Source organism: Streptacidiphilus albus JL83 (assembly GCF_000744705.1).
In the GTDB taxonomy this organism is placed as follows: domain Bacteria; phylum Actinomycetota; class Actinomycetes; order Streptomycetales; family Streptomycetaceae; genus Streptacidiphilus; species Streptacidiphilus albus.
Window position 1 is genome coordinate 9,710,769 of the sequence record NZ_JQML01000001.1, and the last position, 56,332, is coordinate 9,767,100.

Here is a 56,332-nt window from a genome sequence, read left to right on the forward strand (position 1 = left end):
CGTTCGCCCCCGGGTACGAGGTCGTCTCCTGCACGGCGGTCGACGACCTGGTGACGATCACCCTCCGGGTCACGGCGCACAGCGACGTCCTGCCGCCGTACGCCGGGAACCTCGACATCATCAACTCCGCCGCGGTCATGGTCGCCGAGCAGTACGCGACCCGCCCGGACCGGATGTCCCGGACGGGAGTGGCCTCATGAAGCAGCTGGTGATCCACGACCCGACCTTGCGGGACGGCCAGCACGCGGTCCGGCACCAGCTCGGGCTGACCGCGATCAGGCGCTACGCGGAGGCGGCGGACGCCGCGCGGATCCCGGTGGTGGAGGTCGGCCACGGCAACGGCCTGGGCGCCTCCTCGCTGCAGGTCGGGCTGGCCGCGGCGAGCGACGACGATATGCTGTCGACCGTCCGCGAGGCGCTGCTGCACAGCCGGATGGGCGCCTTCATGCTGCCCGGCTGGGGCACCTCCGAGGACCTCCGGCGGGCGATCGGCCACGGGGTCGACGTCTTCCGCATCGGCGTGCACGCCACCGAGGCGTCACTGGCCGAGCGCCACCTGGGCTTCCTCCGGGACGCCGGGGCCGAGGCCCACTGCGTACTGATGATGAGTCACATGGCCTCCGCCGGGGAACTGGCCGAGCAGGCCGCGCGGGCCGTCGGGTACGGGGCGCAGGCCGTGGGGATCATGGACTCGGCGGGTCACTTCCTCCCCGCGGACGTCACCGCGCGGATCGGAGCCATCGTCGGGGCGGTCGACGCCGTCCCGGTGATCTTCCACGGGCACAACAACCTCGGGATGGCCGTCGCCAACTCGGTGGCCGCGGCCGACGCCGGCGCCCTGATCATCGACGGCTGCGCCCGCGGCTTCGGCGCCGGGGCGGGCAACACCCAACTGGAGGTGCTGGTACCGGTACTGGAGCGGAGCGGGTACGCCACCGGGATCGACCTGTACGGGCTGCTGGACGCCGCGGACCTGGCCGAGCGTGAGCTGATGCCCGCGCCGCCGGTGACCGCCTCGATGAGCATCGTCAGCGGGCTGGCGGGAGTGTTCTCCGGATTCAAGCACCGGGTGGTCGAACTCTCCGCGGCCGCCGGGGTGGACCCGCGCGACGTCTTCTTCGAACTCGGGCGCCGGCAGACCATCGCCGGCCAGGAGGACCTGATCGTGGACGTGGTGTCGGAGCTGAGCAGCCGCAAGACCGGCGGCTGACGCAGGTATGTGACGCGGTTTCAGGAAGGGAGGACAAACGGCATGGCAATACCGGAAGCTGCGCCCAAGTCGAACGGGACGGCGGGCGTGGAAGTCGCCCGTATGTCGTTCGACGAATTCATGGCAGTCGGCCCCCAGGGGCTCTACAAGGCGGACCGCCCCGTGGTGATCAAGCTCCCGAGCAGTGTGCAGGGGCTGGGCCGGGAGGAAGTGGCGGCGCGCCTGGCCGAGATGACCGTCACCCTGTTCACCGAGCCGGGCGACAAGAACCACCCGGGCCGCTGGGAGACCCAGGACATCAAGCTCCGCGAGTTCTTCGCGGACGAGCGGAACCTCACCGGCACCGACACCTGGCACCGGGTGGTGTCGAACATCCGCAGCAGCCCGTCCGACGTGAACGCCGTCATCGGATTCGACGCCGAGGAGCTCTTCGGCTACGGCAACACCCTCTACGCGGCCAACCTGTGGATCAGCCACCGCGGCGTGTTCACCAAGAGCCACTTCGACGAGTTCGAGAACTTCAACATCTCGCTGGAGGGCCGCAAGCGGTTCATCATCGCTCCGCCCGGGGTGCGGGAGTACTACCCGCAGTCGGTACTGCGGGGGTTCGGGGACAAGTCCCAGGTGGTCGACCTGGACGACGTCGACCTGAAGCGCTACCCCAAGCTGGCGTCCAAGCTCGCCCAGCGCCGTGACTTCGTCCTCGAACCCGGCCACATGCTCTACCTGCCGCTCGGCTGGTGGCACCAGGCCGAGTCGCTGGACGACATGAACATCAACGTCAACTTCTGGCTCAAGTCCAAGAAGATCCTCCGTAGGCCGCACGTGCTCGGCGTCGCGCTGTACACCTACGCGTACCGGAAGTTCAACGGCGTCTACAGCTACAAGCCCACCGAGGTGAATTCCTGATGAGCGACCGCAAGACCATCACCCCCACCCACCTGTACCGCAACAACGACAGGCTCATCGGGATCGGCAACACCTTCTGGAACATGTCCTACGAGAACGGGGTCGCCGGCGTCGTCGGCGACCTCGAGGACGGCGTGTTCCACATGGCCGACGGACATGAGTTCGTCAACTTCACGGTCTGCTCGTACCTGGACCTGGACACCCACCCCAAGGTCATCGACGGTGCGGTCGAGTCGCTGCGCCGCTTCGGCGTGCTGGACCACTGCATCCCGCGCACCCGCGTCCAGACCCGGGTCCTGCTGGAGCTGGAGGAGTCGCTCGGCGAGCTGTTCGGCTCGATGGTGATCAGCGCGCTCTCCACCGCGGCGGCCAGCACCGGCCTGCTTCCGCTGATCGCGTCGGGGCACCTCGGCAACGGCACCCGGCCGCTGATGGTCTTCGACAAGAACGCCCACGTCTCGATGGCCAACGCCAAGCCGAGCTGCGCCGACGAGACCGAGGTCGTGAGCAGTCGTCACCACGACCTCGACTTCCTCGAGGACATGTGCCGCACCTACGAGCGGGTCTGCTACGTGGTCGACGGCTCGGACAGCCTCGGCGGCTACGCGCCCGTCGTCGAGCTGGCCGAACTGCAGGAGAAGTACAACCTCCTGGTCTTCTACGACGACTCGCACTCGCTGTCCGCCTACGGCGAGCGCGGCATCGGCTACGTCCGCTCGCACTCCCCGGTGCTGGACGAGCGGACCATCACCGTGGCGACCCTGACCAAGGGATTCGGGGCCGGCGGCACGGCGATCCTGCTCGACGGCTACCCCGAGGAGACGCGGCGGCTGATCGAGCGCTTCGCCGGCCCGCTGGGCTACTCGCAGAAGATGAACGCCGCCGCCGTCGGTGCGGCGCTCGCCTCGGCCGAGATCCACCGCACCGAGGAACTCGTCCAGCTGCAGGGGCGGCTGCGGTCCAACATCGCGCTGTTCGACTCGCTCGTCACGACCGAGCAGGCCGAGAGCACCTTCCCGATCCGGGTGGTGCCGATGAGCGACGCGACGGTGGTCGAGGCCGCCAAGCAGGTCTTCGCGGCCGGCTTCTACACCTCGCCGGTGTTCTTCCCGATCGTCGCCCGCGGCACCGCCGGACTGCGGGTGATGCTGCGGGCCGGCCAGACCGAGGAGCAGATCAGGCGGCTCGCCGCCGCACTGATCCAGGCCGGGGCGCTTCCGGCGGCCGCGCGGCCCGGGCCGGTGGCCGAGTGACCGGCCCGGCCCGGGCGGTACCGCGCAGCATCCTGTACACGCCGGCCCTGTCGCTGGAACGGGTGGTGAAGGCCTGGTCGTACGACGCGGACGTCCACCTGATCGACCTTGAGGACGCGGTGCCGCCCGCCGACAAGGCGGCCGCCCGCGCGGTCTGCCGGACCGCGCTGGAGAAGTCGCCGCGGCCGGAGAACGTCGCCGTGCGGATCAACGAGCTCGGCAGCCTCGCCGCGCTGCACGACGTACTGATGCTGACCGACAGTGCGGTGAAGCCCGGCATCGTCCTGATGACGATGGTGACCTCGGCGGAGGAGATCGACCTGCTGCGCCGGACGCTGGCGGAGGCGGGCGCGTACCCGGAGGTCTACGTGACGGTGGAGACCGTCGAGGCGATCACCCGGATCGACTCCGTCGCGCGAACCGCCGACGGACTGGTGCTCGGCTCGGCCGATCTGGCCGCCGAGCTCGGGGTCGACATCAGCTGGGAGGCCATGCAGGCGGCCCGTCAGGCGATGGCGATGGCCTGCGCCCGGTTCGGCCGGGCGTGCATCGACACGGCCAACTACCGGCTCGCCGAGCCGGCGGTCCTCACCGAGGAGACCACCCGGGCCCGGGCGCTCGGCTTCCACGGCAAGGCGACGGTGCACCCGCGCGAACTCGACGTGATCAACCGCCTGCTGCGGCCCCGCCCCGACGAACTGGCACTGGCCCGCCGGGTGGCAGCGGCCGTGGCCGCGGCCAACGGCGGGATCGCCGTGCTGGACGGCAACATGGTCGGGCCGCCGTTCGCCCGGCGGGCGCGCGACACGGTGGCCCGCGAAGACGCCTGGACGAGTCGATTCGGCAGCACCGACCCGGCCGGCACCGGTGCCGGAGACGGTGGCGAGGGATGACCGCCGCCCCGGTGATGGTCCAGGCCGCCGACATGGCGGGCCCCCGGCCGATGGCCCGGGTGATCGACGTGCTCGGCGAGATGTTCGTGGACCTGGCCGCCGGTCGGACCCGGTCCCCGGCCCGTACCGTCATCGACCACGGTGACCAGCGGGTCCTCCTGGTCAGCCCCGCCGTCTGGGAGCGGCGCGGGGTGGGCAGCGTCAAGGTCACCACGCTCACCCCCGACAACACGACCCGCGGGCTGCCGCTGATCCACGGCATCGTCGCGCTCACCGACCTGAGGACGGGGCAGATCACCGCCCTGCTGGACGGCGCCGAGCTGACCGCCGTCCGCACCGGCGCGGTCGCCGCGCTGGCGACCCGCTGGTGCACCGCCGACGACGCCGACGACCTGTCGGTGATCGGCGCGGGGGTGCAGGCGCGGGCCCTGTTCAGGGCGGTGTCGGCGGTGCGCCCGATCCGCACCGTCCGGATCCACTCGCGCACCCGGGCCGGGGCCGAGCAACTCGCCGACTGGATCCGGGACACCGCACCCCGACCCGTCCGGGTGACGGTCTGCGACAGCGCGCGGGAGGCCGTCACCGACGCGGCGATCATCTGCACGGCCACCTCCACCGCCGACGGCACACCCGTGGTGGCGGCGGACTGGGTGGCCGCCGGGGCGCATGTGAACGTGATCGGCGGCACCCACCCGGACGCCGTCGAGCTCGACCCGGCGCTCCTGGCCGATGCCGTGACCGTCGTCGAGGACCGGACCGCGGCCCTGGACGGCGCGGGCGAGGTGCGGGCGGCCCTGGCCGGCGGCCTGATCAAGGCCGAGGACCTGTGCGAGCTGGGCAGGCTGGTGAGCGGCGAGATCGCCGTCGCCGGCCGGACCTCGGTGCTGCGCACGGTCGGCATGGCCATCGAGGACACCGCCGCCGCGGTGGCGCTGTTCGAGCAGTACCGGGCGGCCGAGCAGGCACCGGGCGAACCGTCCGCCGTTCCACCACCAAGGGAGGGAGTGTCGGATGGACACGCATGAGGACCTCGGCACCGGAAACGGCCACTCGTGGTTCGGAGGGCACCGGCTGAGGCCCGCCGCGTCGGCGGACACGATCCGGCAGATGCTCCGGCACGAGCTCCGGGACACCGGCTGGCCGCACCAGCCGGTCCTTCCCGCCGCGCCGATGGCGATCCCGCGCGCGGCCTACGCCGAGGTGTTCCGGGTGAGCGCCGCGCTGATCGAGCTGCTGCGCCGCACCGCCCTGGAGGCCGGGCCCACCACCGCCGACCGGCTGAAGGCCTACTCCATGCCCGCCAGCGAGGACCGGCTGTGGATGCGCGACCCCTTCATCGAGGAGCGGTACGCCGACAGCGTGGTCCGTCCGGATCTGGTGATCGGGCCGGACGGTCCGCAGTTCCTGGAGTTCAACGTCAGCGGCGCGCTCGGCGGCGTGGTGGAGTCGCAGAGCCGGCTGGCGGTGTGGAACAGGCTCCACGCCGACGAGGAGGGCCGGACCCCGTACCGCTCGCCGAACCCGCTCGCGGTGCGCACCGAGATGTTCCGCTCGCTCAGCGCGGAGCTGGCACTGGCGCCGCGGGTGGCCGTCGTCGGCAGTTCCAGGGTGAGCGGGGTGCACCCGCGGTACTTCGAGATGGAGGCCGACTACTACAACAGCCACGGCCTGACCGCGAGCTTCTTCGAGCCGGAGGAGCTGCACCGGGCGTGGGACTGCGCCCCGAACCTGCGCCATCCGATCGGACTGCGGAACTTCACCATTCCGGACTGGGACGAGGCCGGGGTCGACACCGCGCCGGTGCAGGACGCGCTGGACCACGGCTGCGTGCTGGTGGGCACCCAGACCTCGACCTTCATGCACTCCAAGCTGACCATGGGTCTGCTGTCGGAGGGGCGGCCCTGGATGACCGAGGGCGAGCGCAGGCTGGTCGAGCGGTACCTGCCGTGGACCCGGATCCTGTCGGAGCGCAGGACTGAGCGCCAGGGCCGGCAGGTGGACCTGCTTCCCTTCGTGCTGGCCAACCGGGAGCTGCTGGTGCTCAAGGCCGGCCTGGGGGACTGCGGGAAGCAGGTGGTCATCGGCCGCCAGGTGGACCAGGCCGAGTGGGAGTCCGCCGTGGGCGAGGCCGTCGTCGGCGGCACCAGCGTGGTGCAGCAGTTCGTGGAGCCGCAGACCTGCCGGGTCGCGCTGATCGCCGACGGCGTCGACGAGCCCTACGAGGTCGATGTGGCCCCGGTCCTGGGACCGCTGGTGTTCGGCGGCCGTCCGGCCGGAATGTTCTGCCGGTTCTTCGGCGACGGCTCCGCCGGGATCGTCAGCGTCCGGGGCGGGCGGGCCAGCAGCTCCGACAACGTGATGGTGGCGATCTGACGGCAGCACCGCTCGCGCCAACCCCCTTCCAGCGACACCACCGGAGTGAGAACGCATGACCCTGCGTCGAGTCAAGGACAACGAGTACGTCGAGGAGCACGGCGGGGACTTCGAGGACTTCGAGCCGGGCATGGTGATCCGGCACTGGCCGGGCCGCACCCTCTCCGAGGCCGACAACACCTGGATGACCCTGCTGACGATGAACCAGCACCCGCTCCACTTCGACCAGCACTACGGCGCCAACGCCGAGTACGGGCGGGTCCTGGTGAACAGCGGCATCACCCTGTGCCTGGTCGGCGGGATGACCGTGCAGGCGCTGTCGGCGCGGGCGGTGGCCAACCTGGGCTGGGACAGGGTCCGGCTGAAGACCCCGGTCTTCGTCGGCGACACCCTCTACGCGACCAGCCGGATCCTCGACAAGCGGCTGTCCCGCTCCCGACCCGGGCAGGGGATCATCACCGTGGAGACGACGGGCACCAAGTCGACGGGGGAGACCGTCATCGTCTTCGAGCGGTCGTTCATGGTGCGCTGCCGCGAAGGGATCGCGCCTTCGGGCGAGGAGCGGCCCGCGGGCCCGGACCCGGTCTCCAACGGCCTGCCCACGCCGGGGTCCTGAGTGATCAACAAGCATTCGCACCATCGGTCGATCTGACAGGATATCCAGCATGACCAGTGAGAATCAGCCCAAGGCCAGCCACCGCGACACTCCCGTGAGCAACGAGTTCCGCGAGTTCATGGCCTCCGGATGGGCGGCCGACGACCGTTCGCCCGTGCCCCGCGCCGAGGTTGCCGATCATGCGGCCCGCCGACGGGCGGCCCTGTCCCAGCGGTTCCCCGGCGAGCGGCTCGTCATCCCCGGCGGCGGCCTGCGGGTGCGGAGCAACGACACCGACTACACCTTCCGGCCGCACACCGCCTTCGCCCACCTGTCCGGGCTCGGCTCGCACGCCGAGCCCGACAGCGTCCTGGTGCTGGAGCCCGGCGCCGAGGGCGGGCACCAGGCCGTCCTGTACTTCCGCCCGCCGGCCCCGCGGGACACCGAGGAGTTCTACACCGACTCCCGGTACGGGGAGTTCTGGGTCGGCTACCGGCCGACCATCGCCGACATCGAGTCGGAGCTCGGCCTCACCGCCCGCCACATCGACTCGCTCGCCGCCGACCTGGCGAAGGACGACGCCGCTGCCCGGCTGCGGGTGGTCCGGTCGGCCGACTCCAAGCTCGCCGAGCTCGTCGACACCACCCGCACCCAGGCGGGCACCTCCCTGACCGGTGAGCAGCAGCAGGAGGCCGACGAGGAACTGGCCCGCGAGCTGTCCGGGATGCGGATCGTCAAGGACGAGTGGGAGATCGGCGAGATGCGCAAGGCGATCGCCGCCACCCACAAGGGATTCGACGCGATCATCACCACCCTGCCGGAGGCCGTGCGGAAGGGCCGCGGTGAGCGGTGGGTCGAGGGCGTCTTCGGCCTGTACGCGCGGCACGAGGGCAACGGGATCGGATACGAGTCGATCTGCGCGGCCGGCGACCACGCCAACACCATCCACTGGACGAAGAACACCGGCGAGGTCCGCGAGGGCGACCTGATCCTGGTCGACGCCGGGATCGAGATCGACTCCCTGTTCACCGCCGACATCACCCGAACCCTGCCGGTGAGCGGCCGCTTCACCGACGTCCAGCGCAAGATCTACGACGCGGTCCTCGCGGCACAACAGGCCGGCATGGAAGCGGTGAAGCCCGGCAACAAGTTCAGCGACATCCACGCCGCCGCGAACAAGGTCGTCGCCCGGTACCTGCACGAGTGGGGACTGCTGCCCGAGGGGGTCACGCTCGAACAGAGCCTCGACCCGGAGCGCGGCGGCTGGCACCGCCGCTGGATGGTCCACGGCACCTCCCACCACCTCGGCATGGACGTGCACGACTGCCAGCTGCTGCTGCGCAAGGACTACATGGACGGCGAGCTGAAGCCGGGCATGGTCGTCACGGTCGAGCCGGGCCTGTACTTCAAGGCGGACGACCTGCTGGCGCCGGAGGAGTTCCGCGGCATCGGGGTGCGCATCGAGGACGACGTGCTGGTGACCGAGGACGGCTACGAGAACCTGTCCGCCGCGATGCCGCGCAGTTCGCACGACGTGGAGGAGTGGATCGCCCGGGTGTCGGGTCCGGCAGCGGACCGCTGACCCCGGCAGGGCTCCGCGCAGTGTGAGGGCCGTGCCCCTGCCGACGATCCGGCAGGGGCACGGCCACCGGTCCTTCCGGTCACTGCTGGTCGCGCGCGGCGAGCCGCTCGGCGACCTGGGCCCTGACCGTCTCCTGCAGTTCGTCCGGGGCGAAGCCGAGGTCGCGCAGGACCTGCGCGGCCGGGCTCCCCTCGGTGCGGATCAGGCCCAGCAGCGAGTGTTCCGTACCGACCCAGCTGTGGCCGAGGTCGGCCGAGGCGCGGAGCGCCTGCTCGATGGCTCCCTTGCTCTCGGGCCGGAAGGGGATGTGGCCGCGCAGCGCCTTCGCTCCGGCCGGCGGCATCGCCTCCTGGACCGCGGCGCGGATGCGCTGCTCCGACCCGGCCCTCGCCACCAGGATCGCGTGGGCGAGGCCCCGCGGTTCGCCGAGCAGGCCGAGCAGGAGGTGCTCGGTGCCGATGAAGTCGTGCTTGTGGGATCGGGCGGCCTCCTGGGCCAGCACGATGGTGTGCCGGTTGAGGTTGGTGAACTGCTCGAAGGGGGAGGGCGTGTGGCGCTGCTGGGCGGCCTGCTTGGACACGCCGATGGCGTCGCCGATCTCGCTCCACGACGCGCCGACCTGCTTGGCCTTGCTGACGTAGTGGTCCAGTAGCTGGTCGCCGAGGTCGGAGAGGGTCTGGGCACGCAGGCGTGCTTCGCTGATCCGGGCCAGTTCGTCGGCCTCGGGGAACTCCTCGTCGAGACGGGCGATCAGGTCCGCGAGGCTGATGTCGAGTGGGCTCATGCGTCAACGGTAGATTGACGGTCTCCGAATCGTCAAGATGTAATTGACGGCTGTTTCGGGCCCGGCCGGGACTGCAGGCTCGCTGCCGCAGCGGTTGCCGGAATCCGACACCGAGAGACCGTTCGTCGGCATACCTTTGACACAGTGTGACCATTAGGGGGTGTCATGGGACGTGACTTGCGTGCGGTGTTCGGCTCGAACGACCTGAGCCTGGCTGCGGAGGAGGTCTTCAGTGACCGCACGGCCCAGTGGCAGGCCGTCGTCGCCGCCCTGGCCGAGCACATCGACCGGACCACCGGTCCCGGGTTCGACGTCGAGGACATGGAGGCGCCCCGGCACAACGTCCTGGCGTTCCACGGTGTCGGCGGCATCGGGAAGACCGCCCTGTCCCGCACGATCGAGACCTCCCTGGCCGACAGCGCCCGCCGGCCGGCCCAGTGGCCGCAGCTGTCCTGGCCCCAGGGCCGGATCGTGCCGGTGCGGATCGACCTCGCCCGCTCCGCCGGCACGAGCTTCGAGCACGCCGTGCTGTCGATCCGCCTCGCCCTGACCGTCCTGGGCCGGCCGATGCCCGCGTTCGACCTGGCGCTGCACCGGTACTGGGACCGCCAGCACCCCGGTGACCTGCTGGAGGAGTACCTGCGGCGCAGCGGCAGCGTGTACGCCCGGTTCAGTCACGCGGTGGAGCTGCCGGAGCAGATGCGGTCCGTACTGGCGGACGTGGCGCAGGCGCTGCTGCTGCCGGGCACGGTGGGCACCGTGGTGGGGCAGGTGACGGGCAGTCTGGTGCGGGCGCTGCGCGAGCACCGCTCCTCGGTGCGGGTCCTGGCGGGCTGTGCCCGGCTCGCGGATCTGCTGGAGGCCGAACCGGACCTGGAGACGCTGTCCTACCTGCCGCACCTGCTGGCCTGGGACCTCGCGCAGCTCGGCGGCGGGCACCCGGTGGTGCCGGTGGTGCTGCTCGACACCTGGGACGACGTGGGGGACCGCACCCACCGGGACCTGGAGCGGCTGCTGCAGCACGTGGTGTGGACGATGCCGAACGCGCTGTTCGTGGTCACCGGCCGGAACCGGCTGCAGTGGGCCGACCCGGACCTGGCCGGGCAGCTCGACTGGACCGGCCCCTCCGCATGGCCGGGCCTGGCCGCGCACAGCGGCACGCGCGGCCGCGCGGGGACGACCGCGCGGCAGTTCCCGGTGGGGGACCTGCCCCCGGAGGACTGCGAGGAATACCTGGCCCGGCGCCTGACCCGGAGTGGTGAGCCGCTGATCGGCGAGGACATCCGACGGGTCGTCACCGGGCGGTCGCACGGCCTGCCGCTGTACCTGGACCTGTCGGTGGCGCGGTTCCTGGAGATCCGCCGCACCGGCCGCACCCCCGGGCCCGCCGACTTCGACCACGACTTCCCGGCACTGGTCGCCCGCAACCTGAGCGAGCTCACCGGCCAGGAGCGCGACGTCCTGCGCACGGTCAGCCTGCTGGACGGCTTCTCGGTCGCCCTGGCCACCGCGGCCGCCGGCCCGGACCACGGCGCGGCCGCCGCCCGGCTGGTCGAACGGCCCTTCGTGCTGGAGGACCCCGCCGCCCCGCTGTGGCCCTACCACCTGCACCAGGCCGTGAGCGCCGCGATCCGCCACGCTACCGACGCAGCCGACGACCACTGGTCCCGGCGGGACTGGACCCGTGCTGCCCAGCGCGCGTTCCACGCCCTGGGGGACCAGCTCGCCGCCCGGCCCAGGGACCGCACCACGCTGGTCGCCTGCCTGCGCCAGGGCCTGCGGCTGGCCCGCGACTACGCCCTGGAGCTGGACTGGCTCACCGACGCCGCCCTCGTCTACGTCGACGACTCCGTCTGGGAGCCGCTGGCCCCGCCGACGGTGGGATCCGGGCGGATGCGGACCGCCGCCGACGCCCTGGTCGAGACCCTCAGCGCGCTGGCGCGCCGGCAGCACGAGCACCGCGAGCGCACCGCCGACCGGCTCGCCGCCGTCGCCGAAGCGAACCTGCTGCCCGCCGCCCTGGACGACATGACGGTCTACTACCTGGCCGAGGCCCAGGGCGAACTGGGCCGCAGCGAGGCGTCGCGCCAGGGCATGGGCCGGGTCGCGGACGGCGGCGGCCGGTTCGCGCCGGCCGCCCGGCGCGGCCTGGCGCACCTCGCCCGCCTCGCCGGCGACTTCCCCACCGCCCTGGCCACCGCCCGCAGCCTGGGCCGGGAAGGTCGCCGCCACCGCGTCCTGGGCGAAGTCTGGTGGCCCCAGGGCGACCTGGTGCGGGCGGCGGAGGACTTCGGCGCCGCGCGCACCGAGGCCGAGGAGCGCGGCGCCGTCGGCGAGGCCGCGACCGCCCAGAGCATGCGCGCCCTGGTCCTGGCGTTCCTCGACCCCGACCGGGCCGCCGCTGAAATCGACCTCGCCGCGCGCCTGCTGCTCCACGTCGACCTGAGTGCGACCGCCATCACGATCCGCATCGCCGCCCTGGTCCGGGACGCCGGTCGGCCCGGCCCCGACTTCCAGGACCGGGTCCGGGCCCTGCGTACCGAGATCACCGCCGCCGGACCGCCCGCCGCCCGGGCCACCCTCCAACTCGCGCTCTGCTTCCACCACGCCGTCCTGGACACCGGCACGGCCACGGTCACCGACCCCGACCTGGACGCGGCGATAGCCCGGCTGCGGGAGCTGACCGCCACCGGCGACCACGGCTACTACGCCGACATCGCCCACTTCATGGCCGACCGCCCGCTCCCGCCCCACCCCGTCTCACCGACCCGGTGGATCGACCCGAAACCCCTCATCCGCGACCGCTGGCGCGACCTGGTCATCGCCCGACGAACCCGGCTGCACCCTCAGCCCTGGAGACCCCGATGACGGACACCTCTGCCGCTCTCGTCCGACTCGACAACTCCGTGCGCCGCTGTTCCCGCCCGCCGCGACAAGGCACTCGCCCCGAGCGGCCGAGCGGCTCAGCAGCTGGACGGCCGAGCGACCTGGTGACCGAGCGACCGCGCTGCCGTCGGGCCCGGAGCTGGACGGGGCGGCAGCGCGGTCGGGGCGGGGACGCGGCCCGGGGAGGAGTCGGCGGTCAGCCGCGGAGGGTGCCGAAGAGCTGCTCGGCCCCGGTGCCCGCCCCGTTCGCGTAGGTGGTCGGCGCCGTGACCAGCCACTGGCCGTGGCCCGAGGCGTGGGCGAGCGCGCCGGAGCCGTGCACCACCCGGTAGTTGTAGGCCGCGGTCGCACTGTCCGAACAGAACACACCCGCGGCGGAGAGCTCGACCGAGCCGCCGGACGCGGCGGTGAGGACGCCGTGCTTGTCGATCGGCTCGCAGTCGTCGGCGGCAGCCTGGCTGTACGCGATGTGCACCTCGAACCGGCCGCTCACCGCACCGATGCCGGGCAGGACCCCGGTGACGTCGTCGGTCAGGCAGTTGTCGGCGGCGGGAGTGCCGGTCGGGCAGGCGTGGAAGACGAAGGAGCCCGCCAGCGCGACCGAGACCGGCGGTGCGGGCTGCGCCGGCGCGGAGGCCGCCGCGACGCCGCCGCCGGTGCCGGCCAGCACGGCCGCCGCGGCGGCGGCCAGGGCCGCCCAGCGGCGGGGCCCGGCCGACCTGAGGGCAGCGGGCAGGTGGAGGGAGGCACGGCGGAACAGCTGGTGCGGGTGGCGCGAGCGGACACGGGACATGCGCGGACCTCCAGGGGTCCTCGGGTGACGGGATGCCGCTCAGCCTTGTGGTCTGGACCATTCCCGTCCAATACTTGCTGATTGCCGAGCGATAAGCGGCAGTTATGGGGGGATACCGTGGACCTGCGCCTGCTGCGCTACTTCGTCGCGCTGGCCGAGGAGCGCAACTTCACCGCCGCCGCGCGCCGGCTCAACGTCTCCCAACCGGCCCTCAGTCAGCAGATCCGGCTGCTGGAGCGCCGGTTGGGCGCACGCCTGGTGGACCGCGCCGCCCAGCCGCTGCGGCTCACCCCGGCCGGTCAGGAACTGGTCGCCGGCGCGCGGCGGATCCTGGCCGAGGCGGCCCAGGTCGACGCCTCGGTCCGGGAGGTCGGCGCCGGCCGGGCCGGGCTGCTCCGGGTGGGCGTCACCTGGGGCGGGCTGTACGACCTGGTCCTCCCGGCGCTGCGGGAGCTCGGCGCCGAACGCCCGCGGCTGCGGGTGACGGTCGCTCAACTCGCCGGACTGGAGCAGCTCGCCGCGCTGCGCCGGGACGAGGTCGACGTGGTGCTGCACCGGGAGAACCAGGTCGAGGAGCTCGGCAGCCTGGAGTCCCGCTTCCTCTTCGACGATCCGCTGCTGGCGATGCTGCCGCAGGGGCATCCGGCCGGGCGGAGCGGCCAGGTCCGGCTTGCGGACCTGGCGGGGGAGCGGTTGGTGATGATCAGCAGGGCGGCCAAGCCGCTGGTCTTCGACCGGATCCTGCGGCTCTGCCGCGAGGCCGGGTTCGAACCCGAGGTGGTCGAGGAGGTGGGCGAACCGATGGCGCTGGCCCTCGCGGTCGGCGGCCAGGGCTTCGTCTCGCTGACGGGTGCGGGCATGGCCAACCGCTACGCCGGCGTCGACTACCTGCCGGTGGCCCCGCTGACCGGCATCGCCAAGGTCTCGGCCTTCTGGTCGGAGAACTGTGTCAATCCGCTGGTGCCGGAGTTCGTCGGGCTGCTCGACCCGGACACGGTGCTCACCCCGCACCGGGTCCGGGCCTGAGCCGGGCCCCGCCGGCGGAGTGCCGGCGGAGTGCCGGCGGACACGGCGGTTGTCCGGGCGGGTCAGGGGATGGTGAGGACGACCTTTCCGGTGACATGGCCGGTGTCGCCGAGCTGGTGGCCCTTGGCGGCCTGGTCGAGCGGGAAGACGGCGTCCACGACGGCTCGGAGCCGGCCCGCTGCCACCAGGTCGGCGATCGCGCGCATGCCCGCCTGGTCCGCCTCGACCAGCATGGCGGTGGCCCGGACGCCGCGGGCGGCGGCCTCCTCGGCCAGCTGCCCGGGGAGGTTCATGAGCGAGATGGAGACCAGCCGACCGCCGGGCTTCAGGACGTCCAGGGAGCGGAGGGCCGTGTCGCCGCCGAGGGCGTCGAGGACCAGGTCGACCGGGTCGACGGCGGTGAAGTCCTGGTTCCGGTAGTCGATCACCTCGTCGGCGCCCAGCTCGCGCAGCAGGTCGTGCTTGGGGGCGCTGGCGGTGCCGATCACGTACGCGCCAAGCTCCTTGGCGATCTGGACGGCGAAGTGGCCGACGCCGCCGGCGGCCGCGTGGATCAGGACGCGCCGGCCCGGCTGCACGTCCGCCACGTCCACCAGGGCCTGCCAGGCGGTGAGCGCGGCCAACGGGATCGCGGCCGCCTGGACGTGGTCGATCGCGGCCGGCTTGCGCACCAGCGCGCGGGCCGGGGCCACGACGTACTCGGCGAACGCACCGGCGCCGTGCGGGTAGGGCAGCATGCCGAACACCTCGTCACCGACCTGGTGGACGGCGACCCCGAAGCCGACGGCCTCGACGACGCCGGAGACGTCCCAGCCGAGCACCAGCGGCAGCCGGTCGACAAGGCCGGGGAACTGACGGTGCTTCCAGTCGGTCGGGTTCATCCCGGCCGCCCGGACCCGGACGAGTACCTCGGAGGGCCCCGGAGCGGGACGGTCGAGCCGGACCTGGTGCAGTACTTCGGTGCCGCCGTAGGTGTTCTGGCTGATTGCGTTCATCGTGGTCATGGGCCCAGGATGTCTCGGCCGCAACCTGCGACGACAGTGGCCCACGGGTCATGATGTGCAAGGATCGGGCCATGAGTCCTGTCGTGCACCGTGTCGTGGTCCTGGCCCTGGACGGGGTCATTCCCTTCGAACTGAGCCTGGCCTCGCGGCTGTTCGGTGCCGCCACCGATCCGGAAGGACGGCCGCTCTACGAGGTGGTCACCTGCTCGCTGGACGGCAGGCCGGTCCGGACTTCCGCCGACTTCTCGATCACCATCGGGCACGACTCCTCGGCGCTGGCCACCGCGGACACCGTGGTGATCCCGTCCGCCGAGGAGTTCGCCGAGATCACCGGCCCGGACGCACTGCCGCACCGGGTGACGGAGGCGCTGACCACGGTGCGGCCCGACACCCGGATCGTCGGGATCTGCATCGCCACCTTCGTGCTGGCCGCGGCCGGCCTGCTGGACGGCCGGGCCGCGGCCACCCACTGGTTCCACAGCGCCCGCTTCCGGAGGCTCTACCCCGGGATCGAACTCGCGCCGGACGTGCTGTTCGTGGACACCGGCCGGATACTGACCTCCGCAGGGGCGGCGGCCGGCATCGACCTGCTCCTGCACGTGATCCGGAAGGACCACGGCAGCACGGTCGCCAACCACGTCGCACGGCGGTGCGTCGTGCCGCCGCAGCGGGAGGGCGGTCAGGCGCAGTACGTGGAGCGGCCGGTGCCGGAGAGCTCGGACAGCGGGACGTCGGCCACCCGCGCCTGGGCGCTGGACCGGTTGCACGAGCCGCTCCAGCTGGAGGATCTGGCCAGGCACGCGGACATGAGCCGGCGCACGTTCACCCGCCGGTTCCGGGCCGAGGTCGGGCTGAGCCCCGGCCAGTGGCTCACCCAGCAGCGCGTCGAACTGGCCCGGCTGCTGCTGGAGAGCAGCGACCTGCCGGTGAGCCGGGTCGCCGAACGCGCCGGCTTCGGCACCGACGCCGCGCTGCGGCAGAACCTGCACGCCGCGATCGGCGTCTCGCCGGGCGCGTACCGGCGCACCTTCCGGGCCTGATCGTCGACGGCGGCACGCGGGGCACGGGCACATCCCGGGGTCGTGGAGCCCTCGCTCTTGTCGGTGATCGATGACGCTTGATCGCCTCAGCCCGGCAGAAGGACGGTATCCAATAGGGCGCCGTTGCACCGGCCGCCTGGGCAACGGTGGACCGTTCAGGAATCACCGCTGCCGCCGAAATTCTCGGCGCGGGCGCCGGTTCCCGATATCCTGCACCGCTTTTCGGCGGCGGCGGCGAGCGGGCGCTCGCCGGACGTCTGCGAGAGCACGGCGTCCCAGCGGTGCGGCACGTCCAGCGACCGTCCCGCGCCCAGCCTTCGGATCAGTAGTCCAGGACGCGCCTGAGGTAGGCGGTCCTGGCCGCGATGGCGAGTTGCGAGACGGCCGCCTGCGGCGCGGCTGTGGCGAACGCGTGCCACGCTCCCGGCCACACGTGCAACTCGACCGGGACTCCGGACCGGGACAGCCGCGCGGCGTAGTCGATGGTCTCGTCCCGGAAGGTGTCGACCTGGCCGGTGTCGATGTAGGTGGCAGGCAGCCCGCTCAGGTCCGCCGCGCGGGCCGGAGCCGCGTAGGGCGAGACCTCGGGCCCGCCCCTGGCCGTCCCGAGCAGGCAGGTCCATGCCGTCAGGTTGGCCCGGCGGTCCCAGAAGCCCTCGCGGTCGAGTTCCTGGCTGGACGCTGTCCGGCAGCGGTCGTCGAGCATCGGCGCCTGCAGCATCTGGTGCGCCAGGGCCGGGCCGCCGCGGTCCCGAGCCAGCAGCGCCGTCGCCGCCGCCAGCCCACCGCCCGCGCTGGTACCCCAGATGATCAGCCGGTCGGGGTCGATGGACAGCTCGGCGGCGTTGGTTGCGACCCACTCCAACCCGGCATAGCAGTCCTCGACGGGTGCGGGATGGGGATGCTCGGGCGCCAGCCGGTACTCCACCGAGATCCCGACGACGCCGAGAACATCCACCCACTCGGCGAGCACGTGGGCGAGCTCCCACTTGTTGCCGGAGATCATGCCGCCGCCGTGGGTGTGGTAGACGCAGGGGCGTGAGCCTGTGCCGCGGGTAGGACGCATGATGAGCAGTGAGATCTCCGGCGCCCCGGCGGGACCGGGCACCGTGCGTTCCTCGATCTCGACGGCCCCGCCCCGGCGCAGTGCGGCCGCGTCGGCCCTGCCGGGCACCGTCGCGTTCATCTCCCGGTAGGCGGGGATGTCGGCCGGCCCGAGCCAGCCGAGCTCCCGCACCTCTTGCGGATAGGTGGCCAGGATCGCGGCCAACTCGGGGTCGAACGGTGGTCGGGAGTACATCCTCGGAGCCTTTCTTTCGTCAGCGGTTCGCCCGCCCAGTGTCCTTGGGGGCCGCCGTCCGATCCACCGCCGGACGGCTCATCCTGTCCGCCATCCGGCGGATATGATCCAGTAGTGGAAGAACTGCTCCAACGGCTCTCGGCACTGGATCCCGCCGCCGGGGACGCGGTACGCGCCATCGCGTACTTCGACGCCCTGGTCGAGCAGCGGGCCGGGCTCGACGCCTTCGTCAGGGCCGGGGCCATTCTCTCGGGCTGCACGGCCGGGCTGGCCGATCCCGACCGACACGTGCTGGTGCGCATCCACCCCGACGGCCACCGGTTGGAACCGGCGGCGCACATTCCCTCCTGGCCCGACACCGCACTACGCGGCACGACCGCAGGCCGGGTCTGGCTCGAACGCACCGGCGTGTCGCTGCCCACCGACGCCATCGTTCTCGAACGCCTCGCGGCCGGGGCGGGCATCGTCCTGGACCGAACCCGCGGCCGGGCCGCCACCCACGACCCGGCCGGCGTGGAAGTGCTGCTCTCACCCGAGGCCACACCCGAGGCCCGCGCGCTGGCCGTGCGCAGACTCGCCCTTCCTGCGGCGAGATTCAGGGTCGCGGCGCTGCTGGGAAACCCGGACGATCCAGCGATCAGCCGGTGGAGCACCCGACTCGGACGCGTGACCGCCGCCATCGTCGTCGACACCGCGGCCGGGCCCACCACGAGCCTTGGACCGGCCATCGGGACCGAACACGGACCAAGGGCCGGGCTGGGCCCCGCCGTGGAAGTCAGTGGACTGCCGCGCTCATGGCACGGAGCGCTGACGGCGCTGCGGCTGACGGCCGAGACCCATGGTCCGCGCCACCTCGCCTACGACGCCCTGGGCGGTCTGGCCCTCTTGGCCGAGCACGTCTCCCCGCAGAACGCGCTGATCGAGGATGTGCGCGCGCTGCGCGCGGCAGCAGGAGCCGGCATCGGCGCACTGGAGACCCTGGCGGCCCTCGAAGCCCACGACAGCCTGCGCCAGGCCGCCGCCGCACTGCAGCTGCACCACTCCTCACTCCAGGCGCGCCTGCCCAAGCTGACTGCTGCCCTCGGCTTCGCCCCCGACACCCCGCACGGACGCACACGCCTCCATCTCGCCCTGGCCCTCCACCGGCTCAACCTCAACGGTCCCCTGCCCTAGCCACGGGCAGCAGTGGCAGTCCTCGGGAGCGACCGAGTCGGTCCACCGGGTCGGCGGTGGCAGGGGCGGGAGCGCCGGACCGTCGAGTTGTCGTCAGGCCGGTTCCTCCCGGGCCCCGGTTCGGGCTGCGGCCGCATCCACCATCAGCCCGACAAGCGTGGGCACGGTCGACGGCCGGTCCTGCGCCGAGGCGGACCGGAGCAGGAGTCTGCCCTGCGCGAGGTCCTTGAGCTACGTCGAGGTCGTAGCCGACGAGCAGATCACGCGCCACCCTGGAATCAGGCGGGACCACCAGGCTTCGGTGGCCTTGCGACTGATCGTCACCAACTCGCCGCCGTAACGGAGTTGATCAACTCCGCAGGCCGGGCCGGGATGGCCGGAGGGCGGTGTCGTCCCCCTGAAACCACCCCGACCACTGGGCAGTGCCGCTGGCCGCTTGGGGACCGCTACCGTCCACCAGCGGGTGACTCTGTCGTCTGCCACCCGGGAGATCCAACTGCCCCTTGGCAGTTGAGCACGGCGAACCGCCACGACCCGTCGGCCGACCGGCGGGCGACGGCCATCGTCGTTCCGGTCGGCGAGATCCGGGTGCCGTCCGGCAACGTCGCCTCAAGGTCCCAATCGACGATGCTCAGGGCCGTGCCGCCGCCGATCAGGGTGGACCTGGGCTTGTTGGTCAGATGCGCCTGCGCCGCGATCGTCCGGACGGCCTCGGCAAGCAGCGCCTCCTGGTCGGCGAGGACTTCGCCGTTGAAGGTGCGCATCGTCGCGTCCTGGTGGAACAGCGCGAGGACGGCATCGGCGTCCCCGGCGTTGAGCGCGTCCGCGTAGGCGAACGGGAGGCGGGCCGGGTCGTCGATCCGGGAGTTGACGGGTTCCTGGCTGCTCATGGCTGGCTCACTCCTCGTGCGGGTTCGATCCGGAATCCCCGGTGCCGGCGCGACCGTCGAGCGGTCGGCCGGGTCGACCGGGCACACCAGCACGGCCCGATCGCCGACCGAGGCCACCGGCGCTCCGGCCCGAGGTACCTTGAGTCGGACGATATCGCGCGCTGCTGATCCCACCATGGTCGCCCCCTGCCCTCGCCGTCGTGGGACGCCCCTGCGCAACGCCCCTGTGCCGGTGGCACGGTGGAACAGGACCGGTAGCGAGGTTGTCGCTGACCTGCCCGGAGAAGGCGGTCGGATCTCAACCAAGGGAGAGGGCTGAGGCAGCCGGCCCGGCTGCGGCCGCCGGGGCTGTCAAAGCCGTCCTGGCCGACTGTCTGCGGGCGCTCGGCCCCGACCGCACGGTCACCCGGAGCGCCGACCATATCTTCGGACACTGGTAGGTGAGGGCACGCTTCGCGTAGCCGGCCGCGCCAGCCACCTGCACCGCGTGTTCACCCAGCACGCGGGGTGAGACCGTCGCCGCCCGCTGGGGCGTCCATCGCGCCTCCGGCTTCAGCCGGGCCTTCCGGGCCGCGTACGGCCTCTCGCCCAGCGAGCAGCGGCCATCGGGCACTGTCCACACACGCAGGCGAGTAGACGCACAGCCAGGGCACTGGCGAGGTGGGACCGAAACTGCCGGCCCACTTTCGTGGTGCGGATTCCGGCGGCCGCCCCGGCGCACGCGCAGGCGAGCCCACGCCTCCTCGTTGTGGCCTCTACTTGGTTTATCCACAAGGCAGTTGAGGCTGCGTCGGACGACTTCGGTGGCAACGATTTCCGGTCGAGTTTGTCGCCGCGGCCTCCGTGGAAAGCTCCTTGTGTGGATGAAATTCGACACTTGGGGACGAAACCCTCAGGAGTTGTGCCTACCATCACAGGAACACTCCGATTCTTTCAGTGATGGGTAAGGCGTTCATGGCAGAGGTATCAACCACCAAGTTCGATTCGGTGATCGCGGGAATTCGCGGCTACCTCGGGGAGCAGTTGGGCGAGTTGGAGCGTGAACTCGACGAAGCCCGACAGTCGCTGGCCGAGCTCCGCGAGCAACTCGCGGCCAAGCAGTCGTCCATCGAGGTCCTGGTGGCGAGCCGCGACCTGTTGGCGACGAAGTTGAGCGAACTCGACGGAGCGATGACGGGGTCCGCTGTCGTCGCACTGCCGCGTCAGTCGCGCGCCGAGACCGAGCAGCCGACCGCGCCGCAGGCCGAGGTCGTCGCGGTGGCCGAGAGCCCGGTCGAGACCTCGGCGGAGTCCCCGGCCGAGACGTCGGCGGACGCGGTCGAGGAGAAGTCGGTGACGACGGCGGGCAAGCCCAACGCCGGTCAGCGCCAGGTCCTGGACTTCCTGGAGGCCACGCCGGGAGTGCATCGGGTGTCGGAGATCGCCACCGGCGTCGCCGGCCCGGACGCGGGCAACGCGGCGGCCCAGGCCGTCCGCCGCGCCCTGGCCGCCCTGGTTCAGACCGGACTCGCGACCAAGTCCAGCCAGTCCGGCACCGCCTTCTACTCCGCGACCGAGGCCGAGAGCCCGGCCCCGGCTGCCGCTGCTGCCGCGATTGCGGAGACCGCTGAGACCAGCGCGCCGACTGCGACCGCCGAGTCCGCCGACACTGCCGAGATCGCCGGGTCGGTGGAGTCCGCGGAGTCCGTGGAGGAGGTCCCGGCCGCGCCCGCGCCCCGTCGGGCACGCACCCGCAAGGCGGCGCCGGTCAAGGCGAACGCGAAGCAGACCGGTCCGAAGAAGGCCGCGAAGCGCCGCCCCGCGCGCGCCACTGCCGCGACAACTGCGGTGGCGGAGGAGGCAGGCGACGAAGCGCCGGCGTCCACCCCCCGGGTCCGGAAGACCCGGACGGCCAAGGGGCGCGCCGCCGCCGAGGCGCCTGCCGCCGAGGTCGCCGCGCCGACCGGTGCCGCTGAGAAGTCCCTGCGTGCCGACCGCGCCAAGATCGTGGCCACACTGCGGGCGGCTGCCGATCCGCAGTCCGCCGGTGAGGTCTCCCGCACGGTGATGGGCGACGACTGGCGGGCCTCGGACGCGACCAACTTCCGCCAGGTGCTGAAGAGCATGACCGCCGAGGGACTCGTCGCCGAGCACCACGGCGAGAAGAACCGCACCCGTTACACCGCGACCACCGAGCCTGATGTCGGCGCCGGAGCCGGCCGTGCTGGTGCCCGCGCGTCACGGGGGCAGTCCGCTCCGCGGAGTTGACGTCGAGGGTCCGCTCCACCGTCACTCGCCGCCGGCGGGGTCTGCCGGGACCGGGTCGTTCGCGACCCGTGCACATCCCCGTCACTCCCGCCGGCGCGGACCGGAGGCTTCTGAGGTGGGCCGACAAAGGGGTGTTCGCGTCGGAGGCGCCGGTCGGGGATCCGAGTGGCCGCGCGGTTCGCCTTGCGAAGGCATCCTTTTGGCGGATCCGACGCGTCCGCCGCATGGCGGGTACGCGGTGAGATTCCCAGTGCGATTCCCGCCGCGCCCGGCGCGGCTGTCCTTCAGGGCAGGAGGCCGTGCTGCCAGGCCAGGGCGACGGCGTGGGAGCGGCTGGCCGCGCCCAGAGCCGCGAACAGTTTGCGCAGATGGGTCTTGACGGTGTTCTCGCTCACGGTGAGCGTTCGGGCGATGTCGCGTGCCGAGGACCCCTCGGCCAGTGCGCGCAGCACGGTGTGCTGCGCGGGTGAGAGCCGAACCGGTGGTCGGTTCTCGGGCACCAGCCCGGCCATGACGCCGCGCTGGTAGGCGCGGTGCACCATGCCGGCCCTGCTGCCGGTGCCCAGTGTTCGACCGGCGCGCAGCAGGGTGCTGGAGACCGTCGCCCGCTTGACCCCCAGGGTCGCGGCGATCTGCTCGTTGGTCTGGCCGCGCGCGGCACCGGCGAGCATGTGGACCTGGCGAGGCGACAGGCGGGCTGCGTGGCCCCGGTCGATGCGGGCGTGGAGGCTGGAATCAGGCACATTTTGATTGTGCGCCGCCGGGACGTCTGCCTCCACTCGGGGGACGCGGCCGTCCCCTGGCGCAGCGGCCGCCTCGCGGCGCCGACCGGGGGCGGGCGACACCAGGACCGTCGGCACCCCACTCCACCTGCGGCCCACCCCGATCCGGCGGGTGCTCTCGGGCCTTCCGCTCGTCAAGGTATCCGGGAACAGCCTGCCCACCGTCCGCTGGCACGGCTCGGACGGTTCCACCTGCGCCACGCCGCTGTTCCTGCTCGCCCCCGGCGGCGCCTCTCGTCCCAGCCGCCGGCAGACGGCGCACCCGGCCACGCTCCAGGAGTGGGCCGCCGAGCGTCAGGCCGCCGAGGGCTAGCCATGGCGGACAAGGGATGGCCGGGCCTGCAACGGTGCGGCGCACGGTACGTTCCTCGTGTGCAGGGACGCACCCCGTCATGGGCTCCGACGTACGAAAGGTGACGAGGTTTCGATGTCCGAACCGTACTCCGCGATGGCTCGGCTCCAGCTCTCGCCGACCGCGCTGAAGAGCTACCTCGCGGCACCGGCGCGGCCCACGTCCTGTTGGTCGGACTGGGCTGAGATGTGCGGTCGCGAGGACGCAACGGGGCAGCAGAACGGTCTGCCGTTCTCCCTGCACGGTGAGATGGACTTCGCCTGCGCCGACCGCTGGCTGTCCGAGGGCGACTACCGCAGTCAGCTGCGCGCCATCGTGGGGAGCGCCGAACTGCCGTCCCTCGCCCGCTTCCACCACGACGAGGACGGCCTGGTCACCGTCACGAACCTCACGGTGGGGGCCGAGTGCTTCCGCAGCCCGCTCTGGTTCCTCGCCACGGTCCGTGGAGCCGCCGACCATGTGGACGGCCCCGGCGGGCTGGCGGTGATCCGCAACTGCCTCTGGGGCGGCCCGAGGAGCCGGCACACCATGGCGGTGCTGCGGATCGAACCGGGGCGGTCGCGTTTCCTGCACCCGGTCAACGACGCCGGGGCCTACCTCGACGCCGTGCGTCGGGCCGACGCCGCCTTCGACGGCATCGGCCTGTCCGGCAAAGGGGAAGAGCCGCCCCCTGCGGACGACGGTGGGGCCCCGGCCGACCTCGACCGCGTCTGAGCGCCCTGCCCGGACAGTCGGTGCCGGGCGCCGCTGCTCCGTCCGTGCCGCATAGACTCCGCCGGAGCGAATGCAACTCCGATGGAAGCGACCCTCGACGTGGACAATCAGGACCGCCAGCGCAGGGCCCTCGCCGACTTCCTCCGCAGCCGGCGCGAACGCCTCTCGCCGCAGGCGGCCGGCGTCCAGACACCCCTCGGCCGGCGCCGTACCAGCGGCCTGCGCCGCGAGGAGCTCGCCGCGCTCGCCGGGGTCAGCCTCACCTGGTACACCTGGCTCGAACAGGCCCGCCGCATCAAGGTGTCCCGCCAGGTGCTCACCAGTCTGGCCGGCGTCCTGCAGTTGGACCCGGTCGAAGCCGAGTACCTGTTCAGGCTGGCCGGTGAGCTGCCGGAGGCGGCCGAGGAGGAGCCGGGGTGCGACCGGCCGGAGGTCCCGGCCGCGTATCTGGGACTGCTGCGCCTGCTGGATCCGCTCCCCGCCGTGATCGCCGACCACCGCTTCGACGCGCTGGCCTGGAACGGGGGTTTCCCCGTGCTGTTCCCGCACTTCGAGGAACTGCCCGAGGACGAGCGGAACCTGCTGCTGCTGACCTTCGACGAGCGGTCGCGCGACCTGTACCCACAGTGGGAGGAGCACGCGCTGCACACGGTGGCCCTGTTCCGGGCCCAGGCCGCCGACCGGCTTACCCAGCCGTCCTATGTGCGGCTGCTGGAGCAACTGGGCCGGCGCAGCGAGTCCTTCCGCGACCTGTGGCAGCGGATGGACCTGGAGGCGCCCGCCCCCGCCCAGCGCTCCTTCGACCACCCGCTGCTCGGCCGGATCGACCTGGACTACGTCAAGCTCCGGCTCTCGGACATCGACGCCACGCTGGTGATCCATCTGCCGCTGGCCGGGGACGGGGTGCTGGACCAGCTCCGTGACCTGGTGAACGAGCGCAGCGGGGCAGGTGTGTCGTCGCCCGCCATGACCGCCATGACCGCCATGACCGCCACCATCGCCACCAGTGCTTCCGCCGTGACCGCCGCTGCCCTCGCCGCCAGTGTCGGGGCGCTGCTGCGGTGACCCCGCTGATCCTGGTAGTGGCGCAACCAGGATAAAAAGCCGACTTCTTGGGCTGCCGGACGAGGTACATCCTCATTGCTGTGGGGCCGCGGAGATTCACCGCGCAGCCCCGGCACCATCCGGATCCTGTTCCATGGAGGAGAAGAACCATGCCTTCCCACGCCCTCACCCAGGCCCGTGTCGTCGTGATCGGCGGCAGTTCCGGCATCGGCCAGGAGGTGGCCCGCCAGGCCGTCGAGGCCGGCGCCCTGGTCACCATCGCCTCGCGGTCCCGGGACAGGCTCGACCAGGCGGTCAAGGCCATCGGCGGGAGCGTCGAGGCGGCGGTGGTCGACGTCACCGACGAAGCCAGCGTCAGCGCCCTGTTCGACGGCATCGAAGCCCTTGACCACCTCGTGGTCTGCCCCGGCGACATGGCCGTCGGCCCGGTCGCGGAGGTCACTGCGGAGGACATCCGCCGATGCCTCGACACCAAGATCGTCGGCCAGCTGCTCTGTGTCCGCCACGCCGTCCCCAAGCTCTCCTCCACCGGCTCGGTCGTGCTGATGTCCGGCGCCGCCGGGTTCCGGGCCTATCCCGGGCTGAGCGTCACCGCTGCGGCCAACGCCGGCATCGGGGCCATGGGCCAGTCGCTCGCGCTCGAACTCGCGCCGTTGCGCGTGAACGTGGTCGTCGCCGGAGTGATCGACACGCCCCTGTGGTCGAGCCTGCCCGAGGACGCCCGCACGGCCCTGTTCGAGCAGACCGCCCGGACCACTCCGGTCGGCCGGATCGGCCGACCCGAGGACGTCGCCTCCGCCGTCCTGCAGGCCCTGGAGAACACCTTCGTCAACGGCTCGCTTATCCATGTCAACGGCGGCGGACTGCTGTAGCCCGTCGTGCCCGGGGCCGTTGTGGCCCGGGGGGAGCGCCGGGCAGCTCGGGCGTGGTTCCAGCCGGTACGGGCGCATTCGGGCGGGCCCGTCCGGCTGGACCTGCTCCGCGCCGTCCACCGGGGCCGGCCGCCGGGCCCCGGCGCTGGCAGGCCCAATCTCGGTGAATCCCAGGGCGATACGCGACCGTGCACGGCTCGACGTATGGTTCGACCTCACGCTGTGACGAAGGCCTGCTGGCGCAACGTCAACTCCGCGCTCGCTTCGCGGCGCCGCCGTGGAGGCGGGCCGTTCGCTCAGAGGGGCTGGTCGCCGTGGAGGCGCAGCACCTCCGGCTGCGGCAGTTGGCGCTGCAGCCGCGCCAGGGCCGTCGACTGCTGTGCCCGCAACCGTGAGAGGCCGGCGTCGTAGTCGTGTTGGACGGCGCTGAGCTGCCTGCTCCACCGCTGCTCCGCGCGGGCCAGGGCATCGGCGTAGGAAGCCTCCAGGCGGGTGCTCAGCTCCCGGTACTGCTGCTGCCGCTCGGTGGTCATGGCCTGGTACTCCTGGCAGTACACCTCGTGCTGCGCCGCGATCTGCCGAGTCTGCGCCAGGACCCGGTCGGTCACGTCGCGACGGATCCGCAGCCGGCGCCGGTAGTAGCGCGCCATCGCCACGGTGAACCCGGCGAGCAGCACGCAGGTGACGCTGAGGAAGATGACCACTCCGGCCTCCGTTGAATCGGGAGCACCATCGTGCCGCGCCCGCTGCCGATCCGAGCGGACCCTTGTCCATTTCCCCGGCCGATCGGAGTGTTCATCCCGGCCGCGGGCTGCGCATATGCTCGGACTGTGCAGCCACTCCCTGCCCCTCCCGGCCTGTTGCCGACGGCGTTCCCGGCCGAGCTCGCCGACGACGTCCAAGCGGTTCTGGCGGTCATGCCCGCACCCCGGTTGCGGCCGGTGGCACCGTTCCCGGTGGTGCTGCAGGGCCGGCAGGTCGCCATCCCGGGACGCATCTACAACGACGAGCCGCCGCCGGAGTCCGTTGCCGCCCTCTCGTCGCGCCGGCGACAGGTGCTGCACTGCCTGTACTCACGGCACTGCGACGGCAGGGTCAGGCAGCGCCACCTGGCGCGGATCCTCGGTTCTCCGGACCCGTGGGTCTTCCCGTTCGTCGTTCAACTGGTCGGCGAGTACGTCCTGGAGATCCTGGTCGACATCAGGGACGGGCTTCGGGGCCTCGGTATCCCCGGGGATGCTCTCCGACTCGCCTACGGGGAGTTCCTCGTGGCCAACCCGGCCTTCTTCGACCGGACTCAGCGGCGGGTCGTGAGCTACTGGAGTTGCTACTACTGCTCTGCCTTCCGGAGCTTCCAGGGCTACCCCGGCTGCACTGTCCTGGACCTTCTGCGCTCCGCCGCTGCCGACAGCGCCGGGCGCCCCTGGCCCAGCCTCGCCCCGAAGGGCGCCGCCGGGCTGGACGGGTACTGCTGAGGTGCTGCGCCACGCCGCAGGTCACCTCTGCGCGGCGCCCGGTCTCGGCACTGCTTGCCAGGTCGCCCGAGTCGCCTTCCGGTCATGGGCGCATAGGCGGGGCACGTTTGGGCTGATCAGGCGGGCTGGGCGGATGCGGTCCCGGAGTGCCGGCGGCGCGCCGGACGCAGGCCGGGGGCGCAGTTCCGCTGGTCGGCGTCGCGACGGGGGCGGAAGGGAACCGGCTCGGGGCCACCGCGTCCAAGGGGACATGAGCAGACCACGGATCGCAGGGTTCATCGCCGCCGTCGCCGGTGTGTGCATCGCACTGGCCGGATGCTCCTCGTCCTCGCCGGGGGGATACCGCCAGGGACCGATCCTCGGCGATGTCTACTACCGCAGCTCGGACCACACGCTGCATGTGCTGTCATGCGGTGCCGAGTTCCGGATGACCCAGTCCGCGAAGCAGGTCACCATCGTGAGCGCCAGTCGGGTCCACCCCAGGGGCACAGGCTCCTGCAGGGTCTTCGACTTCACGCTGCGGCTGTCGGCGCCCCTCGGTGGCCGCCGGGTGGTCGACGGGTCCACCGACAAGGCGGTACCGGTCAAGGACTGGGGCCGGAACCGGCCCACCGCTGCCGAGACGCCTGCGCCCTCGCTGTCGACGAGGAGCTGGCCCCGCCCTCGGCGCGATACCGTCGCGCCATGGCTGACATCCGCTTGACGACGCCCTCCTTCCTCGTCCTCGGCATCATCGACAAGCTGGGCGAGGCCAGCCCCTACGACGTCAAGGTCGAGGCCGCGCGGACGGTGGCGCCCTTCTGGTCGGTGCCGCACGCGCAGGTGTACGCGCAGTGCGATCGGCTGGCGGAAGCCGGTCTGCTGTCGCAGGAGCGGCAGGGAGGCGGGCGCAATCGGCGGCTGATGCGGCTGACCGCAGCCGGCAAGGCGGCGCTGGAGGGGTGGCTGGCCGACCCCGCCTTCGTCCCGGTCGAGGCGCGCGAGCGCGGCATCCTCAAGCTCTGGTTCGGGGCCCGGCCGCAGACGCTGGCGCCGGTGCAACTCGACGAGCACCGGCGCGGACTGGCTGAGTATGAGCAACTCGCGGAGGGCGTTGGTGAGTTGCTCACCCGGGGGCAGCGCGAGGCGCTGGAGTTCGGCATCCGCTACGAGCGGATGATGGTCGACTTCTGGCAGTGGGTGGAGGACCGGGGATCGGCCGCACCCCCGGACTGACGGCCTTGCGGCCCCGGCGATCCGGTCGCGAATTGACCCCGTCCGCGTCGTTGACCGTCGGCCGGGGCGCCACTACGGTCTCGATAGTCCAGAAAGGACTATCGAGGGTCGTGGTCGAGGGGGCTGCCGTGAACCGTCTGCACAGCGTCGCCTGGGGGAGGGTGGCCGCGATCGCCGTGGTGGTGGTCTCCGTGGCCTACGCCCCGATCGCGATGACCGAACTGTGGCCGTACGCACATCCCGGCGCACCGGCGCTCGGGGAGTCGATCCTCGCCCACGCGGTGTCACCGAGCTATGTGGCCAGGGCCTTCGCGACCCGGATCGCGCCGTACCGGCACAGTCTGGTCCCGATGATCGTCCACTCGGTCCTGGGCGGCGCACTGATGCTGCTGGGACCGGTCCAGCTGGTCTCGGCGCTGCGCCGCCACCGCCGACTGCACCGAGTGACGGGTGTGGTGTTCGCACTGTCGGTGTACGCCTGCATGACGGCAGCCGGGATCTACCTGGCCCGCACCGCCCCCGCCGACGCGTTCAGCGGTGCGGCGTTCTGGATCGTCCTGGCCACCATCCTGGTCGGCACCGTGCTGAGCGTGACCTTCGGTATCGCCGCCGCCCTCGGCCGCTTCCCCGACCTGCACCAGCGCTGGATGCTGCTCTGCTACGGCTTCCTGATGACCGCTCCGTTGCTGCGGCTGGAGTGGGGCGCGCTCCCCGTCCTCTTCCCGGGGCTGTCCATGGAGCAGATCAACCGAATAGCGATCATGCACCTCGGGTCGGTGGCCGCCTTCGGCGCCCTGCTCGCCGCCCGGGCCATGGACCGGCGCACGGCGGTACCGGGGGTGACCGGCACCTGGGTCCCGCGCCCGGTGCTGCTCGCCGCGCACCTGGCCGGCGCGGCCGCCCTGGCCTGGATCGTCCGCTCCTACCTGGGCACGGGCGCCCAGGGGCACCGGCTGCTCGCCGCGTACCTGCTGCCGTACGCCGCGACCTACGCCGTCATGCTGGCCCGGCAGCGGCGCGCGGGCCGCGAGGGGAACGGATGGGCGCGCGAGGAGTGGCGGCTGCACCTGACCGCGCTCTGCCTGGCGCCGGGGCTCTCGGTCGGCGCGGCGCTGCCGTTCCAGCGCGGGCTGGGACTTGACCGACTGACCGCACTGTCCGCAGGGATCACCATCGGCTGCGGCGTACTGGCGTTCACGGCCACTGCCGTGGTCAGCCTGCGTGTGATGTACGGCAGGGAAGCGGTCAAGCGGGAGCGGATGACGGCCATCCGGCCGGGCGCAGCGGACGCCGTTCGGGCCGGAGCGCCGGCAGTGGCCGTGCCGTTGGTGGCGGACGGGTCGCCTACGACAGCTGATGCCACGACAGGTGATGCCATGACAGAGCGCGGATGAGGGAGAGCAGATGAGGGAGCAGACGAACGCGGCCGTCGCAGCGAACGCCGGTCCGGCTGTCCTCGCGGATACCGACGGCGGCCGCGAGCTGCTCCCGGGCGTGGTGGTGCTGTCCGCAGCGGTTGCCGTGGTGAGCATCCTCGTCGGCACGCTGATGGCCGCAGTGAGCCTCAGCGGCCATGTCTTCGGGGCCTGGAAGTCCCCGGGGCCGCTGAGCCAGGGACTGGTCGGCGCGGCGATGCTGGGGGTGGCGCCCGGTCTGTTCGCAGTCGGCCGGGCCCGGTACTGGGAGGAGGCCAGGACCCTGGTCCTTCCGCTGGCCGTGGTGCTGCCGGGCCTGCTCGCGGTCACCCTGCTCAATGCCGGGAAGCTGCAGGCGGCCCGGGGCGGAGAGATCGTCCTGGTCCTGTTCAGCCTCGGTTGGGTGGCCGTCCTCGGCGTGCTCGCCCTGAGCGCCCTCGGCTGCCTCTTCTGGCAGTACCTCAAGCCGGCGCCGCCGCCGGGCCGACCCGCGGTGGCACCGCTGCCGGGCTGGTCGAAGCCGTTCCTGGCGGTACTCGGATCGGCATGGTTCGGCATCGGGGCCGGTCTGCTGGCTCTGCCCGGCTTCTGGGGTGCCTTCCTCCCCTGGCGGGCGGACCGGCCGGACGCCCAGGCGCTCGGAGTCTGGGCGGTCGCGCTCGGCGTCGGCGTGCTCGGCGCACTGGCCGAGGACGACCTCGCCCGGCTGCGCCCCGCGCTGCTCGCGCTGCCCGGCGTGGCGGTGGCCGTGGCGGTGGTACTGGCCGGCCGGGCCACGGAGGTGCACTGGAACTCCGGCCCGGCTCTGTCCCTGGTGACGATGGTCGCCGGCCTGCTGCTCGCCGGCCTCGCCGGCCACTGGCTGCTCATTCGCCGCACGCCGACCCGTCGGCGCGCCCGACCCCCGGTGGCGGAGGAGCTCTGACGGATGCCCAGGCACCCGGTCCTACCCGGGCCGCGTTCCGAACCGATCGCGGTGAGCAGGACCACCGTCCCCTGCCGTCCCGCCGTCCGGACCGGCCCCATCGACTGGCAGACTGGCCCGATGACCGACTACCGCCCGCTGGGGCGTCCTCTCTTCTGCTCGCCCACCACTGAAGGCGCCGAGCCCGCCGACGGACGGCGCCCCGCCCCTGTCGAGCAGGGGGCCCACTTCCTCGCCCCGCCCGCCGACGAGCCCGAGAGCCTGCCCCGCCTGGTCCGCCGCTCGTTCGCCGCCGAGGGCCTGACCTTCTCCGCCCCCGACCAGCCGTAGGCGCGGCGCCCCGGCCGTCCGGCCCCTGCGCCTGCCGCGTATCCGCTGCGGAGCCGGCGCCCGAGACCGGGCGGCATGTCATGCCGGTCCAGTTCCTCGAAGGAGGAGCCCATCACCGCCCTCGCCCTGCCGTGGCGACGGTCTCGCGGTAGAGAGAGGTGCGGTAGATTCCGGACGCGGCCGAGTTGACGACGGTCACCAGCAGTCCGACGGCTATGACCGTCGCAACTGCGGCGAAGAGGACGGCCAGGCTGTTCGCCTCCACCGCGAGGATCAGCACCACGATCGCGCCGATCACGACGAGCGTGGTCGTGACGAGGAGCTTGAGGCCGCCGGCAACCCACCGGCCGAGCGCGTGGCGCCCGAGCGTGAGCGACCGGCGTAGGCCGGCCACGAGTCCGGTCCCCTCGACGACGATGACGGGCAGCGCGAAGAAGGTCAGTAGCGACCAGGAGAGCCCGAGCAGTTCGAAGAGCGCGGAGAGGCCGGCCAGCGACTCCCCGGTGCGCAGCATCGATCCGGCAACCAACGAGAACAGACTCCAGGAGAGAAGAGTGGGCAGACGCCTGCCGGCCGCGCGCAACGAGGCACTCACGGGGAGGCGTTCGCCACCGAGGAGCGCGTGCACGGAGTGCACCAGGGCAGCGGTGAAGACGCTGCTCAGCGCGGAGGCAGTCCACAGCACGAGTGCGATGGCAGCGGACTGGACCCCGGTGGGAGCCTCGTCGTGCACGAACCGGTGCCAAACCCCCTGCAGCAGCAGCGGCCAGGAGGCGGCCAGTACCGCCGCGTCAGTCGCGAGGCCGAGCGCGGGGAAGCAGAGCAGTCCGGGGCGCTGACGCAACACGCGTGCGGCTGTTCGTATGATCCCGCGCTTCATCGTGACCTCTCGCATGCTGGGTGGGTGCGGACCGGGCGCACCCGGCTGACTGCCGGTGTGCGGCACTTCCAGGTATTTCCCTGGGACACAGGCAATGCGAACTGTAAGGAACAGTACTGACAACTCGCTCGCTCCTTTGCGCCAGGAGCGCGGGGAGAATTCGGACACGAATGCCCAGTCCAGGCCAAAGGGACCGGTGGCTCTTACCAATTTCCCTCCCGGGCGGGCGACCCGTACTCGGTCGAACCACGGGTGCGTGCGGGGATCGCCGATTGCGCGCCACTCGACCTGTACGCTTCGATGCAGGTGCACCGTGACCAGGCGCTGGGCTGACTCCCTCACCTGGCCGTCCAACCGCGTGAGTGGGTGCCACTGTCGCCCGCGCGCAGAGCAGCACGGTGTCGCCTGTGCGTCGTGTCGGTATATGGGGGTCTTGTCCGCCCGTGCGGTCGACCGGGTTTCCCGCCGACATCACCCGATCGAGTTCAGTAGCATGACCGAGCTGCCTTGGCCGTGAATGCAGGAGTTCCGGTGGCAGCTGCACAGTACGTGCCTGATTCTGGGGGAATTTTGATACTTCGTTCGCGCCGCGCTCTCGCGCTGCTTTCGTCCGCCGCCACCTTGGCGGCGGGCGTCGTGGGCACTCTCGGCACCACCACCGCCCACGCGGCGGCTCCGGCCGCCGGCGTGCTGGCCTTCCGGAACAGCTCCGGTGAGGTCGCTCTGATCAACAGCAACGGCTCGGGGGAGCGGCTGCTGCCGGCCTTCTCCTACGATGACTTCGGGCAGATCACCTGGTCCCAGGACGGCAGCCGCCTGGCCTCCGTCGGGAACGGCACCTTCCTCAGCAGCCGTCCGGACGGGAGCTCGCAGTTCGCGCTCACGTCGGTCGGCGGCGGCGCAGCCGACGCGGCCTTCGGCTGGAACGGCGGCGCGCTGCTGACCGACTTCGACGGCCAGATCTACACCGAGACCTCCGACGCCCTCCGCACACCCGTACGGCTGATGGGCAACAGCGCGGAACCCGCCGACGTCCAGGACACCCAGCCGAACGTCTCGCCCACCGGCCTGGTCGCCTTCACCCGCAGCACCAACGGCGGAACGGGCAGCATCTGGACGTACAGCACCGGTAGCGGGAAGGCCGCCGAACTCGTCGGCGACGCCTACCAGCCGGTCTACTCCGCCGACGGTTCCACGCTGCTGTTCCTGCGCCAGGTCGACGGCCTGGCACAGGTGTTCGCGATCAGGGCCAACGGCACCGGAACAGCCGTCCAGCTGACCGACGAGGCCGGCAGCGTGCAGGCCGCCAGCCTGTCGCCCGACGGCCGCACGCTCGCCTACGCCAGCTACGACAGCTCCGTCGCGAACCAGGTCATCAAGACCCTCGCGCTCGGCAGCGCCGGCGCCACGCCGGTCACGGTCGCCCAGGGCACCGACCCGGTCTGGCAGCCGTCGCAGACACCGAAGAACTCGGTGTTCGACATCTACGGCACCGGCGGCCTGGGCACCGACGACGCCGCCTCCCGCTGGGACTACAACACCGTCGGCACCAGCAGGTACGGCCTGGTCACCGCCTACAACGCGGTCCTGGTCAACCGCTCGGACTCCGGCGACGCCCCGGCGGCCGTCGCCCTCGCCGCCGAGAAGCAGGCCCCACTGCTGATGACCTCCGGCGGCTCCCTGGACGCCGCCACCGCCAACGAGCTGAAGCGCTCGCTGCACAAGGGCTGGACGGTCTACCTGGAGGGCGGCACCTCCGAGCTGTCCGCCAAGGTCGCCCGCCAGGTCCAGGCGCTCGGCTACAAGGTGGACCGGATCGGCGCGGGCAACCCCACCGACGAGTCGGTCGCCACCGCCCGGGCCACCACCTCCGCGCCGACCTGGATCATCGTCGCCGACGACATGGACTACCGCACCGCGCTGTCCGCAGCCGCGGTGGCCGGAAGCGGCGGCTACCACGGCCGCTTCGTCGTCCTCCTCAACGGCAGTTGGGGCCTGCCCGCCTCGATCGCGTCCTACCTGAACGCCGTCAACCCCTCCGCCACCCACCTGGTGGCGGTCGGCGGACGCAGCATCTACGCGCTGGAGCACACCACCGAGCTGCGCAAGTACTGGCGCTTCTGGACGATCGACAACAGCAGCAACGGCGAGGGGCTCTCCCTGGGCCTCGCCGACTTCTGGTGGGGCGGGGAGGAGGAGGCCACCGTCGTCAACAACACCAGCTGGCAGGACGGCGCGGCCGCGGCCTCGGCGGCTGCGACCTACGGTCCGCTGGTGTGGACCTCGCCGAAGTACCTGTCGCCGGACACCGCCGCCTTCCTGGAGCACGAGTCGGCGTCGATCAACGTCGTCCAGCTCTTCGGGACCGCCGGCTACCCGGGCAACACCCTGTACGAGATCCAGACTGCCGTCGCGGCCGACGCCGCCGGAACCGAACTGGTCAAGGTGCCCAACGGCCAGCCCCCGGCCCTGACCGCCGTCCACTCGGCCGCGGTCGTCCCCGGCTACCAGCCGGTCGCGACCCGCGCCGCCGGCACGCCGCAGCCCCGGCTGAGCGACCCGCAGAGCACCACCGCCAACGGCTGACCCCGGCTCAACGGCAGGACGGCGCCCCGAGCCACCACGGCCCGGGGCGCCGTCCTGTTCCTGCGGTGCTGCGCGCGGCCGGTCGTGCCGGGTCGCTGTCCAGCTCGATCAGCAGGTCCGCGTCGTCGGCGGTGAAGCGGCGCAGAGCCAGCCGTTCGGTCTCCAGGTAGGTGTCCATGGACTGGATCATGCCTGAAGCGGATCGGGCAGCTCAACGGCTCGGCCCGGACACGGTCGGCGAACCGGCGCTGCGCCCCGCCGGGCGATCGGCGGGGCAGCGAAAATCGAGTGGTGCGCGGCGAACGGGGGCGCTAGCGTGCCCGAGTGAATCTTGAACCGGGAAAGACCGTGCCTGCCGTGCCTGTTCCACTCGACGCCGAACTGCAGGTCGCCTATGACGCCTACCTGGCGCAGGAGCCGGATTTGGCGCCGATGAGCGTCGAGATGCTGTCGCAGATCCGCGCGGAGGTCGAGGCCGAGGTGGCGGCGCTCGGTGACCTCAGCGGCGGCGGCCGTTTCACCGTCTCCGAGCCCTCGGTGCCCGGTCTGGACGGCGAGCCCGAGATCCCGCTGCTGATCTGCACGCCCGCCGACGCGTCCGCATCGCGGCCGGTGCTCTACTTCATCCACGGCGGCGGCTTCTTCTGCAACGATCACCGCACCGGGCTCGACCAGGTGCGTGAGACGGCCGAGCGGTTCGGGGCCACGCTGATCTCGGTGGGCTACCGGCTCGCGCCCGAGCACCCCTACCCCGCCCAGATCAACGACGCCTACGCCGGGTTGCTGTGGACCGTCGAGCACGCGGACGAACTCGGCGTCGACCCGGACCGCATCATCGTCACGGGCGTCAGCGCCGGCGGCGGCCTCAGCGCCGCGCTCGCCCTGACCGTGCGCGACAAGGGCGGTCCCCGCCTGCTCGGTCAACTGCTGTTGTGCCCCATGCTCGACGACCGCAACGACAGCGCCTCGGCCGTGCAGATGGATGGAACCGACTTCTGGAACCGCAGCTTCAACGGGTTCGGCTGGAGCTCGCTGCTCGGCGCCCTCCGGGGCGGGGCGGACGTCCCGCAGTACGCTGCGCCCGCCCGCGCCACCGATCTGACCGGCCTGCCGCCCGCGTTCCTCGACGGCGGCTCCGCCGAGTGCCTTCGCGACGAGATCGTCGCCTACGCCGGCCGGATCTGGCAGGCGGGTGGCGAGGCCGAGCTGCACGTGTGGCCCGGTGGCACTCACGGCTTCGACCAGGAAGTCCCCGAGGCACGGATCAGCAAGGCCGCCGTCGCGGCACGCGACAACTGGTTGGAGCGGCTCCTGGCCACCGACTGACGGCCCCTCCGGCAGCGGCCGGTGCCGGGACGGTCGACGGGCTCGGCCCGCCCCTGCGCGTGATGCCGCAGCCGGGTCCGGGGCCCGGACGGACGGCTTCGTGGCCGGGCTCATGCCGGCAGCGCGCGACAGGACGGCGGGCTTCCTGGACGATGGCGACCGATGACGAAGCAGGACGACGTGGCAGTGGTGAACGGGGCGACGGTGACGGGAATGTCGTTGGAGGCATTGGACTCTGTGGCGTGGGACGACCTGGAGACGGCGCATCCGCACGATCCGGTCCAGAAGGTTCCGCAGACGCTGCGTCTGCTCGCCCTGGCGGGGGCGGAGGCGACGGAGGACAGTTGCGATCCGCTCTACTCCCTCGTCACGAGGGACGGGGGACGGACACCGTCCGCTGCAGCGGCCGCCTTGCCGTTCGTCGTCGCACTCGCCGCCGACCCGGCCCTGGGCGCGCGGGTCGCCTTGGTCGAACTGCTGGTCGCCATGCAGGCACCGGCCCTGGCCGATGAGGACTGGACGGGAGCGTGGGCGCTGCTCGCGGATCCGGAGCCGGCGGTGCGGCGGGCGGCGATACCCCTGGCAGCCGGGGTCCCAGCGCTGCTGGAGCGGTGGCAGGTGGAGACGGACCCGACGGTACGGATTCCGCTCCTGCTCGCCTTCGGCGGGGCCGGGGCCGGGGCCGGAACCGGAGCGGTGGCCGATGGGACCGGCGACCCTGCCGAGGACGTTCGGGCAGTGCTGGCACAGGTGCTCGGCGGAGATGATCCGGTGCAGTGGGTCGCGGCCGTGCACGGTTCGGCCGGACTCGACCGGGAGCTGCCGGTCCGGCAGCTGGACCGTTTGATCGAGGTGTTCTCCGACCTCGCGCTGCGTCCACGGTTCGAAGAGGTCTGGTTCACCCCGGCTGTCGACGATCCCTGGGACCGTGAGGACCTGGTCCGCTCGACGGCCGGGCTGCTCGCGCACGACCCCGAGGCTGAACTCTCCTTCGCCGTCCGGCTGGTCGAGGCGGCGGACCGCACCGGGGACGACGCCCTCTGCCGGGAAGCACTGGACCTGGCATGGCGACTCCTCACCGAGCGGCGTTCGGTGGAAGCCGCCTTGCTGCCGCTGGCGGGCCGACTGCTGACCGATCCGCATGCCGACATCCGGCTGCGGGCGGCAAACATCCTTGCGGTGCTCGGCCCGGCGTCGGCCCCGTATGCCGACGGGCTCGCCGAACTGCTCGACGACGACGGGACCGACGCATGCCTCGACGGAGCGGTCGGCGAGATCGCCCGTTGGGCACTGGCCCGAATCGGCGATCCGCGTGCCCTGCCGGGCCTGATCGATCAGCTCCGGGCGCAGGAGGAGGAGCCGGGCCGCTGCTACGTCGTCGATGAGCCGAGGCGACCGGACACCAAGGACGTGCTGATCCCGCTGCGAGCGCACGCGGACGTGCTGCTGCCCGCGATGCGGGAGGCGATCCGGACGGGCGGTGCCCGAGGCGGCGCGACCCGTGGGTTCCTCGACGTACTGGAAGCATGGGGCGAGGACGCGCTGTCGGCCCTGCCCGACCTCCTGCCGTTGCTCGCCCACACGTGGACCTCGATCCATGTGCTCAGGGTGCTGCGAGCATTGGGCCCGGCCGCCGCCTCAGCCGCACCGGCCCTCCGCACCTGCCAGGTGCTCGACCATCCGGGCAACCACCGGGCGGTCGCCGCAGCCGCCGTGCACATCGGCGGAGACCGTGCGGCGGCGCTCCGGTTCTTCGGCAACGAGGTGCTGGCTGCCGGCACCCCCGGGTACGGGCCGATCAGCGACCTGGCCGCCTTCGGCCTCGACGCGGCGCCCTACGCGGACCGGGTCCGGCTCGCCATGGAGAGCAGCACCCACTGGCCACGGCTCAACGCCGCGATCACCCTCCGGTCGATCACGGGGCAGGCCGAACCGGCCGGGCATGTCCTGGAGGAGTTCGTGCTGCCGATCGCCGACGGCGGTGACGGTTTCGCGTTCTTCCGTGTCGCGCTCCAGGCCCTGATCCGCATGGGCGAGATCAGCCCGGCGATCCGGACCGCACTGCTGACGGTCCGGCAGTCGGACCGTCGGCTGTCCACGGACGGGGGATATCCGATGATTCTCCAGGACGAGGAACTGCGCGCCCTGGTCGACCAGGCCCTCGCGTGCGCGGGTCCCCGGTCCGGCGAGACCGGGAAGGCAGCTGCCGCATTCATGATCAACAGTCCCGGGGAAAAGCGCTATGACGACATGTCAATAAAGCAATGCCCGTGAACCTGCGGTCCAGTACGCGGGTCCCGCCGACAGGCGCATCGCCGGGCCCGGACCGGCCAGGCCACCCGGCACCGGTGAGCCGGATCCGCCGGCGTCGCTGTCAGGGGTCGTTGGGATCCGGGTCGGTGGTCCAGCCGCTGCCGCCGAGGGGGTAGACGTAGCGGGGGTCGCCGGCTCGACCGACGGTGCGGAACGGGTTGCCGTTGTCGTCGATGACGGCGGTGCCCTGGCGGCTGCCGCTGCTCCAGACCAGCTCCAGACTCCAGTAGACGTCCTGGTCGGTGGTGGTCGCGTCGATGTCCAGGACCTCGGGCTGGCTGGGGGAGACCAGGTAGGGGAAGGCCGGTGCCGGGACGGTGCTGTCGCCCTGGGCGCCGGTGGTCGGGACCGCCAGCGGTTCCGCCGAGTCCAGGTCGACGGTGAAGGCGGCCGGGACGACACCCCCTCCGCAGCCGACGCCCATGTTGTAGGCGGACCAGTGCGGGGCGGGGCCCGAGTGCCGGGCGTGCACGTAGAGGTGGTGCAGGATGACGGGCTGGCCGCCGGTCCCCTGCACGGTGATCTCCAGGCGCAGGTGTCCGGCGGGGAGCGCACCCAGCGTGGCGGCCCAGTTCTGGCTCTGGTCGGGGTCCGGAGGCGGGGGCACAGCGGCAGGTGATTTCGGGGCGAGGTACCAGCGACCGCAGGGGTCGTCCCAGTTGTTGTCGAGGACGCTGATCTGCAACGGCGCTGCGGTGGCGGCCTGGCTGCCCGCCGCGCGGGAGGAGGCCCCGGACGCCGAAGCCGTCGCGGGAGCCGTCGCCGAGGCCGACACGGACGTCGTCGCGGACGCCGTGGCGGTGCTGCTCGACCCGGGACCGGACGGGGTCCCCCGGGGAAGTCCCGAAGTAGCGCCGGTGGCGGACCTCGTGTCGGAAGTCGCGGCTGCCACCGGGTGCTGTGGCCGACCCGGTGTCAGGAGCGGGAGGCACAGGGCCGCCATGGCTCCCAGGGCTGCGGTGCCGACCATCCAGGGACGGGGTTGCCGGCGGCGGGAACCACCGGCCACCGGTCCGGGGCCGAAGGCCGCGACCAGCGTCTCCTGCCGCAGGCCTGCTCCGCTCGCGGGCGCCGGGCCGGACGGACAGGAGGGGAGGTCGTCGGGGGAGCCGACAGGGGAGTCGTCAGGCTCGGCCGCCGCTCCGGCGGACCTCCGGGCCTCTCGGCGGCGCGAGGCGTCGGCCAGGAGCCAGCTGCGGTGCAGGTCCAGCAACTCCTCCGGCGCCGCTCCGCACAGCCTGGCGAAGCGCTCCACCGGGCCGTACTCGGCCGGCACCGCCGTGCCGTGGCAGTACCGGTGCAGGGTGGAGGTGCTGACGTGCAGCCGGCCGGCGAGCCGGCCGTAGCTCTTGCCCGAACGCTCCTTCAGCATCCGCAGCAGAGCCGCGAACTCCTCTGTCTCGGCCGTCATCGACTGTCCCCGCATTCCGCTCCCGCGTTCCAGGCTCGGGCATCCCCGCAGTTCACAGCCGCTGGGATCGTTCCAGCGTCCCGTACCCGAAGCAGGAGACGCTCCTGGGACGGGAACCGTTGCAGGGTGGTCGCAGCGCAGCCCGAAGTGCCCGAGGGCCGGCTGCGCAGCCAACCGTCGTCACACCTGTCCCAGGAGCCACCATGCGTTTTCCGCACCGCGCCGTCGCCCGCGCCACCGTCCGCACCGCTGCCGCGGCCGCAACCCTTGTCGCCTCCCTGGGAGCCTCGGTGGCCCTGGCCGCGCCCTCCGGCGCGGCGGTCGTCCAGCACCCGGCGAAGCCGGTCACGTCCCTGGCGAGCTGCACCGGAGCCACCGTCAAGGTCACCGTCCGCACCGAGCCCGGACAGCGACTCCTGCTCACCGCCACCAACACCGGCAGGGGCACCTGCCTCGCCTACGGATATCCGTACCTGGGCTTCGGGGACCCCCAGGCCCCGGCCGGCTTCATCGCGGCGAGCATCCCCCAGGCAGTGGTCACCCTCTCGCCCGGCGAGGCGGCCTACGCCCTCGTGCACACCACCAGCACGGGTGGCCAGTACCCCTACACCGCCCACACCCTCAGCATCGACTTCGCCAACCGCGACCAGCGCGGCTCGGTCGGCCCGACCGCCCACGCCGCTCTCCCCGCAGCGGGGGTCCGGGTCGACGACACGGTCCGCACCACCTACTGGCAGTCCACCGCCGCCCTGGCTCTGCGCTGGTAGCCACCTCCCGCCCGCGCGCTCCAAACGGTCGGGCCGCACGCGCCGTTCCAGGACGCGGGCGGCCCGACTGCGATGCGGACCGGCAACTCCGGGCCTGCCCACCATTCAGTCCGCCCCCAGGGTTAGTGGGAGCGGCAAGGGGGTGCCGCAGTGGTATCCGGCGGCGGCCATGCACGGCGACCACCGGGCGAAGAGGACCAGGACACGGGGTCCGCCTGAGGGCCCTGGTAGGCGTTGTCCTGGACGTCACCGATCAGCGTCCCGGACCGCTGCCACCGGAGCCATGGGTCTGGCTGCCGATCCCCGCCTCGGACAGCCGGCCGGATGCCATGGCCCGGCAGCCGCCGGGCGGCACCGCTTTGTGGTCGTAGGAGGAGACTGCTCCGACGAGTACGCCCCCGCCGACCATAGGCATTTTGGCCGGCGCCGTCATGCCCGGAAGCCAGTGCGCAGACTTCGCTCAGGTCAGTCCCGAGGCTCCCCCTGTATAGGAAAGCCTTAACCGGGCAGGCGCGGACTATGGCAACCACACCCCGAACGGACCGCTCCGCCGCCGCTGTTCAGCCAGCCCAACGTTGGGGAACCGGAATGTTCCTCGCCGCCTTGTGGGTCGTCGTACTCGTCGGGAGCGCGTACCTGGTCTGGTTGGTGGCAGGGCGGTAGGTCCCACGGGATTCGGTCGGCGCCGCACCGCCGAGCCCTCACGGGCCGCCAGGGCGGCCGGTACGGCTCCTGCGGATCTCGACGAGGCCGGGCTGCCTTCGTGGCGGCGGTCACCCCCAGCCCAAGGCAGTTGGGCCAACGGCGAGGACGCCTGGACCCCCATTCGCGCCGTCCGTGCCGACGTGCCGCCGGCAGTCCCCAGCCTCCGGCCGACCTGACCGAGGCCGTCCGGACCTACGGGCTGCGGCGCTCGTTCGTGCAGAGTTACAACAGGTCTGCTCCGCCGTCACCAGACCCTGGTTGGCTACGTGTTCTCCTGCCGCTGGGAGAGCTGGTTCGCCCGGCCACCGGCACCAGAGCCCGCGGTCGACCCCTGGACCGCCCACCAAAGCCACCGCAAACGGAGACCGCCTGCTGTCGCGGCGGCTTCGGCGGGCCTGTCGCCCTGTGGAGGGGAGTTCGAGGCTTGAGTCGCGCGGGCGGTGCGCGACACGGTCCGGGAGCAGCCACGGCCGGCGTCGGTCGACGGCGCTCAACTGCCGTCAGGGCCGGGGCGATATCTGCCATGCTGGGGCCGATATGTTTGTATGAGCACGATGGTTGAACTGGAGATGTACGTGTACCGACGTCGTACCCGCACCGCCCGGGGGGCCCTGGTCGGAGCAGTGCTGGCCGGCACCCTCGCCTCGGTCCTGGCGACCGGGGCCCCGGCCGACGCGGCCGTGGTCAAGAAGCCCGCAGCCCCGGCGCCGACCCCGGCTCCCAACCTCACCGCGTTGCGCACGGCGCTGCAGGGTGTCGTCAACTCCGGTGCGCCGGGCGTCTTCGCCCAGGTGCAGGACGGATTCGGGAAGAAGAGCTACACCGTCAGCGTGGGCTCCGGCGACATCGCGACCAAGGCCGCGGTCAACCCGAGCGGCGAGTTCCGTGTCGGCAGCATCACCAAGGACTTCACTGCGGTGCTGGTCCTCCAGCTGGTCGCGCAGAAGAAGGTCAACCTCGACGCGGTGGCCAGCGAGTACCTCCCGGCCGGTCTGCTGCCGAAGGGCTCGCCGATCACCGTCCGGGAGCTGCTGAACCACACCAGCGGCCTCTACGACTACACCAACGACCTGCTGGTCGGCGACACAGTCACCGGATACGAGGGCTTCCGCTACAAGACCTACCAGCCGACCGCGCTGGTCGCGGACGCGGTCGGGCACGGCCAGCAGTTCACGCCCGGCAGCGAGTACAGCTACTCCAACACCAACTTCGTGGTTCTCGGCCTGCTGGTCGAGCACGTGACCGGGCTTCCCTACGCCACGGTGCTGAAGCAGCGCATCCTCACCCCGCTGCACCTGAACCACACCTACTTCGTGGTGCCGCAGGTCAGCATCCCGGGTACGCACTCCATCGGCTACCTGACCCAGGACGACGCCACCAAGCCGCTGTTTGACGCGACCAACCAGACCGCGTCCTGGCTCTGGACCGCCGGGGCGCTGATCTCCACCACGTCGGACCTCGACACCTACCTGCGCGCCCTCACCACCGGGCAGCTGCTCCCGGCGGCCGAGCTGGCCCAGATGGAGAACACCGAGTTCGTCAACTCGACCACCCGCTACGGCCTCGGCCTGCGCGAGTACGAACTCCCCTGCGGGGTCGACGTGTACGGCCACGACGGGATCATCGAGGGCTACCAGACCTACGCCTACTCCACCAAGAACGGCTCGCGTCAGGTCACCATCTCGGCGAACGCGTCCAACAACATGAACATCTACGCCGCCGAACTGCTGGCTCTCACGCCGGTGTTCTGCGGGACTCCGGCCACCCCCGCCGCGAAGAAGCTGGCAGTCGCCAACGCGGTGAAGGTCGCCAAGGAGGAGAACGCCGGTTAGCCGTACCCGGCACCGGCTGCCCGTCCGTTGCGGACGGGCAGCCGGTGCCGGTCGCCGTCAGCTCGCGGCGCCCGCCGAGCCGGTAGACCGGTGCCGCGAAGTGATGACGGCACCGGGCCGGAACTACGCCGGCGAGCACGAGTACCGAAGGACTCGGTCAGGGACCGGAGCCCAGCCTCTTTCGGATCGCGCTCCATCCCGACGGGCTGGCGGGGCGCAGCAGCAACGTCGCCGACTGGTCGCCCTACCTGCTGCGCAACCTTGAGCTGACCGCCGCGCGCACCGACGACGCCGCACTTCGGCGGCTGGCTGACGAGGCGCGGGCCTGGCCCGGACTGCCGCCCCACACCTCATGGTCCCTGCTCCCGGACGGCGATCCCGTCCAGCCGGTCGTCACGTGGAAGGCGACCACGGGAGGCCGCGAACTCGCCTTCTTCACGATGATGAGCACGTTCGGCACGCCTCTCGACACCACGCTCTTCGAGCTCACCGTCGAGATGTTCTTCCCGGCCGACGCGGCGACCAGGAAGGTACTCCAGGAGTGGGCCGGCACCGGAGCCTGAGCCGGCTCCGGAGGCCCCGCTGCCAGAGCACCCACCGCGTGGCGTCAGTTCGGCAGACAGCGACGAGGCCGCTTCGGGGGACCCGCCGACCGGGAAGGCGATAGCCCGCCCCAACCCCAGCCAGAAGCCCGGGACAGCAGGTCGGCAGGTCGGCAGGTCGGCCCCGCTGCGGCTGCCGACGGGCCGTGCACCGATCCGACCAGGGGCCAGCGCTAACCCTGCCCCAGGAAATCTCGCATGTCGGCCGCCACGGCTGTCATCTCCTCGCCGCCCTCGACGACGGTCGACACGGTCGCCTCCCACCCGTTGCCGAAAACGTCCGAGCGCAGGGTCCAGCCCAGGCAGACATACCCACCCGAGCCGAAAGTTGCCGTCACGACCAGGTGGTTGTTCGTCCAGACCCGCGTGCCCTCCCAACCGCGGAAGTCCCGCGCGAGGCCGTCGAAGAACTCACCCATGCTGTCCCAGACGGTGACGAATACGGAGTCGAGCAGGGCGTGCAGTCCGCCATCCATGACCTCGACACTGAAGGCGAGCTCGTACCCGTCGGACCGGGCCCAGTTGAACAAGCGGACGGAAGCAGCCGAGGAACCCCCAGCCGCCCGAACCACCAGCTCGACCTGCCCATCAACTACCTCAATCAGGCTCACCCCCGAAGCCTACGGGCGAGGCAAGGGCCAGTCACGACCCTGCCCTCGCCCAGCGCGAGAGCCGGTGGCACGACCGGTTGAACCGTCCGTTGCCGGATGGTTCCGGTAGGAACTGTTCATAAGAAGGCATTGGTAATGAAAGGGTAAGAGCTGTATATAATGCGCACCTTGGATGCTGTCGAGCGGCGCTGAGGGCCCGGTGTCGGGCATGGACGGGAGAGGCGGCGGCATGAGTGCGACGGTGAACGAGGACGCGTCCGGGACACCATGCGAGGCCTCGAACGAAGGCGCAACCCCGGCACGGGACCATTCACCTGAGACCGGCGGCGGCCGACGGCTGGGCTGGGTCGGGTACGCGTTGGTCGTCGTCGCCTATCTGGCCATCATCCAGGGGCTCGGCGCAGCCATCCACGTCGGCAACGGGGGATCCAAGAGTCAGTTTCCGACGACGGACTCGATGGTCCACAATGCGCTTATCCCCATCGGTGCCTCGATCGTGTTCGTCATCGCGGTGATCACCTGGCTCAGGTGGTGGCCCGATGTCTTCCGCTACCGTGCGCCCGTGCAGCGCTGGGTGCGCCTGGTACCGATCTCCATGCTCGTGGTGGCGGTCGCGGGAATCAACTACGGGCACCTCGCCCACCAGCAGACCTCACTGGTGCTGTGCCTGATCGTGCTCGGGATCTTCGTCGGGGTCGGCGAGGAGCTGATGTTCCGCGGCATCGGCGTCCAGGTCTTCCGCAAGGCCGGCATCAGCGAGACCAGGACTGCGCTCTTCTCCTCGATCATCTTCGGGCTGGTTCATGTCAGCAACGCGATCAGCGCCGGACCCCAGGCCATCCTCCAAGCCATGATCGTGGCGACCTCCGGCTTCTTCTTCTACCTGTGCCTGCGCGTCGGGGGAGTGATCCTGCTGCCGATGCTCGTCCACGGGTTGTGGGACACCAGCCTGATCTCCAACCTCGTCGGCCCCACGCCCGGCGTCTCGCTCGGCATGGTGCTGCTCATCCTGCTCCAGGTCGTCCTCATCGTCGTCCTGTTGGTCCGCCGCCACCGGATCAACCCCGCCAACCGGCTCCAGGCCACCCCGCAGTAGAAGGTCCAGACTGCGTTGGGCGGCTCAGCTCGATCCCCGGCCGACAGATGGGCGGCGGCGACGTTCCGCCGCCCACGTCAAGGAGCGCGAATCGTCGCTGACCCGCAGGACCGGTGCACCCGCAACTCGCCGTGGACGGGGCCGCCGCAACGCCGACCCGCGCCACCACCCAGTGCCCTGCCTTCAGGTATGGCTGACTTGTTGCCAACCACTGATCAGCGATTCCGGCTCGCGGTCGTCCTGCCAGTGATGTTGCCTCCGAGTCGCTCCACCCTCCGGATGCCCTGGTTCTCCGACGGGGCGAGTTCGGCGATGAAGTCCTCGTCCTCCTCGCTCTGGTCGTCGACGTCCTGCGGATCCTCGCTCCACAGCAGGTGCAGGTGCCTGTCACCGGCCACCTGCTGGAAGTCCGCAGTCGCCGTCTGGCACCACGTCTCTCCTTCCAGTGGCTCGTAGGCGCCCTCGGCAAGCCCGCTGCGGACGAAGAAGGACTGCCTTCGGCACGCGAGCGAGGCTCCTCCTCCACCTTTGGCCCGGTGGCTGCGCCGTGGGGTCGTCCCCGTGGACGAAGCCGGTCAGCGGGCGACGGAGACGGCGAAGGGCTGGAAGCCGTGCCTGCGCAGGATGTGGGGGACCAGCAGGATCATGGCCTCGGTGGCGCGGGCGGTCGTGATGCCGCCGAGGTCCTCGATCCAGGCGGATTGCCAGCCCAGGTCGCCGAGCAGGTCGACGACCGTCTTCTTGGCGTTCTCGTCGTTGCCGGAGAGGTAGGCGGTCGGCGGGGTGGCCAGGGACCCGGGGGCCGTCATGACCGTGAACAGCATGGTGTTGAGGGTCTTCACCACACGGGTGCCGGGCAGGGCGGCCTGGAGTTGTTCGGCGAGGCTGCTGCCCGGGTAGCACAACTCGCCGGGCAGTCCGTCGTCAGCGTCGCGAGTCGCGTTGGAGACGTCGACGAGGATCTTTCCGGTGAGCTGGGCGTGCAGGTCGGTGAGGCGTCCGAGGGCGGTGCGGCCGGGCGTCGCGTTGATCACGATGTCCGAGGTGCCGGCAGTGGTGCGCTGGTCGGCGAAGCGGATGCGGGGGTCGATTCCGGCGGCGCGGGCGGCGGTCTCCTCCTCCGGGCGCTGGTAGCTGAGGGTGACGTGGTGTCCGGTCGCGGCGAGCTTGCGGGCGAGGTTGCCGCCGACGCGGCCGGCGCCGAGGATTCCGATGCTGGTCATGCTGATGCTCCTTGGGTTCTCGTGCGGGATGAGCAGGTGCGGAGGGCCGGAATCCGGTCAGGCGATCGGGGACAGGACCTTCAGAGCGGCGCGGTGGATGCCGGGGGCGGCGGCCAGGAAGTTCCGGCCGGCCAGGCTCCACGGTTCGCCGTCCAGGTCGGTGACGACACCCCCGGCCTCGGCGACCAGGAGGGCGCCGGCGACCAGTCCGGAGCGCACGTCGGAGAACTGCCAGAACGCCTCCATGCGCCCGGCTGCGACGTGGATGAGTTGCAACGTGGCGGGGACCGAGACGCGTACGACGAGGCCGTTGACGAGCATGGCGGTGACCGAGTCGCCGATCCGGCGCAAGGTGCGCCCGTCCTCGCCGGGCCTGGCCTGGCCGGTGCCGATCAGGGCGGCTCCCAGGTCGGTCTTGGCGGACACGTTGAGGCGCCGTCCGTTGAGACGGGCGCCGCCTCCGGCGGTCGCGGTGTAGGTGTCGCCGGTCAGCGGCAGGTGGACGACGGTGAGGACGGGCCGGTTGTCCCGGACCAGCGTGGCGGTGACGGCCCAGTCCGGCATGGCGTGGACGTGGTTGATGTTGCCCTCGGCCGGGTCGACGACCCACCATTCCCCCTGCGGGAGCGCGCCGCCGGCCAACTCGTCCTCGGCCCACATCGATCCGGGCCGGGCCCGCAGCAGGGGTTCGCGCAGCACGGCCAGGACGGCGTCGTCGTTGGCGTGGATCTCCTCGACGACCTCGCTCAGCTCCACGCCCCGGGCGTGCTGGGTGTAGCGGTCGAGCAGCGTCGCGCCGGCGGCCGTCACCGCGGCGGCCACCTCGGGCATGAGCGTGGATTCAGCGGCGAAGGACATGGCTGAGGACATGGTCGGCTCCCTGGATCAGATCGATGCGGGGGGTTGTCCGCGCCCGCACCTCGACGGTAGGCAGGCTGACGATTAACAGCAAGTGCATGCTTTGCACTTGTAGAGTTACTGCCATGCAACTGGATTTGAACCTGCTCACGGCCCTGGATGCGCTGCTGGAAGAGGGCAGCGTGGCCGGTGCAGCGGCCCGCCTCCATGTCACCGCGCCGGCGATGAGCCGCTCACTGGGCCGCATCCGCAAGGCCACCGGAGACCAGATCCTGGTCCGCACCGGCCGCAGCATGGTCCCCACCGCGCACGCCCAGGCGATCCGGGCACAGGTCCACGACCTCGTCCAGCAGGCGCAGCAACTGCTGTCCCCGGAGCAGGACGTGGACCTGGCCACACTGGAGCGGGTGTTCACGGTGCGCTGGCACGACGCCCTCACGGCGGCCTGCGGCCCGGCCCTGATCACCGCCGTCCACCGTCAGGCCCCCGGCGTCCGGCTCCGCCTCCCCGCCGAGCCCGGATCGGACACCCCGGAACTGCGCCGGGGCGAGGTCGACCTCGAATCCAGCTCCACCCGGCCGACGCTGCCCGGTATCCGTTGCCGCCTCGTCGGCGAGGACAGGCTGGTCGTCGCCGTCCGACCCGGCCACCCGCTTGCCGACGGTCCTGTGAGCGCCGACCGTTACGCGGCCGCGGAACACGTCACCGTCTCGCGGCGCGGACGCCTGCGCGACCCGGTCGACGACGTGCTGGCCGGGCACGGCCTCGACCGCCGCGTGGTCGCCGCCGGCCTGACCACCGACACCGCGCTCCAACTCGCCCTCCACTCAGACCTGGTGGTGTCCCTGCCGGACGCGGTGACCCGCGCGGCCAGGGACCGACTGGGCCTGCTCACACTGCCACTGCCGGTGCAGATGCCCGCCATCCCGCTCCACCTGGTGTGGCACCAGCGGTACGACAACGACCACGCCCACACCTGGCTGCGCGAGCTGGCCACCCAGACCGTCCAGGCGCTCTTCCGGCCGTGAGAACCCCGACGCTGCCTCACTCCTGCGGATTGAGCGTCCAACGCCTCCCCTTGGGCCCTTGCCCGGCCGGTCGGCCGGTCAGCGGGTCAGCGGGTCTTCGCGGGCTTGGGCAGGTGTCCGGTGAGCACTGTTCGGCGTTGGCGCGACCGGTGCCGGCGAAACGCAAGGCGCAGGACGAGGGACCACAGGGTCAGCGCGAGTCCGAGGGTTCCTGCTGCGAGAAGGGCGAGTGACTCGATCCAGTCGTCCCCGCCGCCCACCGGGTCGACGGTGTTCGGCGCTCCTGCGCCCCGGTGTCCACGGCGGGGAGGCGGGTGCCGACGGTCACCTCGGAGTCTGCGCCGTCGTCCTTGACGTCCCGTTTGGCGGTGCCGGCAGCGGTCGGGGTGAAGGTGTCGACCCAGTCGCAGGTCCTGGCGCAGTTGTTGCCCGTCGCTGTCCAGGTGCCTCGGGTGCCGTGGCCTTCGTGCGCGGCCCAGGCAGGTGCGATGTCGACTCCGCCGAGAACGAAGCACAGGATGCAGCCGAGGAGCGCGGTGACGGCTGCGCCGAGGTGGTCGCCGAAGGAGTACGGGCTGGATGCAGCGGGTGCTGCCGAAGGCCGCCTGCGTCTGCGCTTCCGGCCCATCGCTTCTGCCTGCACCTTCTGGGGCACCGAACGGCCGGCACGAGCGAGCCGACTGGGCATCATGACACAGCCGCTCACGGCGACAGCGCCGTCGCGAAGGGCTGGTCCGTCCGTCGGGTTGGTCAGGTGGAGGCGAGCATGACGGCGAGGACCAGGAAGGCCAGGCTGACGGTGATGCCGTAGGTGAGGGTGCCGAGGGTGCTCAGGGCCGACCGCCACCACGGCAGCGTTCCGGTGTCCAGGATCCGGCGGGTACGTCGGGTGATACGGGGGGCGGGTGTCTCGGGGTTCCTCGCCTGGCGTTTGAGCGCTGTCTTCACGAAGGGGTGGTCGTGGGGGTCGGTCAGGCCGAGCCTGACGCCGTGGCGGTCTTTGACGACCAGGACCTCGACAGGCGCTTTGCACCACTGGGGGATGCGGAAGCTGGAGACGCGTCTGATCTGGTGCAGGTCGATGGTGCGTTCGCCGGTGGAGGTCCGGGCTGTGATCCGGCCGGCGGCGGTGTGCCGGATCGGTCCGGTGGCCTTGCAGCGCGCGGGGAAGGCGGCGGCGAGTAGCCCGGCGAAGATCGACACCGGGCCGATCAGAACCGGAGGGTTCGGGTCGGGCCGCACGATGAGCGCGATCCCGAACTCGGCCGCCAGCAGCCCGACCGCCCACGCGGCCCCGCTGCGGCGCGAACGCCGAAGTGCCACCTCAGCCGGTATGCCCTGGTCTTCCATGCCGCGTGAGCCTAGCGAAGTGACAAGCCGCCCTCCGCATCGGGGGGACGGAACGGGCAGGAGCACCGACGGTGGAGCGGACCCGCCCGTGGCCGCCTAGGATCGTGGTCATGCCACAGAGCACGGGGCAGGACGGTCAGTCCGCAGGAGCGATGTACGAGCGCGGATGGGGGCTGGTCTGGCACAGTCCCCGTTCGGACGAGGCCGGCCGGCTGGTGCTGGACAACCCGGTGCGTCAAGGGCTGGACCTGGTGCGCCGAGCAGCGGAACTGGGCCATCGCGAGGCCCTCGACGACTACGCCGACTTCCTCTGGCACCGGCTGCGCCACGACGCGCGCACCGACCTCGCCGAGGAGTGCGTCGCCTGGCTCCGGGACCTGCCTGACCGTCAGCCGGAGCTCCGGGCCCCGGCGTGGTTCTGGCTGGCCGAGTTCGCCTTCGCCATGGGCGACCCGACGGGCGCGCGTCGGCTCTACCACGCCGCGGCCGATCGGGGCGACCAACGAGCCCGTACCCACCTGGACGAACTGCTCGCCGATGGCCGACCGGCCTGCTTCGCTCCGGACGCGTTCACGCAGGAGAGGTAGCTGGGCCTGGGCGCAGGAGAGGACACGAGCGCAGTTCTTCGACGTCCACAGCAGAGTCGAGAAGTGGGTGGTGCGGAGGGCGTTGGCCGGGGCGGGGGAGAACTGCAGGGCCCGGCTCGCAGGCGGACCCAGGTCGCCCATCGGTGCCTCGCCGTTGTCCCAGAGCGCGTCCGAACCGCCCTTGGCCTGCGGGTACCAGCGCATGACCAGGTGGTTCCAGGGGCCACCCCGGATGTGCCAGCAGGTGACCGACACACAGGTCTACCGCTCGCGGGGAGCCCCGGTCCAGCCGCGCAGCCTCACATCCGGGCTCTCAGTACGTCGACCTCACAGCCCGGCGCGAACGGGTCGAAGCCGTGCTCGATCAGCCAGCGAACTGCCAGCAGGCTCCGCAACGACCACCACGCGTGGATCACGTCGAGGTCGATGGCGGTGCCGTAGCCGGCGATGACGTCTCCGAGATGTTCCTCGTGTCCGAGCGTGAAGGTGGCGAGGTCGTACAGGGCGTCGCCCTGGCCCGCCTCGGACCAGTCGATGATGCCGGTGACCTCGTCGCCGTCGACGAAGACGTGTGCGATCTGCAGGTCGCCGTGTGTGAACGCCGGAGTCCACGGCCGGAGCGCGGCCTCCGCGACCTGGCGGTTGCGGGTGACCAGGTCAGCGGGCAGGACACCGTTCGTCACGAGCAGGGCGCACTCGTCGTCGAGTTCCGCCGCCAGCGCGACGGTGCTCCGCCCGGCCCGGCCCAGGCGGGGCGGCAGCGGTGCTTCGTGCAGCTTCCGGATCGCGGCGCCCGCTGCGGCCCAGGCCGCCGGCGACCCGGTCGACGGCCCGCCGAGGCGCCCAAGCGTCGTACCCGGGAGCGCGGCGATCGCGAGCACCGGCGGCTTGCGCCACAGGACCTTCGGGGTGGGGACCGGCGCCAGGGACATCGCCTCGACCTCGACGTCGATGCGCGCCTGATCGGCGTCCACCTTCAGGAACACGTCACCGACGCACAGAGTCGCGCGCTCGGAATGGGCGACGACGATTTTGACCTCATCCATGGGCGACCAGTATCCCGGGGACGAACGCCGACGTCGCCCGGTTTGTCACCTGCGATTGCGCGGCTGACCACGTCCCGCTTCCCGGTGGCCTCCTGTGTCTCCGAGCGCCGTCGTCGTCACCCCGGACGCCTGCGCGTTCCGGACCGGGCGGCGCTCGCGGGCCGATCTGCAGGGGATCTGTGATTTCCACTCCGATCGGAAGTCCGTGATGCCGCCCCGGAGCGTTGTCGGAGTCGGGGTAGCGTGCTGCGGTGACCGAGCTCTACTTCGTTGACCTGGCTTTCGTGAACTTCCGGGACCATCCGTTCCCCGAGGGAGGCGGCCACAGCTGTCGCTGGATCGACTTGAAGTCCTTTCGCTTCGCGCAAGGCAGTCGGGATGTCGACTTGCTGGTCGCTGTCGTTGCCCACGAGCAGTTCCGTGATGACTACGCAGGAGGTGGCGTCGATCGCGGCGGTACTCGCCACGGCCCCTACTGGCTCCGCACCGTCAGCTCCAACGCCTACCAACCAGTCACGCACACAGAGGCTGCGCAGGTGCTGAGGCGGTGGGCGAACCAGCACGGTGACCTTCCGGACTCGCTGGAGACCGCACTCGAAGCCTCACTCTTCACGACGGTGACCTCGGCCAGTCGTCTCTACCGTCTCCGGGACCTGGGCACTGCCGCCTTCCATGATTGGGGCGGGATTCACATCGACTTCCACGAGTTCGTCGCCATCGACGACGATCGGCAGACCCTGACTCTCCTCGTCGCGGCCGACGACTGATCAGGTGACCGTCCGACAACTCAAGGAGGTGTGAGGATGCGGATCCGGAGGAGCCGGAACGAGACCCTGCCGAACATGTCCGCATGAGCATCTCGGCCCTGTTGACGTGGCCCTCGACCCTTCCGGAGCTCCATTCCAGAGTGCGGGGCGAGGGAGGCCGGCAGCGACCTGAGCCGGGACGGACCCCGGTTTCAGCAGGTGTTCGGAACTACGCCGGCTTGCCCTCTTCGTCCATGACCGGGCAGAAGGGATGCCCAGCGGGATCAGTGAGGACCCGCCACCACTTGCCCTCTCCCGGCTGGTGATCAGGCTTGCGTGCGCCCAGCGCCAGCAACTGGGCCTCGGCCTCGTCGAAGTCCGGCACCACGAAGTCGAGGTGGAACTGCTGCGGAACTGTCTGGTCGGGCCATTGGGGGCGCCCGGTACTGCGGCTACCGCGCCGTCCGTACCCTCGGCCGGCAACCGGGTGACACCGCGATCACCTCGAATCCCGGCCCTGCGCCGGTCACCTCCGCGCCGTACTCGGCAACCGTGATCCTCCCGCGGCGCGCCGACTGACGGCCTCAGGCACGCACCGCACGGCAGCGATGCCCGCCTCGGTGTTGCGACGTTGCGGCCGGGGTCGGGGCGCTGCTCCGTGGTCGTGGCGTCACGGCTCGACACGAGAAAATCTATCGTGGCTGGAGTAGACATTCGTGGATCCATGCGGTTAGGGTTTCTCTCGTAGCCAAGGAAGTCAGTGGGGCGCGGCAGACACGAACTGCCGCGCGAGGTGTACGGAACGGCAGGGGAGTCACGGGGCCGATGTCTTCGTCGGTGGTCCCGGGGCTGGCTGCCGGGCCGGGCGGCCCAGGGCCGCAGTAGTACGCATGTGCTGGAAGCAGTATCCGTAGGGCCCCTTATGTCGCATGACAACGATCAACGGAAAGGAGCGCCATCGGGACCGCCCGCACGGCCCTCCGGGTCGGGCAGGCACTGGACGCCGACTGAAGGACCGCAGGTCCCAGGTCACGCAGCGGCGAGTCCCGCACCCCTCTCAATCCCCCGTGTTGAGGTGCGGACAGGTAGGGCCGGTGAAGGTTTGCCGGTTGATGGTGTGTCTTATCCCCATTGGGGCCCTGGAGCCGGTAGGCGCCAGGGCCCCTCGACGCGTGTTCCAAGACAACGAGGTGACGTGGTACCGAACGCACTCGAAGAAGCCCTACGGCTCAACGAAGAGCTCCGGGCAGTGCGGCAGGATCAGGGGCCACGTCCCTAGCCAGACTGGCACTGCATCATGACCTGACCCGGTCGAGAAGCCACGGAAGCCAGCGGATCCCGGCCGCTGGACCGCTGGCTTTGCGAGGAACCGCCCAGAGGGTGAGGGCAGCCGGACCGCGTCGCGTCCGGCTGACCGACGTGGACCTCGACCGCTATGCCCGAGCCTGGTTGGGGGCCATCGCCAAGGAGCGCCGCAAGCTCGAACGTCCCACGCGTGCAGGCGATCCCTGGAAACTTGCCCTCTTCCCCAGTCATGACTCATTTCGCCCGTCGGTGGGCTTGTCCCAGATGAGCGAATAGCGCCACAGCAGATGGCGACGGAAGTGGCAGCCGGGCAGCAGTCGCTTCGCCTCTTCGTGAACCTCGCCCCAGGCCATGGTCGGCATCCGGACGGGCATGCCGTCCGGGTCGGTCTTGCCCCCGTGGCGGCGGGCGTTGAACCGCGCGGCCGGGACTCCCGCGCCGCTGATGATCCAGTCCTGCGGCGTCCGGTTGCGGGCCAAGCCGATGATCACCAGACGTCCGCCAGGCGCGAGCAGTTGAATCATGGCCTCGACCGCCCGTTCGAACTCGACGTGATGAACTACCGCCACGGCGCAGACGAAGTCATATGCACCTGCGGCAAGCGGACCGCACGAAGCTCCGCCGAGGAAGTCCGCCTCCAGGAAGGTCACTCCGCTCAGACCTGCGCTGCGTTCACGGGCCAGCCGGATCATCTCGCCGGAGCTGTCCACACCGGTCACTGACTGGGCTTGCCGGGCCAGCTTGCGCACCAGCAGTCCCTCGCCGCATCCCACGTCCAATGCTGTACGGCAACCGTCCGGCACGGCGTCCAGCACGAGCGGGTGGTAGTGAACGTTGTGGTTCCAGTAGCCCGAGGTCATCGCTCCACCGTATGTCGTACAGCGTCGGCGTCGGTTTCGAGGGCGACGGTCCGAAAGTCGGATGCAACCCGTCGCGGAGCTCAGGCGTATAGGTCTCGAATGCACAACTCGTCCTGGACATCAGTGAAATGAGGATCATGAAGCTGGCACGCACCACCGGACTCGCCGTCGCCATGGCGGCCGCCGCTGCGGCTGCTTTCGCCCTGCCGGCGACGGCCGACGCATCCACGATGCGCCCCGATGGCTTTCCGTTCCCGTACCCGTGCGGTGTGAACACGTCGGACTTCAAGTACGCCCCCGGCACCACCTATGGCTCGGGTACCGCGGACTGCGTGGGGAACTACGCGTACGAGTTGGTCAATCAGGGCGACGGCAATCTCGTCATCTACTCGGACGTCAACGGCGCCAATCCCACCCAGGCGATCTGGGCAAGCAACACCGACGTGGGCGCCGCCGCGTACGACGTCATGCAGACCGACGGGAACTTCGTCGTCTACCGGCAGAGCAACCAGACACCGCTGTGGTCCACGAAGACGAACGGGCACTCCGGCGCCTACCTGTGCTTCCAGCTCGACGGTAATCTGGTTGTCTACGCGGCCGGTGGCAACTGCTCGGGCACGGCCCTGTGGTCCAGCCGGACCTGACGGGACCAACGCTGCGGCCCCGGTCGTAGACGGCCTGTTGCCGGGGCTGTCGGCTGGGGACCGCAGTGCTCCGGGCGGGGCGCATTCCGACGTGGGTGCGGCGCGGTGCGGTGCGGTGCGGTGCGTTGCGTTGCGGTTCGGTGAGGGCGGCGTTTACGGCGGCACGGATACATCAAGTGCGGTCCCTCCCGCCGAAGCCGAAGCCGAAGGCGGGGCCGGGGCTGGCGACTTCCGCGCCGTCCTGGCCGTCGTGGTCGGCAGCCCCTGTGCGCCTCGTAGCGATGGTCGTCGTCGCCGACCGGCTCGGGCTGCGTCGGTGCAATCGGAGCGGTGACTGTCACCCGACGCGTGAGCCCGGTTGCGCGGTCGGCCTCGTGACAGGCGGGCTGGTGCTGATGGAACCCGACTCGCCACAACGGCGGGTCCTCCGGACCCGCCGTGTGGCTCAGGCGCGGCAGCAACCGTGATGCTCGGACGGCATCACAGGCGCCGGAACAGGTCTTGGACGCCGGCACCGGCGCCGGCGCAGGCTGAAAGCGAACCCGAAACGAGAGGAACAACGTCATGAGGGTCTTTGTCACCGGCGGCTCCGGCTACATCGGCAAGGCGACCATCGGCGCGCTGACACGGCACGGCCACAGCGTGCGCGCCCTGGCCCGCAACGAGCACGCTGCCCGGACCGTACGGACGCACGGGGCGGATCCGGTCACGGGCAGCCTGGCTGACCTGGACGTGCTCAATGAGGCGGCAGCGCAGGCCGAAGCCGTCATTCACCTCGCCCAGGCGGCCACCGGCGCGGAGGATCTCGCCGCCGCCGACGCGATGCAGGACGGTATCGGCGCCGGCCCCTATGTGCACACCGGCGGTACCTGGGTCTACGGCGACACCGACGGCGTCGTCGACGAGGACGCCCCGTGGAATCCACCGGCCCTCGTCGCCTGGCGCCGCCCCGTCGAGGATGCCGTCCTCGCCCGCGCCGCGCGCGGAGGTCGTCCTGTCGTGGTCCGGCCCGGCCTGCTGTACGGCGGCGAGAACCGGCTCATCGATGCCTTCTTCACCCGTCCGGGCATGGTGGCGGGCGTCATCGCCTACATCGGAGACGGTTCGCAGCACTGGGCTCTGGTCCACGTCGACGACCTCGCGGAACTGTACGTGGCCGCGCTGCGGGCCCGGCCCGGCGCCGTCTACGCCGGCGTCGGGGGAGTCGATCCCACGGCCCGGGAGTGCGCTGAAGCCATCAGCCGGGGAGCGGGTCTCGGCGGCAAGACCGTCTCCATCACTCTGGAGGAGGCACGCGCGGCCATGGGCGCCGTCGCCGACGCCTTCGCCCTGGACCAGCAGTTCACTCCGGCCCGCGCGCGCGATCAGCTCGGCTGGACCCCGACGCACACCGACCCCCTGTCCCTCCTCGCCCAGGGCTGAACCGCGCCCCCGGTGGCCGTTCCCCTCGCCG

General features: G+C 71.4%; 53 protein-coding genes and 2 pseudogenes (1 of these 55 running past the window's edge). 36 read left to right on the forward strand and 19 right to left on the reverse strand.

Features of this window, described 5'->3' with window-relative positions:
* The 9 genes in view from BS75_RS42130 to BS75_RS42170 are tightly spaced (at most 55 nt apart) and all read left to right on the forward strand, a layout consistent with a single transcriptional unit that may run on beyond the window.
* Positions 1-200, forward strand: the final stretch of a protein-coding gene (locus BS75_RS42130) for an acetaldehyde dehydrogenase (acetylating) (RefSeq protein WP_034091992.1). Its footprint begins 730 nt before the window's first position; 200 of the gene's 930 nt are visible here — the last part of the coding sequence; its start codon lies off the left edge, out of view; its stop codon occupies positions 198-200.
* Positions 197-1,210, forward strand: a complete 1,014-nt coding sequence (dmpG, locus tag BS75_RS42135; RefSeq protein ID WP_034091993.1) for a 4-hydroxy-2-oxovalerate aldolase — start codon at positions 197-199, stop codon at positions 1,208-1,210. The genes BS75_RS42130 and dmpG overlap by 4 nt, the downstream gene beginning before the upstream one ends.
* Before the next feature lie 42 nt (positions 1,211-1,252).
* Positions 1,253-2,119, forward strand: coding sequence for a cupin-like domain-containing protein (locus tag BS75_RS42140; protein ID WP_197092018.1), 867 nt, complete (start codon positions 1,253-1,255; stop codon positions 2,117-2,119).
* On the forward strand, positions 2,119-3,372 hold the full coding sequence (locus tag BS75_RS42145; protein WP_034091995.1) for an 8-amino-7-oxononanoate synthase family protein: 1,254 nt from the start codon (positions 2,119-2,121) through the stop codon (positions 3,370-3,372). The genes BS75_RS42140 and BS75_RS42145 overlap by 1 nt, the downstream gene beginning before the upstream one ends.
* Positions 3,369-4,265: an HpcH/HpaI aldolase/citrate lyase family protein gene (locus BS75_RS42150; RefSeq protein ID WP_042438737.1), complete on the forward strand. Its 897-nt coding sequence runs from the start codon at positions 3,369-3,371 to the stop codon at positions 4,263-4,265. The genes BS75_RS42145 and BS75_RS42150 overlap by 4 nt, the downstream gene beginning before the upstream one ends.
* Positions 4,262-5,290 carry an ornithine cyclodeaminase family protein gene (locus BS75_RS42155; RefSeq protein WP_034091996.1) on the forward strand — a complete coding sequence of 343 codons (1,029 nt, stop codon included), beginning with the start codon at positions 4,262-4,264 and terminating at the stop codon, positions 5,288-5,290. The genes BS75_RS42150 and BS75_RS42155 overlap by 4 nt, the downstream gene beginning before the upstream one ends.
* Positions 5,277-6,638: a hypothetical protein gene (locus BS75_RS42160; RefSeq protein ID WP_034091997.1), complete on the forward strand. Its 1,362-nt coding sequence runs from the start codon at positions 5,277-5,279 to the stop codon at positions 6,636-6,638. Before BS75_RS42155 ends, BS75_RS42160 begins: the two co-directional genes overlap by 14 nt.
* Before the next feature lie 55 nt (positions 6,639-6,693).
* On the forward strand, positions 6,694-7,254 hold the full coding sequence (locus tag BS75_RS42165) for a MaoC family dehydratase (RefSeq protein ID WP_042438735.1): 561 nt from the start codon (positions 6,694-6,696) through the stop codon (positions 7,252-7,254).
* A 49-nt stretch (positions 7,255-7,303) separates the two neighbouring features.
* On the forward strand, positions 7,304-8,815 hold the full coding sequence (locus BS75_RS42170; RefSeq protein ID WP_034091998.1) for an aminopeptidase P family protein: 1,512 nt from the start codon (positions 7,304-7,306) through the stop codon (positions 8,813-8,815).
* 79 nt (positions 8,816-8,894) lie between these two features.
* On the opposite strand, the gene BS75_RS42175 is transcribed toward BS75_RS42170, so the two are convergent.
* Positions 8,895-9,599 carry a Clp protease N-terminal domain-containing protein gene (locus BS75_RS42175; protein WP_052070460.1) on the reverse strand — a complete coding sequence of 235 codons (705 nt, stop codon included), beginning with the start codon at positions 9,597-9,599 and terminating at the stop codon, positions 8,895-8,897.
* A gap of 165 nt (positions 9,600-9,764) precedes the next feature.
* Between BS75_RS42175 and BS75_RS42180 the strand changes: the two genes are divergently transcribed.
* Positions 9,765-12,467 carry a hypothetical protein gene (locus BS75_RS42180; protein WP_034091999.1) on the forward strand — a complete coding sequence of 901 codons (2,703 nt, stop codon included), beginning with the start codon at positions 9,765-9,767 and terminating at the stop codon, positions 12,465-12,467.
* A gap of 214 nt (positions 12,468-12,681) precedes the next feature.
* On the opposite strand, the gene BS75_RS42185 is transcribed toward BS75_RS42180, so the two are convergent.
* Entirely contained in the window at positions 12,682-13,278 is a 597-nt protein-coding gene (locus BS75_RS42185) for a hypothetical protein (protein ID WP_034092000.1), read from the reverse strand.
* A 117-nt stretch (positions 13,279-13,395) separates the two neighbouring features.
* Here BS75_RS42185 and BS75_RS42190 point away from each other — a divergent pair, with 117 nt between their 5' ends.
* A complete protein-coding gene (locus BS75_RS42190) occupies positions 13,396-14,304 on the forward strand; it encodes a LysR family transcriptional regulator (RefSeq protein ID WP_052070462.1) in 909 nt (302 codons plus the stop codon).
* A gap of 62 nt (positions 14,305-14,366) precedes the next feature.
* On the opposite strand, the gene BS75_RS42195 is transcribed toward BS75_RS42190, so the two are convergent.
* Positions 14,367-15,299, reverse strand: a complete 933-nt coding sequence (locus tag BS75_RS42195; protein WP_034094895.1) for an NADP-dependent oxidoreductase — start codon at positions 15,297-15,299, stop codon at positions 14,367-14,369.
* Positions 15,300-15,379: 80 nt separating this feature from the next.
* Between BS75_RS42195 and BS75_RS42200 the strand changes: the two genes are divergently transcribed.
* Positions 15,380-16,348, forward strand: coding sequence for a GlxA family transcriptional regulator (locus tag BS75_RS42200; protein WP_034092001.1), 969 nt, complete (start codon positions 15,380-15,382; stop codon positions 16,346-16,348).
* 322 nt (positions 16,349-16,670) lie between these two features.
* Here the strand turns inward: BS75_RS42200 and BS75_RS42205 are convergent, their stop codons facing one another.
* Positions 16,671-17,648: an alpha/beta hydrolase gene (locus tag BS75_RS42205; RefSeq protein ID WP_081983139.1), complete on the reverse strand. Its 978-nt coding sequence runs from the start codon at positions 17,646-17,648 to the stop codon at positions 16,671-16,673.
* A gap of 114 nt (positions 17,649-17,762) precedes the next feature.
* On the opposite strand from BS75_RS42205, the gene BS75_RS42210 reads away from it, so the two are divergent.
* Positions 17,763-18,821, forward strand: coding sequence for a helix-turn-helix domain-containing protein (locus BS75_RS42210; protein ID WP_034092003.1), 1,059 nt, complete (start codon positions 17,763-17,765; stop codon positions 18,819-18,821).
* Positions 18,822-19,267: 446 nt separating this feature from the next.
* Here the strand turns inward: BS75_RS42210 and BS75_RS42220 are convergent, their stop codons facing one another.
* Positions 19,268-19,711 carry a YybH family protein gene (locus BS75_RS42220; protein WP_034092005.1) on the reverse strand — a complete coding sequence of 148 codons (444 nt, stop codon included), beginning with the start codon at positions 19,709-19,711 and terminating at the stop codon, positions 19,268-19,270.
* Between the two features lie 954 nt (positions 19,712-20,665).
* Between BS75_RS42220 and BS75_RS42225 the strand changes: the two genes are divergently transcribed.
* Positions 20,666-21,958 (forward strand): hypothetical protein, encoded by a 1,293-nt coding sequence (locus BS75_RS42225; protein ID WP_042438729.1) that lies wholly within the window; start codon positions 20,666-20,668, stop codon positions 21,956-21,958.
* Positions 21,959-22,242: 284 nt separating this feature from the next.
* Here BS75_RS42225 and BS75_RS42230 read toward each other — a convergent pair whose 3' ends face one another.
* Positions 22,243-22,701, reverse strand: a complete 459-nt coding sequence (locus BS75_RS42230) for a helix-turn-helix transcriptional regulator (protein WP_152645971.1) — start codon at positions 22,699-22,701, stop codon at positions 22,243-22,245.
* A 151-nt stretch (positions 22,702-22,852) separates the two neighbouring features.
* Here BS75_RS42230 and BS75_RS42235 point away from each other — a divergent pair, with 151 nt between their 5' ends.
* The 4 genes from BS75_RS42235 (at position 22,853) to BS75_RS42250 (ending at position 25,743) form a co-directional block, all read left to right on the forward strand.
* Positions 22,853-23,053: a hypothetical protein gene (locus BS75_RS42235; RefSeq protein WP_034092007.1), complete on the forward strand. Its 201-nt coding sequence runs from the start codon at positions 22,853-22,855 to the stop codon at positions 23,051-23,053.
* Between the two features lie 114 nt (positions 23,054-23,167).
* The gene (locus BS75_RS42240) at positions 23,168-23,806 is read left to right on the forward strand and encodes a hypothetical protein (protein WP_034092008.1); all 639 of its coding nucleotides are present in this window, start codon (positions 23,168-23,170) and stop codon (positions 23,804-23,806) included.
* Between the two features lie 81 nt (positions 23,807-23,887).
* Positions 23,888-24,871, forward strand: a complete 984-nt coding sequence (locus BS75_RS42245; RefSeq protein WP_052070467.1) for a helix-turn-helix transcriptional regulator — start codon at positions 23,888-23,890, stop codon at positions 24,869-24,871.
* 149 nt (positions 24,872-25,020) lie between these two features.
* On the forward strand, positions 25,021-25,743 hold the full coding sequence (locus BS75_RS42250) for an SDR family oxidoreductase (protein ID WP_034092009.1): 723 nt from the start codon (positions 25,021-25,023) through the stop codon (positions 25,741-25,743).
* Positions 25,744-26,039: 296 nt separating this feature from the next.
* On the opposite strand, the gene BS75_RS42255 is transcribed toward BS75_RS42250, so the two are convergent.
* Positions 26,040-26,447 carry a hypothetical protein gene (locus tag BS75_RS42255; protein WP_034092010.1) on the reverse strand — a complete coding sequence of 136 codons (408 nt, stop codon included), beginning with the start codon at positions 26,445-26,447 and terminating at the stop codon, positions 26,040-26,042.
* Positions 26,448-26,573: 126 nt separating this feature from the next.
* Between BS75_RS42255 and BS75_RS42260 the strand changes: the two genes are divergently transcribed.
* The 6 genes from BS75_RS42260 (at position 26,574) to BS75_RS42285 (ending at position 31,103) form a co-directional block, all read left to right on the forward strand.
* The gene (locus BS75_RS42260) at positions 26,574-27,218 is read left to right on the forward strand and encodes a hypothetical protein (RefSeq protein WP_034094898.1); all 645 of its coding nucleotides are present in this window, start codon (positions 26,574-26,576) and stop codon (positions 27,216-27,218) included.
* Between the two features lie 250 nt (positions 27,219-27,468).
* Positions 27,469-27,921 (forward strand): hypothetical protein, encoded by a 453-nt coding sequence (locus BS75_RS48965; protein WP_042438719.1) that lies wholly within the window; start codon positions 27,469-27,471, stop codon positions 27,919-27,921.
* On the forward strand, positions 27,903-28,433 hold the full coding sequence (locus BS75_RS42270) for a PadR family transcriptional regulator (protein ID WP_034092012.1): 531 nt from the start codon (positions 27,903-27,905) through the stop codon (positions 28,431-28,433). The genes BS75_RS48965 and BS75_RS42270 overlap by 19 nt, the downstream gene beginning before the upstream one ends.
* A gap of 128 nt (positions 28,434-28,561) precedes the next feature.
* Positions 28,562-29,827 (forward strand): DUF2306 domain-containing protein, encoded by a 1,266-nt coding sequence (locus BS75_RS42275; protein WP_231608069.1) that lies wholly within the window; start codon positions 28,562-28,564, stop codon positions 29,825-29,827.
* A 10-nt stretch (positions 29,828-29,837) separates the two neighbouring features.
* Positions 29,838-30,773, forward strand: a complete 936-nt coding sequence (locus BS75_RS42280; protein WP_034092013.1) for a hypothetical protein — start codon at positions 29,838-29,840, stop codon at positions 30,771-30,773.
* 120 nt (positions 30,774-30,893) lie between these two features.
* Complete coding sequence (locus tag BS75_RS42285) at positions 30,894-31,103, forward strand: hypothetical protein (RefSeq protein WP_034094900.1); 210 nt, start codon at positions 30,894-30,896, stop codon at positions 31,101-31,103.
* A gap of 112 nt (positions 31,104-31,215) precedes the next feature.
* Here the strand turns inward: BS75_RS42285 and BS75_RS45430 are convergent, their stop codons facing one another.
* Positions 31,216-31,950: a DUF6159 family protein gene (locus BS75_RS45430; RefSeq protein ID WP_152645970.1), complete on the reverse strand. Its 735-nt coding sequence runs from the start codon at positions 31,948-31,950 to the stop codon at positions 31,216-31,218.
* Positions 31,951-32,619: 669 nt separating this feature from the next.
* On the opposite strand from BS75_RS45430, the gene BS75_RS42295 reads away from it, so the two are divergent.
* Positions 32,620-34,569 (forward strand): cell wall-binding repeat-containing protein, encoded by a 1,950-nt coding sequence (locus BS75_RS42295; protein WP_052070469.1) that lies wholly within the window; start codon positions 32,620-32,622, stop codon positions 34,567-34,569.
* Between the two features lie 7 nt (positions 34,570-34,576).
* On the opposite strand, the gene BS75_RS51205 is transcribed toward BS75_RS42295, so the two are convergent.
* Complete coding sequence (locus BS75_RS51205; protein ID WP_034092015.1) at positions 34,577-34,759, reverse strand: hypothetical protein; 183 nt, start codon at positions 34,757-34,759, stop codon at positions 34,577-34,579.
* A 158-nt stretch (positions 34,760-34,917) separates the two neighbouring features.
* On the opposite strand from BS75_RS51205, the gene BS75_RS42305 reads away from it, so the two are divergent.
* On the forward strand, positions 34,918-35,895 hold the full coding sequence (locus BS75_RS42305) for an alpha/beta hydrolase (protein ID WP_034092016.1): 978 nt from the start codon (positions 34,918-34,920) through the stop codon (positions 35,893-35,895).
* 162 nt (positions 35,896-36,057) lie between these two features.
* Positions 36,058-38,169, forward strand: coding sequence for a HEAT repeat domain-containing protein (locus BS75_RS42310; RefSeq protein ID WP_152645969.1), 2,112 nt, complete (start codon positions 36,058-36,060; stop codon positions 38,167-38,169).
* A 100-nt stretch (positions 38,170-38,269) separates the two neighbouring features.
* Here BS75_RS42310 and BS75_RS42315 read toward each other — a convergent pair whose 3' ends face one another.
* On the reverse strand, positions 38,270-39,619 hold the full coding sequence (locus BS75_RS42315) for a helix-turn-helix domain-containing protein (protein WP_042438765.1): 1,350 nt from the start codon (positions 39,617-39,619) through the stop codon (positions 38,270-38,272).
* Positions 39,620-39,822: 203 nt separating this feature from the next.
* Here BS75_RS42315 and BS75_RS42320 point away from each other — a divergent pair, with 203 nt between their 5' ends.
* From BS75_RS42320 to BS75_RS49750, 3 genes and pseudogenes are all read left to right on the forward strand, one after another.
* On the forward strand, positions 39,823-40,386 hold the full coding sequence (locus BS75_RS42320; RefSeq protein ID WP_042438717.1) for a DUF4232 domain-containing protein: 564 nt from the start codon (positions 39,823-39,825) through the stop codon (positions 40,384-40,386).
* A 1,250-nt stretch (positions 40,387-41,636) separates the two neighbouring features.
* Positions 41,637-42,923, forward strand: coding sequence for a serine hydrolase domain-containing protein (locus BS75_RS42325; protein ID WP_081983142.1), 1,287 nt, complete (start codon positions 41,637-41,639; stop codon positions 42,921-42,923).
* A 170-nt stretch (positions 42,924-43,093) separates the two neighbouring features.
* Positions 43,094-43,486, forward strand: a pseudogene (locus BS75_RS49750) (MmyB family transcriptional regulator); the annotation flags it as partial.
* Between the two features lie 212 nt (positions 43,487-43,698).
* Here the strand turns inward: BS75_RS49750 and BS75_RS42335 are convergent.
* Positions 43,699-44,136, reverse strand: a complete 438-nt coding sequence (locus tag BS75_RS42335) for a DUF6228 family protein (RefSeq protein ID WP_034092019.1) — start codon at positions 44,134-44,136, stop codon at positions 43,699-43,701.
* A 229-nt stretch (positions 44,137-44,365) separates the two neighbouring features.
* On the opposite strand from BS75_RS42335, the gene BS75_RS42340 reads away from it, so the two are divergent.
* On the forward strand, positions 44,366-45,232 hold the full coding sequence (locus BS75_RS42340; RefSeq protein WP_081983143.1) for a CPBP family intramembrane glutamic endopeptidase: 867 nt from the start codon (positions 44,366-44,368) through the stop codon (positions 45,230-45,232).
* Between the two features lie 215 nt (positions 45,233-45,447).
* Here the strand turns inward: BS75_RS42340 and BS75_RS42345 are convergent, their stop codons facing one another.
* The 3 genes from BS75_RS42345 to BS75_RS42355 form a co-directional block, all read right to left on the reverse strand.
* The gene (locus BS75_RS42345; RefSeq protein WP_034092020.1) at positions 45,448-45,630 is read right to left on the reverse strand and encodes a hypothetical protein; all 183 of its coding nucleotides are present in this window, start codon (positions 45,628-45,630) and stop codon (positions 45,448-45,450) included.
* A gap of 177 nt (positions 45,631-45,807) precedes the next feature.
* A complete protein-coding gene (locus BS75_RS42350) occupies positions 45,808-46,455 on the reverse strand; it encodes an NADPH-dependent F420 reductase (protein WP_034092021.1) in 648 nt (215 codons plus the stop codon).
* A gap of 57 nt (positions 46,456-46,512) precedes the next feature.
* The gene (locus BS75_RS42355) at positions 46,513-47,325 is read right to left on the reverse strand and encodes an inositol monophosphatase family protein (protein WP_034092022.1); all 813 of its coding nucleotides are present in this window, start codon (positions 47,323-47,325) and stop codon (positions 46,513-46,515) included.
* A 113-nt stretch (positions 47,326-47,438) separates the two neighbouring features.
* Between BS75_RS42355 and BS75_RS42360 the strand changes: the two genes are divergently transcribed.
* Entirely contained in the window at positions 47,439-48,341 is a 903-nt protein-coding gene (locus BS75_RS42360; RefSeq protein WP_034092023.1) for a LysR family transcriptional regulator, read from the forward strand.
* Between the two features lie 190 nt (positions 48,342-48,531).
* Here BS75_RS42360 and BS75_RS42365 read toward each other — a convergent pair whose 3' ends face one another.
* Both BS75_RS42365 and BS75_RS42370 read right to left on the reverse strand, forming a co-directional pair.
* Positions 48,532-48,969 carry a hypothetical protein gene (locus tag BS75_RS42365; RefSeq protein WP_034092024.1) on the reverse strand — a complete coding sequence of 146 codons (438 nt, stop codon included), beginning with the start codon at positions 48,967-48,969 and terminating at the stop codon, positions 48,532-48,534.
* A 122-nt stretch (positions 48,970-49,091) separates the two neighbouring features.
* Positions 49,092-49,664: a hypothetical protein gene (locus tag BS75_RS42370; RefSeq protein WP_034092025.1), complete on the reverse strand. Its 573-nt coding sequence runs from the start codon at positions 49,662-49,664 to the stop codon at positions 49,092-49,094.
* Positions 49,665-49,801: 137 nt separating this feature from the next.
* Between BS75_RS42370 and BS75_RS42375 the strand changes: the two genes are divergently transcribed.
* On the forward strand, positions 49,802-50,278 hold the full coding sequence (locus BS75_RS42375; protein WP_152645968.1) for a hypothetical protein: 477 nt from the start codon (positions 49,802-49,804) through the stop codon (positions 50,276-50,278).
* A gap of 299 nt (positions 50,279-50,577) precedes the next feature.
* Here the strand turns inward: BS75_RS42375 and BS75_RS42380 are convergent, their stop codons facing one another.
* Positions 50,578-51,324 carry a phosphotransferase family protein gene (locus BS75_RS42380; RefSeq protein ID WP_034092027.1) on the reverse strand — a complete coding sequence of 249 codons (747 nt, stop codon included), beginning with the start codon at positions 51,322-51,324 and terminating at the stop codon, positions 50,578-50,580.
* 251 nt (positions 51,325-51,575) lie between these two features.
* Between BS75_RS42380 and BS75_RS42385 the strand changes: the two genes are divergently transcribed.
* Positions 51,576-52,091 (forward strand): hypothetical protein, encoded by a 516-nt coding sequence (locus BS75_RS42385; protein ID WP_034092028.1) that lies wholly within the window; start codon positions 51,576-51,578, stop codon positions 52,089-52,091.
* Positions 52,092-52,299: 208 nt separating this feature from the next.
* Here the strand turns inward: BS75_RS42385 and BS75_RS43755 are convergent.
* A pseudogene (locus tag BS75_RS43755) lies at positions 52,300-52,506 on the reverse strand (VOC family protein); the annotation flags it as partial.
* Between the two features lie 1,096 nt (positions 52,507-53,602).
* Positions 53,603-54,235: a class I SAM-dependent methyltransferase gene (locus BS75_RS42395; RefSeq protein WP_034092029.1), complete on the reverse strand. Its 633-nt coding sequence runs from the start codon at positions 54,233-54,235 to the stop codon at positions 53,603-53,605.
* Positions 54,236-54,372: 137 nt separating this feature from the next.
* On the opposite strand from BS75_RS42395, the gene BS75_RS42400 reads away from it, so the two are divergent.
* Positions 54,373-54,879, forward strand: a complete 507-nt coding sequence (locus BS75_RS42400; protein ID WP_052070473.1) for a hypothetical protein — start codon at positions 54,373-54,375, stop codon at positions 54,877-54,879.
* A 564-nt stretch (positions 54,880-55,443) separates the two neighbouring features.
* Entirely contained in the window at positions 55,444-56,301 is an 858-nt protein-coding gene (locus BS75_RS42405) for an NAD-dependent epimerase/dehydratase family protein (RefSeq protein WP_034092030.1), read from the forward strand.
* Positions 56,302-56,332 lie beyond the last annotated feature (31 nt).

Bases quoted from the DNA above. Each gene is read 5' to 3' on its own strand.
- dmpG (WP_034091993.1), top strand. From the start codon at position 197: ATGAAGCAGCTGGTGATCCACGACCCGACCTTGCGGGACGGCCAGCAC.
- BS75_RS42140 (WP_197092018.1), top strand. From the start codon at position 1,253: ATGGCAATACCGGAAGCTGCGCCCAAGTCGAACGGGACGGCGGGCGTG.
- BS75_RS42145 (WP_034091995.1), top strand. From the start codon at position 2,119: ATGAGCGACCGCAAGACCATCACCCCCACCCACCTGTACCGCAACAAC.
- BS75_RS42155 (WP_034091996.1), top strand. From the start codon at position 4,262: ATGACCGCCGCCCCGGTGATGGTCCAGGCCGCCGACATGGCGGGCCCC.
- BS75_RS42160 (WP_034091997.1), top strand. From the start codon at position 5,277: ATGGACACGCATGAGGACCTCGGCACCGGAAACGGCCACTCGTGGTTC.
- BS75_RS42165 (WP_042438735.1), top strand. From the start codon at position 6,694: ATGACCCTGCGTCGAGTCAAGGACAACGAGTACGTCGAGGAGCACGGC.
- BS75_RS42170 (WP_034091998.1), top strand. From the start codon at position 7,304: ATGACCAGTGAGAATCAGCCCAAGGCCAGCCACCGCGACACTCCCGTG.
- BS75_RS42175 (WP_052070460.1), bottom strand. From the start codon at position 9,599: ATGAGCCCACTCGACATCAGCCTCGCGGACCTGATCGCCCGTCTCGAC.
- BS75_RS42180 (WP_034091999.1), top strand. From the start codon at position 9,765: ATGGGACGTGACTTGCGTGCGGTGTTCGGCTCGAACGACCTGAGCCTG.
- BS75_RS42185 (WP_034092000.1), bottom strand. From the start codon at position 13,278: ATGTCCCGTGTCCGCTCGCGCCACCCGCACCAGCTGTTCCGCCGTGCC.
- BS75_RS42195 (WP_034094895.1), bottom strand. From the start codon at position 15,299: ATGAACGCAATCAGCCAGAACACCTACGGCGGCACCGAAGTACTGCAC.
- BS75_RS42200 (WP_034092001.1), top strand. From the start codon at position 15,380: ATGAGTCCTGTCGTGCACCGTGTCGTGGTCCTGGCCCTGGACGGGGTC.
- BS75_RS42205 (WP_081983139.1), bottom strand. From the start codon at position 17,648: ATGTACTCCCGACCACCGTTCGACCCCGAGTTGGCCGCGATCCTGGCC.
- BS75_RS42220 (WP_034092005.1), bottom strand. From the start codon at position 19,711: ATGAGCAGCCAGGAACCCGTCAACTCCCGGATCGACGACCCGGCCCGC.
- BS75_RS42225 (WP_042438729.1), top strand. From the start codon at position 20,666: ATGGCAGAGGTATCAACCACCAAGTTCGATTCGGTGATCGCGGGAATT.
- BS75_RS42240 (WP_034092008.1), top strand. From the start codon at position 23,168: ATGTCCGAACCGTACTCCGCGATGGCTCGGCTCCAGCTCTCGCCGACC.
- BS75_RS42245 (WP_052070467.1), top strand. From the start codon at position 23,888: ATGGAAGCGACCCTCGACGTGGACAATCAGGACCGCCAGCGCAGGGCC.
- BS75_RS42250 (WP_034092009.1), top strand. From the start codon at position 25,021: ATGCCTTCCCACGCCCTCACCCAGGCCCGTGTCGTCGTGATCGGCGGC.
- BS75_RS48965 (WP_042438719.1), top strand. From the start codon at position 27,469: ATGAGCAGACCACGGATCGCAGGGTTCATCGCCGCCGTCGCCGGTGTG.
- BS75_RS42270 (WP_034092012.1), top strand. From the start codon at position 27,903: ATGGCTGACATCCGCTTGACGACGCCCTCCTTCCTCGTCCTCGGCATC.
- BS75_RS42280 (WP_034092013.1), top strand. From the start codon at position 29,838: ATGAGGGAGCAGACGAACGCGGCCGTCGCAGCGAACGCCGGTCCGGCT.
- BS75_RS42285 (WP_034094900.1), top strand. From the start codon at position 30,894: ATGACCGACTACCGCCCGCTGGGGCGTCCTCTCTTCTGCTCGCCCACC.
- BS75_RS51205 (WP_034092015.1), bottom strand. From the start codon at position 34,759: ATGATCCAGTCCATGGACACCTACCTGGAGACCGAACGGCTGGCTCTG.
- BS75_RS42310 (WP_152645969.1), top strand. From the start codon at position 36,058: ATGACGAAGCAGGACGACGTGGCAGTGGTGAACGGGGCGACGGTGACG.
- BS75_RS42315 (WP_042438765.1), bottom strand. From the start codon at position 39,619: ATGACGGCCGAGACAGAGGAGTTCGCGGCTCTGCTGCGGATGCTGAAG.
- BS75_RS42320 (WP_042438717.1), top strand. From the start codon at position 39,823: ATGCGTTTTCCGCACCGCGCCGTCGCCCGCGCCACCGTCCGCACCGCT.
- BS75_RS42325 (WP_081983142.1), top strand. From the start codon at position 41,637: ATGAGCACGATGGTTGAACTGGAGATGTACGTGTACCGACGTCGTACC.
- BS75_RS42340 (WP_081983143.1), top strand. From the start codon at position 44,366: ATGAGTGCGACGGTGAACGAGGACGCGTCCGGGACACCATGCGAGGCC.
- BS75_RS42350 (WP_034092021.1), bottom strand. From the start codon at position 46,455: ATGACCAGCATCGGAATCCTCGGCGCCGGCCGCGTCGGCGGCAACCTC.
- BS75_RS42355 (WP_034092022.1), bottom strand. From the start codon at position 47,325: ATGTCCTCAGCCATGTCCTTCGCCGCTGAATCCACGCTCATGCCCGAG.
- BS75_RS42360 (WP_034092023.1), top strand. From the start codon at position 47,439: ATGCAACTGGATTTGAACCTGCTCACGGCCCTGGATGCGCTGCTGGAA.
- BS75_RS42365 (WP_034092024.1), bottom strand. From the start codon at position 48,969: ATGGGCCGGAAGCGCAGACGCAGGCGGCCTTCGGCAGCACCCGCTGCA.
- BS75_RS42375 (WP_152645968.1), top strand. From the start codon at position 49,802: ATGCCACAGAGCACGGGGCAGGACGGTCAGTCCGCAGGAGCGATGTAC.
- BS75_RS42380 (WP_034092027.1), bottom strand. From the start codon at position 51,324: ATGGATGAGGTCAAAATCGTCGTCGCCCATTCCGAGCGCGCGACTCTG.
- BS75_RS42395 (WP_034092029.1), bottom strand. From the start codon at position 54,235: ATGACCTCGGGCTACTGGAACCACAACGTTCACTACCACCCGCTCGTG.
- BS75_RS42400 (WP_052070473.1), top strand. From the start codon at position 54,373: ATGAAGCTGGCACGCACCACCGGACTCGCCGTCGCCATGGCGGCCGCC.
- BS75_RS42405 (WP_034092030.1), top strand. From the start codon at position 55,444: ATGAGGGTCTTTGTCACCGGCGGCTCCGGCTACATCGGCAAGGCGACC.